This is a genomic window from Streptomyces sp. H39-S7, from assembly GCF_027158205.1.
Taxonomy (GTDB): domain Bacteria; phylum Actinomycetota; class Actinomycetes; order Streptomycetales; family Streptomycetaceae; genus Actinacidiphila.
Window position 1 is genome coordinate 59,893 of sequence record NZ_JAPVLU010000033.1, and the last position, 53,588, is coordinate 113,480.

General features: G+C 72.0%; 42 protein-coding genes (1 of these 42 running past the window's edge). 18 read left to right on the plus strand and 24 right to left on the minus strand.

Annotated features, from left to right (window positions below; all coding sequences use genetic code 11):
* The 4 genes in view from O3X23_RS28205 to O3X23_RS28220 are tightly spaced (at most 38 nt apart) and all read right to left on the minus strand, a layout consistent with a single transcriptional unit that may run on beyond the window.
* Positions 1 to 1,069: the 5' portion of a type I polyketide synthase gene (locus tag O3X23_RS28205; RefSeq protein WP_269274397.1), read on the minus strand. The gene continues 1,973 nt to the left of window position 1, outside the view; 1,069 of the gene's 3,042 nt are visible here — the first part of the coding sequence; it begins with the start codon at positions 1,067 to 1,069; the stop codon falls past the left edge of the window.
* Complete coding sequence (locus O3X23_RS28210) at positions 1,069 to 1,362, minus strand: acyl carrier protein (protein ID WP_269274398.1); 294 nt, start codon at positions 1,360 to 1,362, stop codon at positions 1,069 to 1,071. Before O3X23_RS28210 ends, O3X23_RS28205 begins: the two co-directional genes overlap by 1 nt.
* A gap of 38 nt (positions 1,363 to 1,400) precedes the next feature.
* Positions 1,401 to 3,182 (minus strand): acyl-CoA dehydrogenase, encoded by a 1,782-nt coding sequence (locus tag O3X23_RS28215; RefSeq protein ID WP_269274399.1) that lies wholly within the window; start codon positions 3,180 to 3,182, stop codon positions 1,401 to 1,403.
* Entirely contained in the window at positions 3,176 to 4,996 is a 1,821-nt protein-coding gene (locus O3X23_RS28220) for a fatty acyl-AMP ligase (RefSeq protein WP_269274400.1), read from the minus strand. The genes O3X23_RS28215 and O3X23_RS28220 overlap by 7 nt, the downstream gene beginning before the upstream one ends.
* 385 nt (positions 4,997 to 5,381) lie before the next feature.
* On the opposite strand from O3X23_RS28220, the gene O3X23_RS28225 reads away from it, so the two are divergent.
* On the plus strand, positions 5,382 to 6,389 hold the full coding sequence (locus O3X23_RS28225; RefSeq protein ID WP_269274401.1) for a helix-turn-helix transcriptional regulator: 1,008 nt from the start codon (positions 5,382 to 5,384) through the stop codon (positions 6,387 to 6,389).
* A 154-nt stretch (positions 6,390 to 6,543) separates the two neighbouring features.
* Entirely contained in the window at positions 6,544 to 6,735 is a 192-nt protein-coding gene (locus tag O3X23_RS28230; protein WP_269274402.1) for a hypothetical protein, read from the plus strand.
* 233 nt (positions 6,736 to 6,968) lie between these two features.
* Here the strand turns inward: O3X23_RS28230 and O3X23_RS28235 are convergent, their stop codons facing one another.
* The 3 genes from O3X23_RS28235 to O3X23_RS28245 all read right to left on the minus strand — a co-directional run bounded on the left by O3X23_RS28235 (position 6,969) and on the right by O3X23_RS28245 (position 9,055).
* The gene (locus tag O3X23_RS28235; RefSeq protein ID WP_269274403.1) at positions 6,969 to 7,601 is read right to left on the minus strand and encodes a hypothetical protein; all 633 of its coding nucleotides are present in this window, start codon (positions 7,599 to 7,601) and stop codon (positions 6,969 to 6,971) included.
* A gap of 280 nt (positions 7,602 to 7,881) precedes the next feature.
* Entirely contained in the window at positions 7,882 to 8,370 is a 489-nt protein-coding gene (locus tag O3X23_RS28240) for a glutathione peroxidase (RefSeq protein ID WP_269274404.1), read from the minus strand.
* Between the two features lie 31 nt (positions 8,371 to 8,401).
* Entirely contained in the window at positions 8,402 to 9,055 is a 654-nt protein-coding gene (locus O3X23_RS28245) for a pentapeptide repeat-containing protein (protein ID WP_269274405.1), read from the minus strand.
* 96 nt (positions 9,056 to 9,151) lie between these two features.
* On the opposite strand from O3X23_RS28245, the gene O3X23_RS28250 reads away from it, so the two are divergent.
* Both O3X23_RS28250 and O3X23_RS28255 read left to right on the plus strand, forming a co-directional pair.
* Complete coding sequence (locus tag O3X23_RS28250; RefSeq protein ID WP_269274406.1) at positions 9,152 to 10,507, plus strand: FtsW/RodA/SpoVE family cell cycle protein; 1,356 nt, start codon at positions 9,152 to 9,154, stop codon at positions 10,505 to 10,507.
* Positions 10,504 to 11,955, plus strand: coding sequence for a penicillin-binding transpeptidase domain-containing protein (locus O3X23_RS28255; protein ID WP_269274407.1), 1,452 nt, complete (start codon positions 10,504 to 10,506; stop codon positions 11,953 to 11,955). The genes O3X23_RS28250 and O3X23_RS28255 overlap by 4 nt, the downstream gene beginning before the upstream one ends.
* A gap of 36 nt (positions 11,956 to 11,991) precedes the next feature.
* Here the strand turns inward: O3X23_RS28255 and O3X23_RS28260 are convergent, their stop codons facing one another.
* From O3X23_RS28260 to O3X23_RS28270, 3 genes are all read right to left on the minus strand, one after another.
* The gene (locus tag O3X23_RS28260) at positions 11,992 to 12,756 is read right to left on the minus strand and encodes a polysaccharide deacetylase family protein (RefSeq protein WP_269274408.1); all 765 of its coding nucleotides are present in this window, start codon (positions 12,754 to 12,756) and stop codon (positions 11,992 to 11,994) included.
* Between the two features lie 106 nt (positions 12,757 to 12,862).
* Complete coding sequence (locus tag O3X23_RS28265; protein ID WP_269274409.1) at positions 12,863 to 14,002, minus strand: CapA family protein; 1,140 nt, start codon at positions 14,000 to 14,002, stop codon at positions 12,863 to 12,865.
* 77 nt (positions 14,003 to 14,079) lie between these two features.
* A complete protein-coding gene (locus O3X23_RS28270) occupies positions 14,080 to 15,195 on the minus strand; it encodes a ferritin-like domain-containing protein (RefSeq protein WP_269274410.1) in 1,116 nt (371 codons plus the stop codon).
* 161 nt (positions 15,196 to 15,356) lie between these two features.
* On the opposite strand from O3X23_RS28270, the gene O3X23_RS28275 reads away from it, so the two are divergent.
* From O3X23_RS28275 to O3X23_RS28300, 6 genes are all read left to right on the plus strand, one after another.
* A complete protein-coding gene (locus O3X23_RS28275) occupies positions 15,357 to 16,247 on the plus strand; it encodes an AurF N-oxygenase family protein (RefSeq protein WP_269274411.1) in 891 nt (296 codons plus the stop codon).
* Between the two features lie 70 nt (positions 16,248 to 16,317).
* The gene (locus O3X23_RS28280; RefSeq protein ID WP_269274412.1) at positions 16,318 to 17,073 is read left to right on the plus strand and encodes a TetR/AcrR family transcriptional regulator; all 756 of its coding nucleotides are present in this window, start codon (positions 16,318 to 16,320) and stop codon (positions 17,071 to 17,073) included.
* Entirely contained in the window at positions 17,070 to 17,366 is a 297-nt protein-coding gene (locus O3X23_RS28285) for a hypothetical protein (RefSeq protein WP_269274413.1), read from the plus strand. Before O3X23_RS28280 ends, O3X23_RS28285 begins: the two co-directional genes overlap by 4 nt.
* A 162-nt stretch (positions 17,367 to 17,528) precedes the next feature.
* Positions 17,529 to 19,178, plus strand: coding sequence for a chitinase (locus O3X23_RS28290; protein ID WP_443047997.1), 1,650 nt, complete (start codon positions 17,529 to 17,531; stop codon positions 19,176 to 19,178).
* A gap of 114 nt (positions 19,179 to 19,292) precedes the next feature.
* The gene (locus O3X23_RS28295) at positions 19,293 to 20,531 is read left to right on the plus strand and encodes a PQQ-binding-like beta-propeller repeat protein (RefSeq protein WP_269274414.1); all 1,239 of its coding nucleotides are present in this window, start codon (positions 19,293 to 19,295) and stop codon (positions 20,529 to 20,531) included.
* 175 nt (positions 20,532 to 20,706) lie between these two features.
* The gene (locus tag O3X23_RS28300) at positions 20,707 to 21,822 is read left to right on the plus strand and encodes a C40 family peptidase (protein ID WP_269274415.1); all 1,116 of its coding nucleotides are present in this window, start codon (positions 20,707 to 20,709) and stop codon (positions 21,820 to 21,822) included.
* A 56-nt stretch (positions 21,823 to 21,878) separates the two neighbouring features.
* On the opposite strand, the gene O3X23_RS28305 is transcribed toward O3X23_RS28300, so the two are convergent.
* From O3X23_RS28305 to O3X23_RS28325, 5 genes are read right to left on the minus strand one after another with little or no spacing between them, the layout of a single operon-like run.
* Positions 21,879 to 23,141: a styrene monooxygenase/indole monooxygenase family protein gene (locus O3X23_RS28305; RefSeq protein WP_269274416.1), complete on the minus strand. Its 1,263-nt coding sequence runs from the start codon at positions 23,139 to 23,141 to the stop codon at positions 21,879 to 21,881.
* Between the two features lie 43 nt (positions 23,142 to 23,184).
* Positions 23,185 to 23,793 (minus strand): GTP-binding protein, encoded by a 609-nt coding sequence (locus O3X23_RS28310; RefSeq protein ID WP_269274417.1) that lies wholly within the window; start codon positions 23,791 to 23,793, stop codon positions 23,185 to 23,187.
* Positions 23,774 to 24,169: a DUF742 domain-containing protein gene (locus O3X23_RS28315; RefSeq protein WP_269274418.1), complete on the minus strand. Its 396-nt coding sequence runs from the start codon at positions 24,167 to 24,169 to the stop codon at positions 23,774 to 23,776. The genes O3X23_RS28310 and O3X23_RS28315 overlap by 20 nt, the downstream gene beginning before the upstream one ends.
* Positions 24,169 to 24,684, minus strand: a complete 516-nt coding sequence (locus O3X23_RS28320) for a roadblock/LC7 domain-containing protein (RefSeq protein WP_269274419.1) — start codon at positions 24,682 to 24,684, stop codon at positions 24,169 to 24,171. The genes O3X23_RS28315 and O3X23_RS28320 overlap by 1 nt, the downstream gene beginning before the upstream one ends.
* Entirely contained in the window at positions 24,681 to 27,023 is a 2,343-nt protein-coding gene (locus tag O3X23_RS28325; protein ID WP_269274420.1) for a sensor histidine kinase, read from the minus strand. The genes O3X23_RS28320 and O3X23_RS28325 overlap by 4 nt, the downstream gene beginning before the upstream one ends.
* Before the next feature lie 369 nt (positions 27,024 to 27,392).
* On the opposite strand from O3X23_RS28325, the gene O3X23_RS28330 reads away from it, so the two are divergent.
* Complete coding sequence (locus O3X23_RS28330; protein ID WP_269274421.1) at positions 27,393 to 28,163, plus strand: hypothetical protein; 771 nt, start codon at positions 27,393 to 27,395, stop codon at positions 28,161 to 28,163.
* A 26-nt stretch (positions 28,164 to 28,189) separates the two neighbouring features.
* Here the strand turns inward: O3X23_RS28330 and O3X23_RS28335 are convergent, their stop codons facing one another.
* Positions 28,190 to 28,615, minus strand: a complete 426-nt coding sequence (locus O3X23_RS28335; RefSeq protein ID WP_269274438.1) for a MarR family winged helix-turn-helix transcriptional regulator — start codon at positions 28,613 to 28,615, stop codon at positions 28,190 to 28,192.
* A gap of 212 nt (positions 28,616 to 28,827) precedes the next feature.
* Between O3X23_RS28335 and O3X23_RS28340 the strand changes: the two genes are divergently transcribed.
* Positions 28,828 to 29,688 carry a lysozyme gene (locus tag O3X23_RS28340; protein WP_269274422.1) on the plus strand — a complete coding sequence of 287 codons (861 nt, stop codon included), beginning with the start codon at positions 28,828 to 28,830 and terminating at the stop codon, positions 29,686 to 29,688.
* Between the two features lie 95 nt (positions 29,689 to 29,783).
* On the opposite strand, the gene lon is transcribed toward O3X23_RS28340, so the two are convergent.
* Positions 29,784 to 32,201: an endopeptidase La gene (lon, locus tag O3X23_RS28345; protein ID WP_269274423.1), complete on the minus strand. Its 2,418-nt coding sequence runs from the start codon at positions 32,199 to 32,201 to the stop codon at positions 29,784 to 29,786.
* A 203-nt stretch (positions 32,202 to 32,404) separates the two neighbouring features.
* On the opposite strand from lon, the gene O3X23_RS28350 reads away from it, so the two are divergent.
* The 3 genes from O3X23_RS28350 (at position 32,405) to O3X23_RS28360 (ending at position 38,213) form a co-directional block, all read left to right on the plus strand.
* Positions 32,405 to 33,121: a response regulator transcription factor gene (locus O3X23_RS28350; RefSeq protein ID WP_269274424.1), complete on the plus strand. Its 717-nt coding sequence runs from the start codon at positions 32,405 to 32,407 to the stop codon at positions 33,119 to 33,121.
* The gene (locus O3X23_RS28355; protein ID WP_443047998.1) at positions 33,118 to 34,206 is read left to right on the plus strand and encodes a HAMP domain-containing sensor histidine kinase; all 1,089 of its coding nucleotides are present in this window, start codon (positions 33,118 to 33,120) and stop codon (positions 34,204 to 34,206) included. The genes O3X23_RS28350 and O3X23_RS28355 overlap by 4 nt, the downstream gene beginning before the upstream one ends.
* 230 nt (positions 34,207 to 34,436) lie before the next feature.
* A complete protein-coding gene (locus O3X23_RS28360) occupies positions 34,437 to 38,213 on the plus strand; it encodes a multifunctional oxoglutarate decarboxylase/oxoglutarate dehydrogenase thiamine pyrophosphate-binding subunit/dihydrolipoyllysine-residue succinyltransferase subunit (protein ID WP_269274425.1) in 3,777 nt (1,258 codons plus the stop codon).
* Between the two features lie 93 nt (positions 38,214 to 38,306).
* Here O3X23_RS28360 and fxsT read toward each other — a convergent pair whose 3' ends face one another.
* The 7 genes from fxsT to O3X23_RS28395 form a co-directional block, all read right to left on the minus strand.
* Positions 38,307 to 41,303, minus strand: coding sequence for an FxSxx-COOH system tetratricopeptide repeat protein (gene fxsT, locus O3X23_RS28365; RefSeq protein ID WP_269274426.1), 2,997 nt, complete (start codon positions 41,301 to 41,303; stop codon positions 38,307 to 38,309).
* 49 nt (positions 41,304 to 41,352) lie between these two features.
* Positions 41,353 to 42,768: an HEXXH motif domain-containing protein gene (locus tag O3X23_RS28370; RefSeq protein ID WP_269274427.1), complete on the minus strand. Its 1,416-nt coding sequence runs from the start codon at positions 42,766 to 42,768 to the stop codon at positions 41,353 to 41,355.
* The gene (locus O3X23_RS28375; protein WP_269274428.1) at positions 42,765 to 43,862 is read right to left on the minus strand and encodes an FxsB family cyclophane-forming radical SAM/SPASM peptide maturase; all 1,098 of its coding nucleotides are present in this window, start codon (positions 43,860 to 43,862) and stop codon (positions 42,765 to 42,767) included. Before O3X23_RS28375 ends, O3X23_RS28370 begins: the two co-directional genes overlap by 4 nt.
* A 228-nt stretch (positions 43,863 to 44,090) precedes the next feature.
* Positions 44,091 to 44,318, minus strand: coding sequence for an FxSxx-COOH cyclophane-containing RiPP peptide (gene fxsA, locus O3X23_RS28380; protein WP_269274429.1), 228 nt, complete (start codon positions 44,316 to 44,318; stop codon positions 44,091 to 44,093).
* Between the two features lie 97 nt (positions 44,319 to 44,415).
* On the minus strand, positions 44,416 to 47,844 hold the full coding sequence (locus O3X23_RS28385; RefSeq protein WP_269274430.1) for an SAV_2336 N-terminal domain-related protein: 3,429 nt from the start codon (positions 47,842 to 47,844) through the stop codon (positions 44,416 to 44,418).
* Between the two features lie 4 nt (positions 47,845 to 47,848).
* Positions 47,849 to 48,889 (minus strand): AAA family ATPase, encoded by a 1,041-nt coding sequence (locus tag O3X23_RS28390; protein ID WP_443047999.1) that lies wholly within the window; start codon positions 48,887 to 48,889, stop codon positions 47,849 to 47,851.
* A gap of 109 nt (positions 48,890 to 48,998) precedes the next feature.
* Positions 48,999 to 51,110 (minus strand): VMAP-C domain-containing protein, encoded by a 2,112-nt coding sequence (locus O3X23_RS28395; RefSeq protein ID WP_269274432.1) that lies wholly within the window; start codon positions 51,108 to 51,110, stop codon positions 48,999 to 49,001.
* A gap of 169 nt (positions 51,111 to 51,279) precedes the next feature.
* Between O3X23_RS28395 and O3X23_RS28400 the strand changes: the two genes are divergently transcribed.
* The 3 genes from O3X23_RS28400 to O3X23_RS28410 all read left to right on the plus strand — a co-directional run bounded on the left by O3X23_RS28400 (position 51,280) and on the right by O3X23_RS28410 (position 53,524).
* Positions 51,280 to 51,462, plus strand: a complete 183-nt coding sequence (locus tag O3X23_RS28400; RefSeq protein ID WP_269274433.1) for a DUF6104 family protein — start codon at positions 51,280 to 51,282, stop codon at positions 51,460 to 51,462.
* Between the two features lie 183 nt (positions 51,463 to 51,645).
* The gene (locus O3X23_RS28405) at positions 51,646 to 52,527 is read left to right on the plus strand and encodes a DUF4097 family beta strand repeat-containing protein (protein ID WP_269274434.1); all 882 of its coding nucleotides are present in this window, start codon (positions 51,646 to 51,648) and stop codon (positions 52,525 to 52,527) included.
* 1 nt (position 52,528) lies between these two features.
* A complete protein-coding gene (locus O3X23_RS28410) occupies positions 52,529 to 53,524 on the plus strand; it encodes a PadR family transcriptional regulator (protein WP_269274435.1) in 996 nt (331 codons plus the stop codon).
* Positions 53,525 to 53,588: the final 64 nt, after the last annotated feature.

The following is a 53,588-nucleotide window of genomic DNA, read 5'->3' on the forward strand; positions in this document are numbered from 1 at the left end:
CCTTGATCAGCCCGGCGATGCCCGCCGCGCCCTCGGTGTGCCCGAGGTTGCCCTTCACGGAGCCGATCGCGCACGGTTCCGCGCGCTCCACGCCGTGCACCGAGCCCAGCGCCGCGCACTCGATGGCGTCGCCCAGCACCGTGCCGGTGCCGTGCGCCTCGATGAACGCGACCTGGTCCGGGGTGACACCGGCCCGCCGGTAGGCGGCCTCGACGACCTTCTGCTGCGACCAGCGGTTGGGGGCGGTGACCCCGTTGCTGCGGCCGTCCTGGTTCACGGCCGTGCCGCGGATCACCGCGTAGATCCGCTGCCCGTCGGCGAGCGCGTCGGCCGTCCTGCGCAGGACGACCAGGCCGACACCGTCACTGCGCGCGATGCCGTCGGCGTCCGCGCTGAACGGACGGCAGCGGCCGTCGGCCGAGGCCAGCCCCAGCTGGGTGTAGATGATGCCGAGCGCCGGGGAGAGCACCAGGTTCACCCCGCCGGCCAGCGCCGTGTCGCACTCGCCCGCCAGCAGCGCGCCGGCCGCCAGGTGCACGGCGACGAGCGACGAGGAGCAGGCGGTGTCGACGGCCAGGCTCGGGCCGGTGAGGTTCAGGTGGTACGAGACGCGGTTGGCGGTCATGCCCGCGCTGCTGCCCGCGCCCAACTGCGGAGTGATCTCCGCGGGGTCGCCCATCCGCAGCCGGCCCCACTCACCGCCCATCACCCCGACGAAGACGCCGGCGTCGGTGCCGGCCAGCGCGCCCGGGGCCCGCCCGGAGTCCTCCAGGGCGCGCCAGGCGCACTGCAGCAGCAGCCGGTGATGCGGGTCCATCGCGGCGGCCTCGCGCGGCGACACCGAGAAGAAGTCGTTGTCGAAGGCGTCCGCGTCACCGAGGAAGCCGCCGCGCGTCATCGCGGAGCGGCCGGCACCAGGCTCCCGCGAGGCGTGGTCACGGGGGTCCCAGCGCTGCTCCGGGATGTCGCCGACGGCGTCGCCGCCGCGCATCAGCAGGTCCCAGTACGCGTCGCCGCCCGGCGCTCCGGGGAACGCACAGTCGAGTCCGACGATGGCGATGGAGTCCATCAGCGGTTGACCTCCGCGACCCGTGGGATCTCCACTGCCATGTACCCGACGAGGCTCTCGACCGTCGGGTGGTCCCACAGCAGGGTCGGCTCCACCGACAGCCCGAACCCGTCCTCCAGGTCGCCGCACAGGCTCAGCGCGGCCACCGAGTCCATGCCGAACTCGGCGAGCGGCACCGTCGGGTCGATGCTGCCGGCCGGCCGGTTGAGGTAGAGCGCGAGCCGGTCGAGCAGCCAGCCGCGGTGCAGGTTGTCGGCGAGCACAGCACTGTGCCGGGTCGTCGGAGCGGTCATCGCTGGACTCCTTGGATACGCGTCGGGCCCATGAACCGTCAGCCGGGAATGGGAGTGTTGTAGAGGTCGTAGCTGCGCTGGGCGCTGAAACGGACCTGGACCTCGTGCCGGAGCCGCGTCTCGCACTCCCCCGGCAGGTCGGGGACCTTCGCGCCCAGCCGCCGCGCGATGCGGTGCAAGGCCGCCGCCGCCCAGGCCGGGTCGGCGAGGAACGGGTCGGAGCCATCCTGGTTGTGGCGCCACACCCCCAGCACCGCGGACGCCGCGAGCAGCAGCGCGTACCGGTCCATCAGGGCGAACGAGGCCGGCCCGACCGGGGTGGTGCGGTCCGCGGGCTCCAGGGCCAGGACCCGGTCGCGCAGATCGCGGAACTCCTCCACCAGTTGTCCGGCCAGCCCGCGCAGCGCCCGCTCCACCGGAGTACGGCCCGGTATCGCGGCGGCGACCGACAGCAGCGAGGCGCTGAGGCTGTCGCGGCCGCAGGCCAGGCTCAGCGACTCGGTGCGCAGCGGCGGCAGTTCGGCGCGTGGCCGGAAGAGCTCGGCGGCCGCATCGTCCTCGGTGAACCAGGACTGCCGGGCCAGCCGGTGCAGTTGCGGGATGACGGTGGCCTGGCAGGCGACCGAGCCCGCGTGCCCGAGGCTGAGCACCGGCACGTCCCTGACGTGCTTCTGGAAGATGCCCAGCGTGCCCTCGCGGGTGTAGAACCCGGCGCCGAGCACGATCGACAGGTCGTACATCGTCTCGGTGAGGATCCGTGGCAGCAGGTACTTCAGCGCCGCCGAGTACACGCTGGTCTGCGTCGGCAGCAGGTGGATCGCGCGCATCGCGACGAGCGCCAGGCTGTCGTACAGCAGCAGGTTGACGAAGGCGCCGGTCGCGGCGGCGTCGGTGCGCTGCGCGTCGGTCCGGGCGCCGCCCCAGCCGCCGCCGCGGTGTTCGTGGTCGAAGCGGACCGCCGTGCGCAGGCTGGTGTCCACGGCGGCGAGCGCGGTCGCGGCGATGACGGTGCGGCTGATCTGGAAGGAGCGCAGCGCGGTCTCGATGCCGCTGCCGACCGGGCCGAGCAGCGCGGACCCCGGTACCGGGCAGTCGTCGAACTCCACCCCGGCGAAGGCGTTGCCGCGCAGTCCCACCGGCATCCGGTGCGGCACGATCCTGGAGCGGTCCGCGGGCAGTTCGGCGGGGTCGAGGAGCAGCACCGAATGGCTGCGGCTGCCGGGGGCGGGGTCGGTGCGGCAGAACAGCACCAGGGCCTCCGAGCGGGCCAGGTTGTTGATCACCGGTTTGCCGCCGCTGAGCAGGAACCCGCCGCCGGCCGCCGGCCGCGCCGCGACCTGGCTGCGGACCAGCGTGTTGCTGTGCGCCGTCTCGTGCTGCGCGATGGCCGCCTTCGCGCCGCGCAGCATCGCGCCGGCGAGCCATTCCTGCTGCTCGTCGCTGCCCGCCATCCAGACGTCGGAGGCGGCCATGTACGACATCATCCCGTAGCTCATGCCGAGCCCGACGTCCCGCCGGAAGACCGGGCGCATGACGCGGACGAGGGTGTCGATGGAGTCCAGCCGGCCGCCGAGCCTGCTGGGGACGAACTCGCGGTTCATCCCGAAGTCGTCGAGCAGTCCCTCGCCCCGGCCGAACGGCACCGCGGCCCGGTCGGCGTTGAGCACCGCGTGATAGCCGCAGGGGTTGCCGGGGTCGGTGGGGTCGCCGAGCAGCGCCTCCAGTTCGGCGACGCGCGCCTGCACCGCAGCCTCACGCTGCTGCGGTGCAGGCGCCTCGACGACGGAGGCGGGGCTTCCGGTCGCGGGCCTGGTCACCACGGCCTGCCTCTCCCGCCGGCCGGTTCCGGTTGCAGCAGGTCCTCGCCGAGCAGGGTGTCGCGGGCGCGCACCACGGCGTGCACGGCCGGGTCCAGCGCCTCGTACTCGCCGCGCAGCTCACCGTCGAGGAAGAGCTGCCGCATCAGGGTGCGCTGCACCTTGCCGCTGGTGGTCCTGCGGATCGTGCCCGGCCGGACCAGCAGGACGTTGCCCGCCGGGATGTTGAAGTCCTGGCCGATCATCGCCTGCACCTGCTGGGCCAGCAGCCGCAGGTCGGCGGCGCTCGTGCCCTCGCCCTTGACCTCCTGCACCACCACCAGCTGCTCGCGCCCGGCCTCGACGCTGAAGGCCGCTCCGGCACCGTGGCCGAGCTCCGGGCTGGTGGCGCGGACCGCGAACTCGACGTCCTGCGGGTACACGTTCCGCCCGTTGATGATGATCACTTCCTTGAGGCGGCCGGTGACGAAGAGTTCGCCGTCCTCCAGCACGCCCAGGTCCCCGGTGCGCAGGAACCCGGTCTCGCCGTCGTTCAGGGTGCCGTGGAAGGTCGCGTCGGACTCCTCGGGCCGCTGCCAGTAGCCCTGGGCGACGCTGTCGCCGCGCAGCCAGATCTCGCCGACCGCGCCGTCCGGCAGCTCCCGGTAGCCGGCCGGGTCCACGATCCGCACGTCGAAGTCGGTGACCCGTCCGCTGCTGACCAGGGTCCGCCGCGGGCTGCCGGGTTCGGCCGCAGCCAGCTGGTCGCGTTCCAGGGCCTTGGTGTCCGCCTGCTTCTCGGTGAACGGGGCGTCGGGGACGCCGCCGCACACGATGAGGGTGGCCTCGGCCAGCCCGTAGCAGGGGTACAGCGCCCGGGGCCGCAGTCCGGCCGGGGCGAAGCGCTCGGCGAACGCCTTGAGGGTGTCGGCGCGGACCGGCTCGGCGCCGTTGAGCGCGAGCCGCCAGCGGGACAGGTCGAGCGCCTCGATCTGCTCGTCGGTGACGCGGCGCAGGCACAGCTCGAAGCAGAAGTTGGGGCCGCCGCCCGCGGTGACGCCGTACGCGTCGATCGCCTGCAGCCAGCGCACCGGCCGCTTGATGAAGGAGGTGGGCGACATCTGCACCGAGGAGCTGCCGAGCCAGAGCGGGTGCAGCAGGTGGGCGATGAAGCCCATGTCGTGGAAGTGCGGCAGCCAGCCGCCGAACCGGTCCTCCCGGGTGGTGCCCAGGGACCGGCCGATGGCCGCCTCGTTGGCCAGCAGGTTGCGGTGCGAGACCATGACGCCGCGCGGGTCGGAGACCGAGCCCGAGGTGTACTGCAGGAAGGCCAGGTCGTCGGGGCGGGCCGCGACGGGCTGCCAGGCGGCCGGGTCGCCGAAGCCGGTGTTGTCCGTGGCCAGGCAGACCACGTCCTCGCGGCGGGCCCGGGAGAGCCACAGCGCGATGTCCGGGGCGTTGGCCCGGTCGGTCAGCACCAGCCGCGCCCCCGAGTCCCGGATCACCGCCGACGTACGGCTCAGCCGCTTCTCCTGGCCCGCGTCCCCGGGCAGCGGCGCCGGCACCGCCACCGCTCCGGCGTACAGGCAGCCCACGAACGCCTTCAGGAACTCGGCGGTCGTCGGGTACAGGAGCAGCACCGGCTGCCCCTCCACCCCGTGCAGTTGCAGGACGGAGGCGATCCGCCGCGCCTCCCGGTCCAGCTCCGCGTAGGTCAGGTGCTCGGCCGCCATGGCCGGTCCCGCGTCCCGCAGGAAGACATGGGCGTCCGCGTCGGCGAGCTCCGCGGCCCGTTCCAGGACAAGCTCGGTGAAAGTGGCGAAGCCTGACAATGACATCCCCTCGACATCCCCTCGCGGCGCAGCCGCCGGTCCGCTGACAGACCGGCGTGGAACGGGTCCCGCACATGTCCTCGGATCGTCGGCCGCCCGGCTAAAGCAGCGGTTGCGCGAACTGGTTGACATGACCGGCCGGCGGCCCAGAGGATGGAATTCCGGTGGGTGACATGGATCACCGGCCGTGCGGAGCGAGCCCCGGCAGCCCCGGGTGGGGCCCGTGCACAGCCCGGCCCACCGGACAGCGTTCGATCACCCTCACCCGTGGAACCCGGCCGCGACGGCCCGGCGACGGCGTTCGACCGCGACGACCGGCCATCTCACGGCTACGGGCCACTGGCATATGGCACAACCGTTGCTAAAGTCGCCTCTGGGCGAGGGGGTAGCTATGGCTGTGACTGTTCGAGGCGGGGCGGCGGAATCCGACGATGTCGGGCTTGCCCTGTACCAGGCATTGCGTGATCAGGGGTCGTGCCCACCGGCTACGGCCGCGGCACGTCTGGGTCTCTCCGCCACCGAGGCGGCGACCGGCTGGGCGGAGCTCCGGGAGCTGGGGCTGATCCGTGCCGGACGCAGCCCGGAGGAGGTCGACCCCGTGGATCCGGACACCGCGCTGATCAGCCTGCTGGACCGGCAGCGGGCCGCACTGCAGGCGCAGCGCGAGGAGCTGACGGCGATCGTCAGAGCGTCGGAGTCCTTGATGGAGCGCTACCGGCCCGCGGTCCAGCGGGACGCGGCCAAGGTCGAGGTCGAGATCATCACCGGCGACGGCCGCAAGCGGCAGATGGTCGGTGACTACTACGCGACCCTCACCACCCGTTCGCGGTCCATGCATCCGGGGCCGCTGCCGCCGGCCGAGGTGCTGGCGGAGTCCCTGCAGGGCGACGCCGACATGGTCAAACGCGGTATCCGGGTGCAGGCGATCTACACCCAGGGCATCAACTCGGCGCCGCGGCAGCGCAAGTACCTCTCCGAGCTCGCCTCGGCGGGTGTGGAGGTCCGGCTGGCGCCCCAGGTCCCGCTGGACCTGAGCATCGGCGACCTGCACACCGCGATCCTCGCGGCCAACCCCGACAACCCGTCGGAGGCCGCTCTCCTGGTCCGCGGTACGGCGCTGGTCCGTACCTACAGCGCCCTCTACGAGGACTGCTGGTTGCGCTCGGTGCCGTACTCGACCAAAGTGGCTGACCGGTTCGACTCCGCGAGTGAGCTGACCGAGCAGCACCGCACTGCCATGCGCCTCCTGGCCAATGGGCTCACCGACGAGCGGATCGCCAGGAAACTGGGGATCTCACTGCGTACGGTGAGCCGCCTGGTCTCCGAGGTCATGAGATACCTGCAGGCCGAGAGCCGGTTCCAGGCCGGCGTCCTCGCCGTCACTCATGGGTTCATCTGATCTCATGACCTTCCGATTCGCGCCATTGCGCACTTACGCACCTGCCCTAACTGGCCAGTTGCCGTCCATTTTTGGCACTCTGGCATTGCTACAAGGGCATCCCGAACCCGTGAGCAATCTCCTGCCTTCCCAGACAAGGATCACGATGTCGAGCATGCAGCACCTGACCAAGGTCACAGCGGTCGCAGCCCTGGTGCTCGCCCTTTCTTCAGTTGGCGGGACTGCCATGGCCGCGACGCACGACTCCACCAGCGAGTCGCAGCGCGCGCCACAGAGCACCGGCCAGGAGTTGTGGGCTCCGGCAGCAGCGCCCGCCATCTGGGTTCCCGCCTCGGCGAACGCCTGACAACAGACCTTCCCCCCTCCCCCACAGCGCTGTACGGTTCGCGGTTACGCCGCGGGCCGTACAGCGCTGTCTGCGTCCAAACGGTTTTCGGCCAGAGAATGGTGCTTTTCAGCCACTCGGCACCGCATCTTTTCAGCCTTTTTTCTGCCCGCCCCCGGCCTGCCCCCGGACCGTTCCCGGGCCGCCTTCGGGCGCCCGAGTGGCCCGGCGATCCGCCGGGCCCGTAGGGAGCGTCAGCCCGTGAGGCGGTCGCGGCCCAGCGTCTGCAGAACGTCCTCCTGGGCGTAGAAGACCTGCCGGCCGTCCCGCTTGCGCCGCCACTGGTGCTCGTTGGCGAGCCAGTAGACCGTGCCTGCGGGAATCCGCCAGGCCGAGGAGATCTCCCGGGCACTGAGCCCGGGCGGGACGCCGTCGCCGGCCCGGCCGCGGTACAGAGCGCGCCAGCGCTCCGGCGGCCAGACATGCGCGCGGTCCTTATCGCACTCCACAGCCGGGGGAAGCGTGGAGCCGGGCTCGCGGACGACGGCGGTGAGGCGACCCCGGCAGGACTGCACGATGCAGGGGCCGACGGGGATGCGGCGCTCCAGACGGGGTCTGGCGATCTTCATGCAACGGCGGACGAGTGCGTCGAACTCCGCCGCGGCGTCCTCGGCCGCGGGATGGACGGCCAGCCATGCCAGATGGCGTCGTAGGAATGCGGCGAGGGCCGGCACCGTCCGCAGGGGGAGGCGGACGGTGCGGCCCTCGACTATCAGATCGGCCCAGGAGGCGAGGGTGCCTCGGATGTCGGCGCGCGCATCGACAGCCGGCCCGTTCAGCGGGATGCCGGGCCGGCCACCTGCGGTGACACGGTCGCCACCGTCCACAGCCGGAACGAGCGCAGCCTCCAACTCGCCATATACCCGGGGAAGCAAGGCGAGTTGCCGATCCAACCGCTCCTGGCAAGGGAGGCACAGCGCAGGATCCGTGTCCACGCAAAGATGCCCGGTACGGAATTCGCTCTCCTGCACTCCGCTGTCCCTTCCTCGCCGAGGCGGTAAGAAGAGAAAACCAGCAGAGCGACCACCCCGACAATGACATGCAACCTGCCGGATCGCGCCATGGCGTGGCCTCGCCCTTAGGGGGCTCAGCTGCGATCTTGCGAGGTCAAGCGGGCAGCACGGCCTCGATGGCTTCGACCAGCTCAGGGGCCTCGGGCTCGGTGCGCGGCCGGAACCTGGCGGCCACTTCGCCGTCCGGGCCGACCAGGAACTTCTCGAAGTTCCACTGCACGTCCCCGGCCTCGCCCTCGGCGTCCTTCGTCCGCGTCAGCTCGGTGTACAGCGGGTGCCGGTCCTCGCCGTTCACGTCGGCCTTCTCGAGGAGCGGGAAGCTCACGCCGTAACTGGTGGAGCAGAAGGTCTGGATCTCCTCCGCGCTGCCGGGCTCCTGGCCGGCGAACTGGTTGCTGGGCACCCCGAGCACGGTGAAACCGCGCTCCGCGTACCGCTGCTGGAGCCGCTCCAGCCCCTCGTACTGCGGCGTGAGACCGCACTTGGAGGCGACGTTGACGATGAGCAGCGCCTTGCCGCGCTGGTCCGCCAGCGAGGCGGGCTCGCCGGAGAGGGTGCGCAGCGGGATGTCGTACAGGCTCACAGGGGTCTCCTACTGTCCTTGGGTGCTGGGGCTACTGGTCCTTGACGGTGATGCCGAGGGTCTGGGCGAGGGCCGGGGCCAGGTCGAAGAGCTGGAGGGTGGTGATGAGGGCACCCTTGAGCGATTCGTGGCCGTCGGCGAGTTCGAGGGTGGTGGCGCCGCGCAGGTCGGCCTTCTTCAACGTGGCGCGGGCGAGGTGGACGCGCTCCAGCCGGGTGCCGGGGAAGGTCACCCCGGTGAGCTTGGCGCCGCCGAAGTCGACGTCGCGCAGCACGCAGTCCTCGAAGACCACGTCGTGCAGCGTGGTGGCCCGCAGGTTCACCGAGTCGAACTTGCACTGGCGGAACACAACCCTCCGCAGCACCGAGCCGTACGCCTCGATGCCCGCCAGGGCGCAGGCGGTGAAGGTGGTGTCGAGCCAGGAGGACTCGGCGAGCGCCGTGCCGGTGAAGCGGGTGCCCTGCGCCCAGACGTCGTTGAAGCGGGCGCCGCGCAGCGGGGTGCCGGTGAAGCCGCAGTCCGTGATGGCGCACTCGAGGAAGTGCGCCCCCGAGGCCTTCTCGTCCTCGAAGGCGAGCCGGTCGAAGTGCACGGTGTCGTACCGCTCGTCGACCTCCAGGCCGCCCTCGTGCGGGCGCAGCAGGTCGGCGAAGGGCAGGTCGGCAAGCTCCTCGGGTGGTGTCACAGCACGCAGCCTACGTCCCGGCCACGACATCGGGGCGCGCGGTGCCCATGAGTCACATAAGGGACATCTGCCCCGTTGCTTGCTACGTTGCAGCCCATGAGCGCAACGATCACCGACGCTCCCCCGCCCCTCGTCCTGCTGCCGAAGCGGCGCGGCGTCGAGCTCTCCCTGCTGGTCGGTGCGGTCCTCATCTCGGTCTACGGCTACGCCGAGGTGGGGCTGGCCAAGAGCGGCGCCGTGCCGCCCGACGCGGCGGGGTACGGAGCCGGGCTCGGCATCCTGGCGCTGCTCGCCCATGCCGCGGTCAGGGCCCGCGCCCCCTACGCGGACCCGCTGCTGCTCCCGATCGCCGTCCTGCTCAACGGGGTCGGGCTGGTCTTCATCTACCGGCTCGACCTGGAACCGGTGCTCGGTCCCGAGGGCGCTCCCACCCAGCTCGTCTGGTCGACGCTGGGCATCGGGCTGTGCATCGCGGTGGTCCTGGTGCTGCGCGACCACCGGGTGCTGTCGCGCTACGCGTACCTCTGCTGCGCCGCCGCCCTGTTCCTCATGGTCGTCCCGATCTCCTTCCCCGCGATCAACGGCGCCAAGATCTGGATCCGGGTCGCCGGCTTCTCGATCCAGCCGGGCGAGTTCGCCAAGATCCTGCTCGCGCTGTTCTTCGCCGCGTACCTCGCCACCAGCCGCGAAGCCCTGGCGTACGCCGGCCGCAGGTTCTGGAAGGTGCAGCTGCCCACCGGCCGGGTGCTCGGCCCGATCGTGACGATCTGGCTGCTCAGCGTCGGCCTGCTGATCGTGGAGCGGGACCTGGGCACCTCGCTGCTCTTCTTCGGGCTCTTCGTAGTGATGCTGTACGTCGCGACCGGCCGGACCGGCTGGATCGCGGTGGGGCTGCTGCTGTCGGCGCTCGGCGCCTTCGCCGTCGGCACGGTGGAACCGCACGTCCACGCGCGCGTGGAGGACTGGCTGAGCCCGTTCGCCAGTATCGAGGCGGGAGAGGGGCCCAACCAGCTCGCCCAGTCGCTCTTCGCCTTCGGCGCCGGCGGCATGCTCGGCACCGGGCTCGGTCAGGGCCACTCGTACCTGATCGGCTTCGCCGCCAAGTCCGACTTCATCCTCTCCACGGTGGGCGAGGAGCTGGGCATGGCGGGGCTGACGGTGCTCCTGGTGCTCTACGCGCTGCTGGTGGCCCGCGGTTACCGGGCGGGGCTGACGCTGCGCGACCCGTTCGGACGGCTGCTGGCGATCGGCCTCGCCTCGATCCTGGCGCTGCAGGTCTTCGTGATCGCGGGCGGGGTGATGGACCTGATCCCGCTCACCGGCATGGCGATGCCGTTCCTCGCCCAGGGCGGGTCGTCCGTCGTCACCAACTGGATCATCGTCGCGCTGCTGATCCGGCTCAGCGACAGCGCGCGCCGCCCGCTGCCGGACGAGCACGAGGACACCCCATGATCCGCTACATCCGGCGGGCCGCCGCCTGCTCCCTGGTCCTGCTGGTCGCGCTGCTGCTCAACACCGGCCGGGTCCAGGTCTTCCAGGCCGACGCGTACAACGCCAACCCGGCCAACCGGCGGGCCCTGATCGCCCGCTGGGACCAGCCGCGCGGCGACATCCTCGTCGCGGGCAGGCCCGTCACCGGCTCGCGGACGACCGGCGACCAGCTGACGTACCTGCGCACTTATGCCCAGGGGCCGCTGTACGCGCCCGTCACCGGCTTCGCGTCGCAGGTGTACGGGACGAGGCTGCTGGAGGGCACCGCGGACGGCGTGCTGTCCGGCGCCGACCCGCAACTGGCCTCGCTCCCGCTGTGGAACGAGATCACCCGCGCCCGGCAGCGGGGCGGCGACGTCCACACCACGATCAACCCCGCCGCCCAGCAGGCCGCCTTCACCGGGCTCGGTGACCGCACGGGCGCCGTCGCCGCGCTCGACCCGACCACCGGCCGGATCCTGGCGCTGGTCTCCACGCCCTCCTACGACCCCTCGGGCATCACCGGGACCGGTCGGGCCGTGGGCGCGGAGTGGGTCCGGCTGACCACCGATCCCGAGCAGCCGATGCTGGACCGGGCGATCCGCCAGACGTACCCGCCGGGCTCCACCTTCAAGGTGGTCACCGCCGCCGCGGCCCTGGAGACCGGCAAGGTCACCGACCCGAGGGCCCGCACCGACTCCCCCGAGCCCTACACGCTGCCCGGCACCACCACCCGGCTGGAGAACGAGGCGGCGGGCTGCGCCGACGCCGGGCTGCTCGTCGCGTTCACCGTCTCGTGCAACACGGTCTTCGCGAAGCTCGGCGTGGACATCGGGCTGCGGGGCATGGTCCGGCAGGCGCAGGCGTTCGGCTTCAACGACCGCGGGCTGCGGGTCCCGCCGAGCGTCGCACCGAGCAACTTCGACACCACGATGGGCCCCGACCAGGTCGCCCTCTCCTCCATCGGCCAGTACGACACCACCGCGACCCCGCTGCAGATGGCGATGGTCGCGGCGGCGGTGGCCAACGGCGGCGAGCTGATGTCCCCGTACCTCGTCGACCGGATCACCAACTCCCACGGCGTCACGGTCTCGGCAGCCTCCGGACGGCTGCTGCACCAGGCCGTCAGCTACGGCACCGCCGCGCGGCTCCGGCAGATGATGGAGGCGGTCGTCACCGAGGGCACCGGCACCAACGCCGCCATCCCCGGCGTCACCGTCGGCGGCAAGACCGGCACCGCCCAGCACGGCGTCGGCAACAAGGGCATGCCCTACGCCTGGTTCATCTCCTACGCCAAGGCCGCCGGCGGCCGGCCGGCCGTCGCGGTGGCCGTCGTTGTCGAGGACGCCGAGGCCGTCCGTGCCGACATCTCCGGCGGCGGCAGCGCGGCCCCCATCGCCCGCGACGTCATGCGGGCCGTCCTGGGCTGACCGGCTCCGACGACACCCCTGAGGGGCGTTCCGGCCCTAGTAGATCTTCGGGAAGCTGAACGTGTAGCCCTGCTGCTTCAGCCACGGGAGCACCTTCTCCAGGGCCGCGACCGTCTGGTCGCGCTTCCCGCCGCCGTCGTGGAAGAGGAGGGTCGGGCCACCCGCCACCTCGTGCTTGACGGTGCTCACGATGGCGCCGACACCCGGCTTCTCGAAGTCCTTGGAGTCCACGTTCCAGCCGAGCGGCCGCATCCCGTGCGCCGCCGCGAGCTTGCGGTTGAAGGGGGTGAAAGCACCGCCCGGGGCCCGCCAGTACTGCACCTTCACGCCGCCCGCCGCCTGCTCGATCATCCGCTGCGCGTCGAGGATCTCCTGGCTCTGGTACGCCTCGGACTTCTTGTCCATCCCCGTGTCGTGCGTCATCGAGTGGTCGCAGAGCCGGTGCCCGGCCGCGAGGATCTCCTTGATGAGGTCGGGGTGGGCCTTCGCCTGCGGACCGACCACGCAGAAGACGGCCTTCACGTCGTTCTGCTTCAGCACCTCGAGCACCTTCGGCGTCCAGGTCGGGTCGGGTCCGTCGTCGATGGTGATGTTGACGGCCTTGCCGCCGCTCTCCGGCATGTGCACGATCTCGATCGGCACCGGCCGGGTGGGCTTCGCGTCCACCGCCGGCTTGGACTCCTTCGCCTGCGCCTTGTTGTAGCCGGACACCGCCAGCGCCCCGGCTATCGCGGCTATCAGGGCGATGACCGATGCCACGGTTATCGCTATGTTCCGCTGGCTCGCGGTGAGTCGTGCCATGGGTTGAGTCCCCTTCTCTCGTCGCGTCGCAGCACGGCAGGACTGAACACACAGCCAAACCCCCGCACATCTGCAGTGATAGATGCCGGTGACAGCGCGCCGGTTCCTACTTCTTCGGCGCCGCTGTCAATCCGGTGCACGCACGCAGCCCGGCACGGCGGTCGTTGATGCGCTTCGCCGCCGCGCCCTCCTGGGGCACGGGCACACCGCGCTGGTCCACGAAGCCCGGGGCGAAGCGTTCGCCGGCCACCTTCCCCTTGGCGATCGTCAGGGTGGTGATGCCGGTGTCGTTGGAGTTCGGGTAGGGCGAGGTGCCGTACCAGAGCAGATTGCCCATCCCGTAGGCGACGTAGGTCTGCCGCATCATCCCGGAGCCCAGCATCACGTGGGCGTGCGTGCCGACGACCGCGGTCGCCCCGGCCGCCGCCAGCTTGGCCGCGATGGACTTCTGCTCAGGACCCGGGCAGGACTGCCCCTCGGTGCCCCAGTGCAGATAGACGACCACGACGTCGGCCTTCTTCCTGGCCGCCTTGACGGCCGCCACCAGCTTCGTCGCCTCCAGCGCCGAGGCGATGCCCGGCTTGGTGGCCGTGGCGCGCCAGTTCTGGTTGGTGATGTCCTGCACCTGGCTGGCCGCGAGGACGGCGAGCCGCACGCCGCGGATCGTCTTCAGGTACGGGCGGTAGGCCTCGGCCTGGGTCGCGCCGATGCCGACGACCGGGATCGGGGCGTCCTTGACCGCGGCGAGGGTGTCCGTCAGCCCCTGCGCGCCGTAGTCGACGGCGTGGTTGTTCGCCATCGAGACCGCGTCCACGCCCGACTTCTTGAGCACGTCGAGCGCGCCGGCGGGTGTCCTGAAGTGGTACGTCTTGGGCTGCGGGGTGCCCCGGGTGGTGATCGCAGTCTCCAGGTTGACCATGGAGAAGTCGGCCGCCGCCAGGGTCTTGGAGAGCGGTCCGATCGCCGGCTCCGTCATCCCGTTGGTCAGCCGGGGCTGCGTGCGCTCCGTGAAGTGCACGTCACCCCCGAACGCGAGGGTGATCGTCCCCGGCGCCGCCGGAGCCTTCGCCTCCGGCGCCACCGAGCCCTCCGGCACGCCGTCCGCCGGCGCGGTGGGCGCGCCGGAGATCGGCGCCAGCACCTCGGGCGACGGCGTCGAGCCGGATCCACAGGCGGCGCTGAGGGTCAGCAGTGCGAGCCCCAGCGCCATACGTATGCGCCGTCGCGCTCTCGGTCCTTCAAGCATCGAGCAAGCGTACGACTCCCGAGCGGGTGTTTACGCCGCCCCGGAGAAGTCCGAAAAGGGGAATCAGACGGTCCGATTCAGCCGGTCTCCGTTCCCGAGCCGAGGGTGATCGCGTCGGCGACCTCCGCGACGCGGGCCGACTCCTCGGCGGCGAAGCGCTCGGCGTCCAGCTTCTCGGCGATCTCCTCGTCCTCGGCCATGAGCAGGTCGAGGTTGGAGTCGCCCATTTCGAAGACGCCCATATCGACGTACGCCTTCTGCAGCCGGGGACCCCACAGGCCGATGTCCTTCACGCACGGCACGATCCGGCTGAAGAGCAGCTGACGGAAGAGGTGGAGGTACTCGGAATTCTCGCTGAGTTCCTCGGCGTCCTTTCGCGGGATTCCGAAGTTCTCCAGCACCTCGACCCCGCGCAGCCGGTCGCGCATCAGATAGCAGCCCTCGATGACGAATTCCTCGCGCTCCCGGAGTTCACCGTCGCTGAGCTGCTTGTAGTAGTCGCGCAGCGCCATTCGCCCGAAGGCGACGTGCCGGGCCTCGTCCTGCATGATGTAGGCCAGGATCTGCTTGGGAAGCGGCTTGTCCGTGGTGTCGCGGAGCATGCCGAACGCGGCGAGGGCGAGTCCTTCGATGAGGACCTGCATTCCGAGGTAGGGCATGTCCCAGCGGGAATCGCGCAGTGTGTCGCCGAGCAGTCCCTGGAGCTGGTCGTTGATCGGATAGAGCATCCCGACCTTTTCCTGAAGGAACCTGGCGTATATCTCGGCGTGCCGCGCCTCGTCCATGGTCTGGGTCGCGGAGTAGAACTTGGCGTCCAGATCGGGAACGGATTCGACGATGCGGGCGGCGCAGACCATGGCGCCCTGCTCGCCGTGGAGGAACTGGCTGAACTGCCAGGAGGCGTAATGCCGCCGCAGGTCCTTCTTGTTCTGTTCGTTCATCGTGTCCCAGTAGCGGGACCCGTAGATCGTGAGCGCCTCGTCCGGGACGCCGAGCGGGTCGTAGGGGTCGACCTCCAGGTCCCAGTCGATCCTCCTGACGGCGTCCCACTGCTTGTCCTTGCCCTTCTGGTAGAGGGCCAGCAGCCGGTCGCGCCCGTCGTCGTACTCCCAGGAGAAGCGGGCGGCACCGCTCGCCGAGACTTCCCAGAGCGCTTCGGCCGGTGCATTCGTGTACAGCTCGTGCGTCGACACTGACGCCTCCTCGTCACTCGCCCGAATTCCTTACGGGGTGCGGTCGTTGGCCGTGCAGTCGTTGGCAGACTCACACGTGGGTTACCGCCGGGTCAACAAGTTCTGCGCGAGGGATTGACGTGCTTGCTGACAAGCAGTCTCATAAGCGTATGGCCCCCATCATGACCAAGATCACGGAGCGCGAGAAGGTCGCGGAGCGGCTGCTGGCCGCCTCCGCCCGACACTCCTTCGACCCCGACACCGAGCTGGACTGGGACGCCCCGTTCGAGGACGGGAAGTGGTTCTGGCCCCCTGAGCTGTGCTCTCTCTACGACACCCCGCTGTGGAAGCACATGTCGCAGGAGCAGCGCATTGCGCTGAGCCGGCACGAGGGCGCGAGCATCGCCTCGATGGGCATCTGGTTCGAGGTCATCCTGATGCAGTTGCTCGCCCGGCACATCTACGCCCTCGACCCCACCAGCCAGCACGTCCGGTACGCGCTGACCGAGGTCGCCGACGAGTGCCGGCACTCGATGATGTTCGGCCGGCTGGTCAAGAAGTCCGCCACCCCGGTCTACCGGCCCAGCAGGCTCAACCTCAACCTGGGCCGGATCCTGAAGACGTACGCCACCACGCCGGGCGCCTTCACCGGGACGCTGCTCGTCGAGGAGATCCTCGACTGGATGCAGCGGCTGACCTTCCCGGACGAGCGCGTCCAGCCGCTGGTGCGCGGGGTGACCCGGATCCATGTGGTCGAGGAGGCCCGGCACGTGCGGTACGCCCGGGAGGAGCTGACCCGCCAGATGTCGACCGCCCCCCGCTGGGAGCGCGAGCTCACCCGGCTGACCTCAGGAGAGATCGCCAGGGTCGTGGCGGGCTCGCTGATCAGCCCGAAGGTGTACACGGCGGTCGGGCTCGACCCGGCCTACGCGATGGCGCAGGTGAAGGCCAGCGGCCACCGCCGGGACGTCATGCTGCAGTCCGCGAAGCGGCTCGTCGAGTTCCTGGAGGAAATCGACGTGCTGCGCGGCCCCGGCCGCCGGCTGTGGCGCGCCTCGGGACTGCTGGCCTGAACGGCCCCTTACGGCCTGGTGCGCGGTCGTCACCGGACCCGCCCCCGGCCCCAGCGGTTAGGCTGCGCCCATGAACGGCAGCGCGGCGCCCGCATACCGCCGACTCAGCGTCGAGCAACGCCGTACGCAGTTGCTCGCGGCAGCGGTGGACCTCTTCGGGCACCACCGCCCCGAGGACGTGTCCGTCGACGACGTCGCGGCGGCGGCGGGGGTGTCGCGGCCGCTGGTCTACCGGTACTTCCCAGGTGGCAAACAGCAGTTGTACGAGGCCGCGATGCACAATGCCGCCGATGAGCTGATGAAGTGCTTCATCGAACCGTCGCAGGGGGCGCCGACGCAGCGCCTCGCGCACGCCCTGGACCGCTATCTCGCCTTCGTCGACGAGCACGACGCCGCCTACTCCGCGCTGCTGCGCGGCGGCAGCGTGGCGGAGACCAGCAGGACGGGCGCGATCGTCGACGGGGTCCGGCGCGGCGCGGCCGAGCAGGTGCTGCTGCACCTGGGGGCGCCGAATCCCGGCCCGCGCCTCGCGATGATGGTCCGCTCCTGGATCGCCTCCGTGGAGGCGGTCTCGCTGACCTGGCTGGACGAGGGCAAGCAGCCGCCGCTGCCGGAGCTGCGCGGCTGGCTCGTCGACCATCTCACCGGCCTGCTGGTGGTCACCGCGACCACCGACCTGGAGACGGCCGAGGTCGCCGCGGCGGCGCTGGCCCTGGAGACGCCCGACAGCCCGGCCGGCGAACTGGCGCTGCGGCTGGCCCCGATCGCGGAGGCCGTCGCGCATCTGCTCCCCGACAGCGACGGCCGTGGGATGCTGGGCGCGTGAGAAGCGAGAACACGGAGTTCGTCGGCGGCCCGCTGGACGGGCGCCTGATGGGCGTCCTGGTGGGCGCGACCGGGCAGCCGCCGAAGGTGTACACCGTGCCGGTGCCGGACGCCGACGGGGGCAAACCGGTGGTGCACGTCTACCACCGCGAGCCGAGCCCCGGCCCGCGCGCGGCACGGCAGACCCGGTGGGTCTTCGTGTACGACCCCGAGGGGACCGTGCCCGACACCCGGCTGAGGTGGCCGTGGTCGAGGAGCGTACGGAACAAGGGGACGCGTCCGTCCGGGGATTGACGACATAACGGCAGATGACGGCCGCGCGGGGATGCGGCGTCCGGCGGGTGTCGCACGGGTGTTGGTTCAGACCATTGACAGGATTGGTCCAGACCTGTTTGCTGCGCCTTGTCAGGCGCGCCGCGTCGTGCGCACTCCTTGAAGCAGAAGGAGCATCCCCCCGTGCTCACATCCCCCTTCCGCGGCCGGTCGAGATCCGCCATCGCCGGTGCGGCCACTCTCGCCTGTGTCGCCACCCTCGGCGGCCTGGTCGCGCTCGCCCCCGCCGCCTCCGCCGGCGAGTTCCTGGTCAACGGCGGCTTCGAGACCGGATCCCTGTCCGGCTGGACCTGCGACACGAGCGCCAAAGCCGTCACCGGGCAGGCCAAGAGCGGGAGTTACGCGCTCGCCGGCACCCCGGGCGCGGGCGACACCGCCCAGTGCAAGCAGACCGTCACCGTCGCGCCGAACACCGCGTACACCTTCTCCGCGCAGGTCAAGGGCTCGTACGTGTACATCGGCGTGGACGGCGGCGCCAGCACCTGGACGCCCGGCACCGGTGGCGCGTACCAGCAGCTGAGCGTCAACTTCACGACCGGCGCGAGCCAGACCAGCGCCACGGTCTACCTGCACGGCTGGTACGGCCAGCCGGCCTACTACGCCGACGACGCCTCGCTCAGCGGGCCGGGCGGCCCGACCAACCCGCCCACGACACCGCCCACGACTCCCCCCACCACCCCGCCGACGACGCCCCCCACGACGCCGCCGACCACTCCCCCCACCACGCCGCCCACCACCCCGCCGCCCTCCGGCGGACTGCCCACCCACGCGCTGGTCGGCTACCTGCACGCGAGCTTCGCCAACGGTGCGGGCTACACCCGCATGGCCGACGTCCCCAGCACCTGGAACGTCATCGACCTGGCCTTCGGTGAGCCGACTTCCGTCACCTCCGGCGACATCCGCTTCAACCGCTGCCCCGCGACCGAGTGCGCCGGCGTCGAGTCGGACGCCGAGTTCAAGGCCGCCATCCAGGCCAAGCAGGCCCAGGGCAAGAAGGTCGTCATCTCCATCGGCGGCCAGAACGGCCAGGTCCAGCTGACCACCGCCGCGGCCCGCGACACCTTCGTCTCCTCGGTGAGCGCGATCATCGACAAGTGGGGGCTCAACGGCCTCGACATCGACTTCGAGGGCCACTCGCTCTCCCTCAACACCGGCGACACCGACTTCAAGAACCCGACGACGCCGGTCGTGGTCAACCTGATCTCCGCGCTGAAGACCCTCAAGGCCAAGTACGGCAGCGGCTTCGTCCTGACGATGGCCCCGGAGACCTTCTTCGTACAGCTCGGCTACCAGTACTACGGCTCGGGCCCGTGGGGCGGCCAGGACCCGCGCGCCGGCGCCTACCTGCCCGTGATCTACGCGATGCGCGGCGATCTGACCCTCCTGCACGTGCAGGACTACAACTCGGGTTCGATCATGGGCCTGGACAACCAGTACCACTCCATGGGCGGCGCGGACTTCCACATCGCCATGACCGACATGCTCCTCACCGGCTTCCCCGTCGCGGGCAACACCGCCAACATGTTCCCGCCGCTGGCGCCCTCGCAGATCGCCATCGGCATGCCGGCGAGCACCAACGCCGGCAACGGCTACACCGCTCCCGCCGAGGTGAACAAGGCGCTGGACTGCCTCACCAAGAAGACGAACTGCGGCAGCTACACCACCCACGGCACCTGGCCCGCCCTGCGCGGCCTGATGACCTGGTCGGTGAACTGGGACAAGTACAGCAACTGGGAGTTCTCCAACAATTTCCGGTCGTACTTCGGAAGCTGACACCAACCAGCGGCAACCCGACGCAACCACGCACCGCCCCCGTCCGGACTGGCTTCCGGCCGGGGGCGGTCGTACTCTCCCTCGACAGGTCCAGGCCAGAGGGGGCACGCACACATGTCGGACCAGCCCGCCGGAATGTCGCGCCGGGCCCTGCTGACGGTGTCCTTCGGCGGCGCCGCGATGGCGAGCGCGGCCGGGATCGCCTGGCTGCGCAAAGGCCCCGGCACGGCCCGCGAGAAGGCCGCCGGCGGCGACCCCTCCGGCAGCCCGGCCGCGCGCCCCCGCACCAGGGGCCCCCGGCCGCCCGGCAGCGCGCCGCCCCCGCTGTGGACGTACCAGGGCCCCGAACTGGTGGACGTCGCGCCGGTGGCGGTGAGCGACACCCTCCTCGTCCTCAAGGGGTACGACGGCCTGATCGGCCTCGACCCCCGCACCGGGAAGCCGCTGTGGACCGCCGGCGGCTTCGAACCCGACGGCTCGCCGGTGGCCACCGGTGACGGCCTGCTCGCGGACGTGGCCTCCACCGTCGGCGCCACCGCCCCGCGCGCGGTCGACCCGGCCGCCAGGGGCCGGGTCCGCTGGACCCTGGAGCCCGCGGCCGGCCTCCGCTTCGCCCAGGACGCGCTGCTGGCCTCCGACGGCCGCGCGCTGTATCTGACCGCGTCCCAGGGCAGCCCGCTCGACGACGACTACACCGCCCTGCTGCTCGCCTACGACCTCAGGGACCGCCGCGAACTGTGGCGGACGACCGCCGGGCACAGCCCCTCCGAGGCGCCCACGGCGGTGCTGGCCGGCGACCGACTGCTGTACTGCGACGGCGGCGCCCTGACCTCCCTCGACCGGCGGACCGGCGACCGGCAGTGGACGCGCGCCCTGCCGGGGGCCGGCAACGGCCGCCCGGCGGTCGCCGGCCCGCGGGCCTACGTGGCGGGCGGCGGGGTCACCGCCATCGCCCTCGACGACGGCGCCGTCGCCTGGCGCCACAGCCCCCGCGACCGGACGTACAGCGATCCGGTCGTCGCCGACGGCGTCCTGTACGCCACCGGATCCGCCGCGGGCGTGCTCGCCCTCGACGCCCGCACCGGCGCCCCGCTGTGGGAGAGCGGCCCCGCGACACCGCTGGGCACCCAGTGCGCGCCGGTGGTGCACGGCGGAGTACTGCACGCACCCACCGCCGGGGGCCGGCCGTGCGTCGCCGCGTTCGACGTCCGCACCCGCAAGGCGGTGTGGAGCTACCGGGTCCCCGGAGCGGGAACCGGAAGCGGAACCGCCGCGGGCATACGCCTCGTCACCCGGGGTAGCGTCCTGTTCGTTCAGAACGGGAACTCGGTGACGGCACTGCCGATGGGCTGAGCAGGTGGCGGGGGACACCGCAGGGGTGACCGGATTGAGCGGAATCGCCTATTCCCACTGTCGAAGATACGACAACCCATGACAGGATCTTGACGCAGCAGGTGATCACCGCTGTGCGAACGGAAGTGAGGGGATGTCAGTGGCCCGACGGAACCGTGGGTGGATCCACCGAGCGGTGATATGCGGTGCGCTCCTCGCGGCCGCCGCGCTCTCGCTCCCCGCCCAGCAAGCGGCCGCCGCACCCCATGACCCCCCGTCACAGCCGCTGGTCCAGCTGCTGACCCAGCTCCAGACGCTGTACCTGCAGACCGAGCAGGCCACCGAGGCCTTCAACAAGGCCAAGGAAGCCGCGACCAAGCAGCAGGCCACGGCCATCGCGCTGGACAAGCAGCTCGCCGACCAGCGGGTCGCGGTCGCCGAGGCGCGCGACCAGATCGGGATGCTCGCCCGCCGGCAGTACCAGGACGGCGGAGTCTCGCCGTACCTCAACCTGCTGGTCGCCGACGAGCCGCAGGACCTCTTCTCGCAGAAGCACCTGCTGCAGCGGGCCGCGGGCAGCGAGGCCGAGCTCCTGGAGCAGCTGAAGGGCGGCGAGCAGCGGATCGCCGTGCTGAACGCCGGCGCCCAGGCCGCGCTCGGCCAGGCGCAGCTGCTGCAGACCCAGCAGGGCGCCGCGAAGGCGCAGGTCGAGGAGCACCTCAAGCGCGTCGAGACGATCATCGCGGGCCTGACAGGTGTTCAGCTCGAGGAGCTCCAGAAGCTCGAGGAGCAGGGCATCAACCAGGCCCAGAGCGACTTCCTGGACTCCAAGGCCCTCGGCACCGGCAGCCGGACGCCCTCCGAGACGGGCAACCGCGCGGTCGGCTACGCGTTCCTGCAGCTCGGCAAGCCCTACATCTGGGGCGACGAGGGACCGAACTCGTACGACTGCTCGGGGCTCACCTCCCAGGCCTGGCTGCACGCCGGGAAGGCCATCCCGCGCACCAGCCAGGAGCAGTGGGCGCAGCTGCCCAAGGTGCCGATGAGCCTGTTGCGCCCCGGCGACCTCGTCATCTACTTCCCGGGCGCGACGCATGTCGCCATCTACATCGGCAACGGTCTCGTCATCCAGGCGCCGCGTCCCGGCGCCTTCGTGAAGGTCTCCCCCATCGCCGCCAACCCGATCCTCGGAGCGGTCAGGCCCGACTCGGCGCAGGGCCCGATGAAGGACTACGTCCCGCCGGCCGTTCCCCGGGCGGACGCGGCGACGCCGATGGACGGCGGCTCCGACCGGGGCAACAACATCGGCTGAGGAACCGGAAAGGGGCCGGGCGGCTCGTACCACGAGCGGCCCGGCCCCTCCGTGCGTTACGCGCCCTGCGCCGGCTGTCCGGCCTGGGCGGACTGGACCTCGCCGAGGTAGGCCGCGGCCAGGGCCGGGTCGAAGAAGTACTGCTCGTAGTCGGCCGGGTCGTTGAACCCGTTGGCGAAGCGGTCCGCGACGGGCGGCAGCCCGCCCGCGGCGCCGATCAGCTGGAGCACGTGCTCGGGCGGCGGCCCGAGCATCGCGTTCGTCCACTTGGTGACGGGCTCGGCGATCTGCCAGTACCGGTCGAAGGCGGACCCCATCCACGTGGCGTCGAAGGGCTGGTCGCCGCGCTCGACGATGCTCTGGAGATAGGACGCGGCGCACTTGGCGGCGCTGTTGGAGCCCTGCCCGGTGATCGGGTCGTTGGCGACGACGACATCGGCAACGCCGAGGACGAGCCCGCCCGACGGCAGTTCCGCGACGCCCTGGCGGACGGTGGGCGCGTAGCGCCCGGCCAGGGTGCCGTTCGCGTCGGTGAGTTCCACCGAGCGGGCCCGGTCGTACTCCCACGGGGTGAACTGCCGCATCAGGTCCAGGGTGAGGCGCAGGTGCTCCTCGGGGTCCTTGACGCCCTGGAAGACGTCGAGGGGGCCGCCGGGGACGCCCTCCCAGAAGAGGATGTCGGCGGGGCCCGAGGTGGTGAGGGTCGGCATGACGAAGAGCTCGCCGACGCCCGGCACGAGGTTGCAGCGCACCGCCAGGAAGCCGGGGTGCTCGGGGCGCGGGCCGAGGCCGTGCACGTACGCGACCGCCAGCGCGCGCTGCGGGGCGTCGTAGGGCGAACGGGCGGCGTCGCGGGCGAACATCGAGACCAGCTCGCCCTTGCCCGCGGCGACCAGCACCAGGTCGTAGGCGCGCGAGAAGTAGTCGAGGTCGGAGACGGCGACGCCGTGGATGACGAGCTTGCCGCCGCGCTCGGCGAAGGTCTCCATCCAGCCGGCCATCTTCACCCGCTGGTCGACGGATTGCGCGTAACCGTCCAGGCGGCCCACCCAGTCGATGGGGCGGGAGGCGTCCGGGGCCGCGACCGAGACACCGACACCCTCGATGCGCGGCGCCTGCTCCTCCCAGAAGTTGATGCCCAGGTCGCGCTCGTGCTGCAGCGCGGTGTCGAACATGCACTGGGTGGACATCACCCGGCCGTCGCGTATCTCGTCGGCCGTGCGGTTGGACATGAGGGTGACCTCGTAACCACGGCCCTGCAGACCCAGGGCCAGTTGGAGCCCGGCCTGACCGGCTCCGACGATGAGTATCTTGCGCATGATGAAGGTCCGGCTTCCGTGAATAAGTTCGTGTACGTACCGCTCAGAGCGGCTGTTCGGCCAAGGCGTGCGAGACCAGTGCCATGAGCGCCTCCACCACCGAATACCGCTTCCGGGCGTCACAGATCAACACGGGTATGTGCGGCGGTACCGCGAGCGCTTCGCGGACGTCCTGCTCGGTGTACTCAGGAGTGCCCTCGAACTGGTTCACCGCCACGGTGTACGGCAGTCCGCAGCCCTCGAAGTAGTCGAGCGCGGGGAAGCACTCGGCCAGCCGGCGGGTGTCCGCGAGCACGATCGCGCCGATCGCGCCGCGCACCAGGTCGTCCCACATGAACCAGAAACGCTGCTGGCCGGGCGTGCCGAAGACGTACAGCACGAGGTCCTGGTCCAGCGTGATCCGCCCGAAGTCCATCGCGACGGTGGTCGTCGTCTTGTCCGGGGTCGAGCCGAGGTCGTCCACGGACTCGCTGGCCCGCGTCATCACCGCCTCGGTGGTGAGTGGCGTGATCTCCGAGATGGAGCCGACGAACGTCGTCTTGCCCACGCCGAAGCCGCCCGCGACCACGATCTTGGTGGAGACCGGCGCGCGCCCGCGCTCCGTCTGCCACTCCTGCGTCCCGCCGGTCTCCTCAAAGCCTGCGAAGTCCACCGAGCACCCTTTCCAACAGCGCGCGATCAGGGCTGCCGGGCCCGTGCCCGGTTCCGTAGACGCGGATCCTTCCCTGATCAGCCAGGTCGCTGAGCAGTACGCGGACGACGCCGAGCGGCATCCGCAGCAGAGCCGAGATCTCGGCCACCGACCGCATTCTGCGGCACAACTCCACGATCGCGCGCATCTCCGGCATGACCCGTTCGGCCCAGCGTCCCGCGGTCAGCACGAAACCCGGCTCCTGGCCGTCGATACTCGCCACGAACGTCTCGACGAAGAGCACGTGACCGAAGCGGGTGCGCCCGCCGGTCAGTGCGTACGGGCGGACCCGTGCGGTGCGGCGGTCGGCGCCGCGCTGGGGCAGGGACATGGACATCAGCGACCGCCTCCGCTCACGGAGCCGGCGGCTTCCCGGGATCGGCGCAACTCGTTGCGGAGCGCGGGGGTCAGGACGTGTCCGGCCCGGCCGACGAAGAGCGCCATGTGGTAGCCGACGACGCTCATGTCGCAGTCGGCGGAGGCGTGGACGCCGAGCAGCGAGCCGTCGCTGATCGACATCACGAAGAGGCTGCCCTCGTCCATGGCGACCGCGGTCTGCCGGACACTGCCGCCGTCCATCAGACGGGCCGCGCCGTCGGTCAGCGAGGCGAGGCCGGAGACGACCGTGGCCAGGTCCGCCCGGGCGTCCGCGGGGCCGGCCGGCGGCTGCTGCCCGCCGGGTTCCCCGGCCGCCTCCGCCTCCGCATCGGAGGTGATCAGCAGCAGCCCGTCGGAGGAGACCACGGCGACCGAGTGGACGCCGGGCACCTCCTCGACGAAGTTGCTCAGCAACCACCGCAGATTGCGGGCTTCATGGCTCAGGTCCTTCGTATCCGTACTCGCCGCGTTCAACGGCTCGCCTCCTCGATGGTTCCAACTGCGCCCGTGCCCCCCGTTGGGCCTGCCTTCCCCGGGTCTGCCGCCCGGGTCTCCTCTTCCGCGTCCCGTCGTCCGTCCCGAAGTCCTTGTTGCAATCCGCCGAACTTACGCCGCAGCGCCTCCGCGTCCACCGGCCCGGTCCGTCCCGTGCGGCGCGCGGCCGGTTCGCCGGTCAGCCCGCTGCTGCGCGGCACGCGCTGCGGCAGGCCCTTGCCGGTGACGGCTTCCTCGGCGGAGGCCGCCGGATCCGGCGCCCCGGACGCGGCCGCCGGTGTGTCGTCGGGCGCGGGCCGCGGCCGTACGACACCGGCCGCCGGAACCGCTTCCGGAGCATCCGCCACCGCTTCCGGCGCCAGAGTCTCTGCCACCGCCTCCGGCGCGGGAGTCTCCGCCACCGGCATCGGCTCGCCCGCGATCGCGGCCTCCACCGGGTTGGCCGGGGCGTCGTCCGGGCGGGCGGCGGGCAGCAGCCGGCGCGGCAGGATGACGACGGCCGCGATGCCGCCCTGCTTCTGCTCGCGCAACTGGACGCGGATCCCGTGGCGGGCGGCGAGCCGGGCCACGACATACAGCCCCATGCCGGTCGCGTTGCCGGGTGCGGCAGGCTCGGGATCGGTGAGCAGCGCGTTCAGCTCGGCGAGCCGCTCCGGCGGGGCGCCGATGCCCTGGTCCTCGACGGAGATCATCACCTCGCCGTTCTCCAGCATCCAGCCGGAGAGCTGCACTTCGGCCTGCGGCGGTGAGAACGCGGTCGCGTTGTCGAGCAGCTCGGCCACCAGGTGGCTGGTGTCGTCGGCCGCGTGTCCGGCCAGCTGACCGGAGGGCATCAGCTGGATCCGCACCCGCTCGTAGCGCTCGATCTCCGAGATCGCCGCGCGGGCCACGTCGACGAGCGGTACGGGCTTGGCGGAGGCGGCGCCGTGGCTGTGCTCGGTGCCCGCGAGGACCAGCAGGTTCTCGCTGTTGCGGCGCATCCGGGTGGCGAGGTGGTCCAGCCGGAAGAGCGTCTCCAGCCGGTCCGGGTCCTGCTCGCGCTCCTCCAGGCCCTCGATGAGGGCGAGCTGGCGTTCCACCAGGCCCAGGGTGCGCAGCGAGAGGTTGACATACGTGGTGTGCGGGCCGGTCCGGCCGGGTTCGGTCCTGTCGCTCGCGGCGCGGGTCGCGTCCTGCTGCCGCAGCAGGCTGTCGCGCTCCGCGGCGAGCGCGTCGCGGATGCCGAGCAGCCGGGTCTGCTCCGCGCCGAGTTCGAGGCCGCGGGCCTGTACGGCGCGCAGCTCGGTGACGAGCACGTTGATACGGCGGGCGACCGTCGCGAACTCGTCGTCGCCGACGACGCGCGCCTCCTCGGAGCCGCCGGTGGCGAAGCGGTGCAGCGCGGCGAGCGGCCGGGTGAGCGAGCGGGCGGTGGAGACGAGGACGCCGACGGCGACCAGCAGGCACACCGCGGCCAGGGCGACGCGCAGTTCGAGGGCGGTGACCGCGTCGTCCCGCCGTTCGCTCGCCGCGTCGGCCTCGGCGGTGGCGAGCGAGGACTCGACGCTGCGCATCAGGCCGATCCTGGCGGTGAGCGCTGCCTTCACCGCGGCCGTGCCGAGCGCCCGGTCGGAGCCGGTCAACTGCGGCTGGTCGGTGAGGAGCCGCAGGTCGCTCTCGGCCTCGGTGACATCCGCGCCGGTGACGGTCTGGCTGTACTGGTCGCGCAGTTCCTGGGGCGCGGTGGCGCGGAAGTCGGCCAGCGCGGCCCGTTCCTGCACCGCGACGCTCTGCGCGTCGGTGGCCAGCGGCCGCTGGGAGCCGGTACCGGTGAGCGCGCTCACCAGGAGCCCGCGCTCGGTGGCGGCCAGCGCGGCGGCGCGGCTGAGCGGTGCGGCCACCGGGCCCGTGACCCGGCCCAGGGCGTCCAGCAGGGGGGTGTACGCGGCGACGACGGCCTGCGGGGTGCCGGTGCCGGTCAGGGCGTCCTGCCGGATCTGCGGGATGGTCGCCAGCACTTCGCGCAGTTCGGTGGCGGCGTCCTCGTCGGCCGAGAGGCCCTGCGCCTGCCGGTCCACCCGGTTGCGCTGCGATTCGGAGAGTCCGGGGGCGCCGGTGCCGGGGGCGGTGGAGCGGCCGCCGGCGACGAAGGCGGCCATGTCGTCGCGTTCGTCGGCCAGTGAGTGGGCCAGCGAGACGGCCCGGATGGCCAACTCGGCCGCCGTCACCTCGTCCTGCGCGTCGGAGACGTCGCGCACGGCGACCGCCACTCCGGGCGCGGCCGCGGCCGGCACGATGACAGCACAGATCAACAGGGCGGCCAGCAAGCGGCTGCGCACCCGTCCCTTGCCCGCCGCGGGGGGAACCCCGTCGCGCGGTTCACGTCGTCTTCGCACCGGAGCTCGCAATCCCGTCTCGCCTGGTCAATGGGCCCGACCCTCTCAGCCCGTTGTAGACGGGGCCGCGCGACCCCCCTCCCCGACACCCGAACGAGTGAATCGCAAGGATGAGTTGACGAACAAGCCCGGAGCGGAACGTCTCAATCCGTGACCGTCGAACGGGTTTGGTGTCGTGGCCGAGCCCTGGCAGGATGCCCGCCCGCATCCCATCCCCGCATGTCAGGTGCCCTGAAATGGGGATCTGCGGCAGTTCGGGGGCTGCCAGGTACGGACCAGGAGGTTCGAACGGCGCTCCGGCAGAATTGAGCCATGCGCATCGAGAGCAGCACCGAGCCCGGCACCCCCGACCGCCCCAACGAGGACTTCCTCGCACTGGCCCTGCCCGCTTCCGGGCAAGGTGGCGTGCTGGTTCTGCTGGACGGCGTGACACCGCGGCCCGGCAACGGCGACTGCGTCCACTCGGTGCCCTGGTTCGTGGCGCGACTTGGAGGGGCACTGCTCGAACTGTCCGTTTCGCGATCGGAGATGACGCTTGCCGACTGCCTGGCGACCGCGATTGGCCGTACGGCGGACGCGCACCGCGACACCTGTGATCTTTATCACCAGCTAACGCCGCAGGCCACAGTGGTCACAGTCCGGTGGAATCAGGACAGCGTGGAGCATCTCGTGCTCTCCGATTCCGTGCTGCTCCTCGAAGCCCCCGACGGCAAGATCACGCCGGTGCTGGACGACCGCATCGACCGGCTGGTGGCCGAGGGCCGCGCCGTCCCCGAGCTGCGCAACGCCGAGGGCGGCTTCTTCACCGCGGCGGCCGATCCGGCGGTGGTCTCGCGCGCGGTCACCGGCACCACCCCGCGCGTCGGCGTCCGTGCCTTCGCCGCGCTGAGCGACGGGGCGACCCGGCTGGTCGAGGTCTTCCGCGCGGACGACTGGGCCGGCACGTTCACGCTGCTGCGCGACGAGGGACCACAGGCGCTGATCCGGCGGGTGCGCGCCGCCGAGTCCGCCGACCCCGAGGGCCGGGCCGTCCCGCGCGGCAAGCCGTTCGACGACGCGACGGCCGCCCTGGTCGAGATCTGAGAACCCTTCGGAGGGGTTGAGGGGTTCTAGTCGTCGGATCCCTGCAGTTCGTTCAGTCGTTGCAGCAGCCGGGCCAGTTCGCTGACCTCGCCGCGGTCCCAGGACGCCAGCCGGCGGAGGTAGCGGGAGCGCCGGGCGGCGCGCACGCGGGAGAAGCGCTCGCGTCCCTCGGCCGTCATCCGCATCAGGAAGGCGCGGCCGTCGGCGGGGTCCGGCTCGCGGGTGACCAGCCCCAGAACCTCCAGTGCGCGCAGCTGCCGGCTCATCGTGGCCTTGCCGACGCCGAAGTACGCGGCGAGGTCGGTGGCGCGTTCGGGCTCGCACTCCTGGAGGCGGACGAGCAGTCCGTAGGCGGCGGGTTCCAGTTCCGGGTGGAGTTCACGCGCCATCTCGCCGGACGACGCACGGGCCCGCCGGTAGAACACCGTCAGCTCGCGTTCCAGGGCTTCCATCTGCTCGTCCACAGCGCTTTCGCTTTCAGAGGGCTGAAAGTTTCTTCCAGCGTTCGTCGTTCCCGCAGCTGCCCCAGTATTTCGCAGGTGTAGACCAACGGCGGTTCCCGAGGGCTCTTCCATGCGCGTAGATGCCGCACCTACCTTCATCCTGTCATGGCCATCCCAAGGCCATGGTGCGCGTCAGGCCCCATCCCCCCATGGAGGCACCTATGTCCTTCGGAGCCCGTTCCGCCGTGCACATTCCAGAAATCCTCCGCGCCAGAACGGCCCTCGCCGCCGGGTTGCTCCTCACGCTCCTCGCGGTCTTACTCGCCCTGCCGAGCCCGGCGGGCGCGGCCGCCAGCGGTCCGATGACCCACCCCGAACTCGACTGGATGGGCTCGACCATCCGCGCCCACGAGGGCGGCAGCACCAGCACCGGAAACGTGGCCACCCCACTGGTCACCCAGACGCCGGGCATGGACGTCAGCGGCTACCAGGGCAACGTCAACTGGTCGGCCGCCTGGTCCAACGGCGGACGGTTCGCCTACGTCAAGGCCACCGAGGGCACCTCGTACACCAACCCCTACTTCGCCCAGCAGTACAACGGCTCGTACAACGTCGGGATGATCCGCGGCTCGTACCACTTCGCGCTGCCCGACAACTCCGGCGGCGCCGCCCAGGCCGACTACTTCGTCAACCACGGCGGCGGCTGGTCCCGTGACGGCAGGACGCTGCCCGGCGCGCTCGACATCGAGTACAACCCCTACGGCGCCACCTGCTACGGCCTGAGCGCCGGCAGCATGGTCAACTGGATCGCCGCGTTCAGCAACCAGTACCGCGCCCGTACCGGCCGCTACCCGACGATCTACTCCTCCACCAACTGGTGGACGCAGTGCACCGGGAACAGCAGCGCCTTCTCCGCCAACAACCCGCTGTGGATCCCGCGCTACTCCACCAGCGTCGGCACCCTGCCGGCCGGCTGGGGCTTCCACACCATCTGGCAGTACGCCGACTCCGGCGTCTTCCCCGGCGACCAGGACCGCTTCAACGGCGCCTACGACCGGCTGCAGGCCTTCGCCAACGGGTAGCCGCCCGGCACACCGCGACGCACGGAACAGGGCGCTGCCCCTCCCACGGGGGGAGGGGCAGCGCCCTGTCGTCGTGTTCGCCGCTGCGGGGACGGTCAGGCGGCGACCGGGATCCGGTCGCTCGCCACCGACTGCTCCAGCGCCAGCTTCAGCACCTGGCGGACGTCGGAGACCGGGTGGACGTCGAGCTTCTCCAGGATCTCCGCGGGCACGTCGTCCAGATCGGGCTCGTTGCGCTTCGGAATGATCACCGTGGTGATCCCGGCCCGGTGCGCGGCCAGCAGCTTCTGCTTGACGCCGCCGATGGGCAGCACCCGGCCGGTCAGCGACACCTCACCGGTCATGGCCACGTCGGTGCGGACCCGCTGCCCCGACAGGAGCGAAGCGAGCGCCGTCGTCATCGTGACACCCGCGCTCGGGCCGTCCTTGGGGATGCCGCCGGCGGGCACGTGGATGTGCACACCGCGCTCCTTCAGGTCGCCGACCGGCAGCTCCAGTTCCGCGCCGTGCGAGCGCAGGAAGGAGAGCGCGATCTGTGCCGACTCCTTCATGACGTCCCCGAGCTGCCCGGTGAGGGTCAGCCCCGATCCGCCCGTCTCCGGGTCGGCCAGCGACGCCTCGATGAACAGCACGTCGCCCCCCGCCCCGGTCACGGCCAGGCCGGTCGCCACCCCGGGGACGGCCGTCCGCCGCTCGTCCGGCTCCTGGGCCGACTCCGGGGTGTGGTGCGGCCGCCCGATCAGCGCCCGCAGATCGGCGTCGGTGACGGTGAACGGCAGCTTCTGCTCACCCAGTTCGTGCCGAGCGGCGATCTTCCGCAGGATGCGGGCGATCGACCGCTCCAGGGTGCGCACGCCCGCCTCGCGGGTGTACTCCCCCGCTAGCTTGCGCAGCGCCGAGTCGTCGAGCGACACCTCGTCGGTGACGAGCCCGGCCCGCTCCAGCTGGCGCGGGACCAGGTGGTCACGGGCGATGGTGACCTTCTCGTCCTCGGTGTAGCCGTCCAGCCTCACCAGCTCCATCCGGTCGAGCAGCGGCTCGGGGATCGAGTCCAGGACGTTGGCGGTGGCCAGGAAGACCACGTCGCTCAGGTCCAGTTCGACCTCCAGGTAGTGGTCCCGGAAGGTGTGGTTCTGCGCCGGGTCCAGGACCTCCAGCAATGCCGCCGCCGGGTCGCCCCGGTAGTCGGAGCCGACCTTGTCGATCTCGTCGAGCAGCACCACCGGGTTCATCGACCCGGCCTCCTTGATGGCCCGGACGATCCGGCCCGGCAGCGCGCCGACGTAGGTGCGCCGGTGGCCGCGGATCTCCGCCTCGTCCCGGACGCCGCCGAGCGAGACCCGGACGAACTTCCGTCCCATGGCCTTCGCGACGGACTCGCCGAGCGAGGTCTTGCCGACCCCGGGAGGCCCGACGAGCGCCAGCACCGCGCCTCCGCGCCGGCCGCCGACCACACCGAGACCGCGGTCGGAGCGGCGCTTGCGCACCGCCAGGTACTCGGTGATGCGCTCCTTGACGTCGTCGAGGCCCGCGTGGTCCGCGTCGAGCACCGAGCGAGCGCCCGGGATGTCGTAGACGTCGTCGGTGGTGGTGTTCCACGGCAGTTCGAGCACCGTGTCCAGCCAGGTGCGGATCCAGCTGCCCTCGGGCGAGGCGTCGGAGGAGCGCTCCAGCTTCTCGACCTCCTTGAGCGCGGCCTCGCGGACCTTCTCCGGCAGGTCGGCGGCCTCGACGCGGGCCCGGTAGTCGCCCGCTTCGTCCTCGGGCTCACCGTTCAGCTCGGACAGCTCCTTGCGAACGGCGTCGAGCTGCTGGCGGAGCAGGAACTCGCGCTGCGCCTTCTCCATCCCCTCCTGCACGTCCTTGCGGATGGTGTCGGCGACGTCCTGCTCCGCGAGGTGGTCGCGCAGCGTGGCGATGGCGATCCGCAGCCGCTCCACCGGGTCGCTGGTCTCCAGCAGGAGGACGCGCTGCTCGGTCGTCAGGAACGACGAGTAGCCGGAGTTGTCCGCGAGCTGCGAGACGTCCTCGATCTGCTGCACCCGGTCCACGACCTGCCAGGCGCCGCGCTTGCGCAGCCAGCTGGTGGCCAGGGCCTTGTACTCCTTGACGAGCTCGGCGACGGCGCCGGGCGCCTCGGTGACCGGCGGCTCCTCGACCTCGCTCGCCTCGACCCACAGCGCGGCGCCGGGCCCGGTGGTCCCGGCGCCGATCCGCACCCGGGCCAGGCCACGGATGACCGCGCCGGGGTCCCCGTCGGGCAGCCGCCCGACCTGCTCGATCGAGCCGAGCGTGCCGACCGCGGCGTACGTGCCGTCGATCCGCGGAACAAGCAGCACCTGCGGCTTGCTCTTACTTCCTGGGACGTGCGCGGACTGCGCGGCCTCCACGGCCGCGCGTACCTCGGTGTCCGTCAGGTCCAGCGGCACCACCATGCCGGGCAGCACCACAGCGTCGTCCAGTGGCAGCACGGGCAGGGTGAGCGGTCCGGACGGTGCGGCTACAGCAGCCATGATCTCTCCCTAAGCAAGCAAGTTGAGCTATGTGGACTCAATGCATGTGATGCCTCCGGTGTTCCCCAAACGGATGTTCGCTCTGAGCGATCACGCTCAGGGCGCCCGGAAAGGGTGCCGACTGTCCTTTTTGGGCCACGTAGCCGAGCGCGTCGGCCGCCCCGTACGCTGCATGCCAACCGGGACGACCTTGTGGGGCGGCAATGGACAGCACACAGACGACACCGGGCGCGCAGCGCCGGGTGCTGGTGGTGGAGGACGATCCGACGATCGCCGACGCCATCGCGGCCAGGCTGCGCGCCGAGGGGTTCCAGGTACGCACGGCGGGCGACGGGCCCACCGCGGTGGAGACGGCGATCGCCTGGCAGCCGGATCTGCTGGTGCTCGACGTCATGCTGCCGGGCTACGACGGCCTGGAGGTCTGCCGCCGGGTGCAGGCACAGCGGCCGGTTCCGGTCCTGATGCTGACCGCGCGTGACGACGAGACCGACATGCTCGTCGGCCTCGGGGTCGGCGCGGACGACTACATGACCAAGCCGTTCTCCATGCGGGAGCTGGCAGCCCGGGTGCATGTGCTGCTGCGCCGCGTCGAACGCGCGACGATCGCCGCCCACAGCCCGCGCGGCGGCAGCCTGCAGCTGGGCGACCTGGAGATCGACAACTCGCAGAGACGGGTGCGGGTGCGCGGCACTGACGTGCACCTGACCCCGACCGAGTTCGACCTCCTGGTGTGCCTGGCCCAGCAGCCGCGCGCCGTCCTCTCCCGTGAGCAGCTGCTGGCCGAGGTCTGGGACTGGGCCGACGCGTCCGGCACCCGGACCGTCGACAGCCACGTCAAGGCGTTGCGCCGCAAGATCGGCGCCGAGCGGATCCGTACGGTGCACGGGGTCGGCTACGCGCTGGAGACCCCCTCGCCATGAGGATGGGGGTGCGGCTGTGGGCGCGCGTGTGGGCGGCGCTGAGGCCCTACGACCCGCTCCGGTCCATCAAGGCCGCCCTGCAGCTGCTGGTCGTCGTCTCCGTACTGATCACGACACTGCTGGTGATCGTCGCGATCCACTCCGCCACCGAGCTGCGGGTGATCACGATCTTCTCGATCATCGCCTGCCTGCTGATCACCCAGTTCGTGGCGCACGGCCTGACGGCGCCGCTGCGGGAGATGACCGCGGTCGCGCGGGCCATGGCGCAGGGCGACTACAGCCGCCGGGTGGCGCGGGTGCGGCGGGACGAGGTCGGCGAGCTGGCGGAGACCTTCAACCGCATGGCCGCCGATCTGGAGGCCGTCGACCAGCACCGCAAGGAATTGGTGGCGAATGTCTCACACGAGCTCCGCACGCCCATCGCGGCGCTGCGGGCGGTCCTGGAGAACGTCGTCGACGGGGTCTCCGAGGCCGATCCGGAGACGATGCGCACCGCACTGCAGCAGACCGAGCGGCTGGGCAAGCTGGTCAGCCAGCTGCTGGACCTGTCCCGGCTGGACAGCGGCGCGGTGCGCCTGGACGCCAAGCCCTTCGAGGTCTGGCCCTATCTGTCGGCCGTGCTGAAGACGGCCAGCCTGGGCATGGAGGGCGCCGCCCGCGCCGGCTCGCGCAGCCGCCCCCGCGCCGACGTCCACCTCCATCTGGACGTCTCACCGCCGGAGCTGGCCGCGTACGCGGACGCCGAGCGGCTGCACCAGGTGGTGGCCAACCTCGTCGACAACGCCGTCAAGCACAGCCCGCCCGGCGGCCGGGTCACGGTCCGCGCCCGGCGCGGGATCGGGCCGGGGAGCCTGGACCTGGATGTGCGGGACGAGGGTCCCGGCATCCCGGAGTCCGAGCGGAACCGCGTCTTCGACCGCTTCAACCGGGGCGCCCACCCCGGCGGCGACGGCGGTACGGGGCTGGGACTGGCCATCGCCCGCTGGGCGGTCGATCTGCACGGGGGGGACATCGAGGTGGCGGAGTCGCCGCGCGGCTGCCGGATCCGCGTCACGCTTCCGGGTTCGGTTCCCGCGCAACGTTGACATAGGCTGGCAATACGGGTGCGGCGGACAGCGGGCCGTATTCGTACGGGGGACTGCCGTCACAACCCCTCAAGAGGGTCCAATTTCCCGCCATGCACAGCGTCGAAACCCCTCTTCCGGTGTGACTTACGCGACGACTGACCCCCGGGCCTGCGCCGAACGGCCCGGTAGGCGTAGCCTTTATTCCCGCTGTCCACCATCTTGTGAAGCGGAAGAGGGCGGTTGCCGCCGTGTCGCCACAGTCCCCCAATCGCTCGACTACCTCGATCGACGCCACCGGGCAGGGCAAGAGCCCTGTCGCGGGCTTCGGCCCCAACGAGTGGCTCGTCGATGAGATCTACCAGCAGTACCTCCAGGACCCGAACTCGGTAGACCGAGCCTGGTGGGACTTCTTCGCCGACTACAAGCCAGGGACGGACACGGGTTCGTCCGTGGCCGCCCCGGCCGCGTCGGCTCCGACCGCGCCGGCCACGGCTGCTGTCCCTGCCCCACAGGCCGCGCCGGCCGCCGCGAAGGCCGCCGCTCCGGCGCCGGCCCCCGCAGCGGCCAAGCCCGCGGCCGCCACCTCGGCCCCCGCCAAGCCCGCTCCCGCGAAGGCGGCCGCACCGGCCAAGGCCGCGGAACCGGCCGCGGCAGCCGACGGGCCGGAGTACGTCACGCTGCGCGGCCCCTCGGCCGCCGTCGCGAAGAACATGAACGCCAGCCTCGAACTGCCGACGGCGACCAGCGTCCGCGCGATCCCCGTGAAGCTGCTGTTCGACAACCGCATCGTCATCAACAACCACCTCAAGCGCGCCCGGGGCGGGAAGGTCTCGTTCACGCACCTCATCGGGTACGCGATGGTGCAGGCCCTCAAGGCCATGCCGACGATGAACAACTCCTTCACGGAGAAGGACGGCAAGCCGACGCTGGTCAAGCCGGCCCACGTCAACCTGGGCCTGGCCATCGACCTGGTGAAGCCCAACGGCGACCGCCAGCTGGTCGTCGCGGCCATCAAGAAGGCCGAGACGCTCAACTTCTTCGAGTTCTGGCAGGCGTACGAGGACATCGTCCGCCGCGCCCGCGCGAACAAGCTGACGATGGACGACTTCACCGGCGTCACCGCGTCGCTGACCAACCCCGGCGGCATCGGCACCGTGCACTCCGTGCCGCGTCTGATGCCCGGACAGGGTCTGATCCTCGGCGTCGGCGCGATGGACTACCCCGCGGAGTTCCAGGGCACGTCGCAGGACACCCTGAACAAGCTCGGCATCTCCAAGGTCATGACGCTGACCAGCACCTACGACCACCGGGTCATCCAGGGTGCGGCGTCCGGCGAGTTCCTGCGCCAGATGAGCCTGCTGCTGCTGGGCGAGAACGGCTTCTTCGACGACATCTTCGAGTCGCTGCGCATCCCGTACGAGCCGGTCCGCTGGCGGACCGACATCGACACCGCGCACGACGACGACGTCACCAAGGCCGCGCGGGTCTTCGAGCTGATCCACTCCTACCGGGTCCGCGGCCACGTCATGGCCGACACCGACCCGCTGGAGTACCGCCAGCGCAAGCACCCGGACCTCGACGTCCTGGAGCACGGCCTCACCCTGTGGGACCTGGAGCGCGAGTTCGCGGTCGGCGGGTTCGCCGGCAAGTCGCTGATGAAGCTGCGCGACATCCTCGGTGTGCTGCGTGACTCGTACTGCCGCACCGTCGGCGTCGAGTTCATGCACATCCAGGACCCGAAGCAGCGCCGGTGGATCCAGGACCGCGTCGAGCGGTCGCACACCAAGCCGGAGCGCGACGAGCAGCTGCGGATCCTGCGCCGGCTGAACGCGGCCGAAGCGTTCGAGACGTTCCTGCAGACCAAGTACGTCGGCCAGAAGCGCTTCTCGCTGGAGGGCGGCGAGTCCGTCATCCCGCTGCTCGATGCCGTCATCGACGCTGCCGCCGAGTCGCGTCTCGACGAGGTCGTCATCGGCATGGCCCACCGCGGCCGGCTGAACGTGCTGGCCAACATCGTCGGCAAGTCGTACGCCCAGATCTTCCGCGAGTTCGAGGGCAACCTCGACCCCAAGTCGATGCACGGCTCCGGCGACGTCAAGTACCACCTGGGCGCCGAGGGCACCTTCACCGGTCTGGACGGCGAGCAGATCACCGTCTCGCTGGCGGCGAACCCCTCGCACCTGGAAGCCGTCGACCCGATCGTCGAGGGCATCGCACGCGCCAAGCAGGACATCATCAACAAGGCGGGCACCGACTTCACCGTCATGCCGGTCGCCCTGCACGGCGACGCGGCCTTCGCCGGCCAGGGTGTCGTCGCGGAGACGCTGAACATGTCGCAGCTGCGCGGCTACCGCACCGGCGGCACCGTGCACATCGTGATCAACAACCAGGTCGGCTTCACCGCCGCCCCGGCCGCGTCGCGCTCGTCGATGTACTGCACCGACGTCGCCCGCATGATCGAGGCGCCGATCTTCCACGTGAACGGCGACGACCCGGAGGCCGTGGTCCGCGTCGCGCGGCTCGCCTTCGAGTTCCGCCAGACGTTCAACAAGGACGTCGTGATCGACCTGGTCTGCTACCGCCGCCGCGGTCACAACGAGGCCGACAACCCGTCGTTCACCCAGCCCCTGATGTACGACCTCATCGACAAGAAGCGCTCGGTGCGCAAGCTCTACACCGAGTCCCTCATCGGCCGGGGCGACATCACCCTGGAAGAGGCCGAGCAGGCCCTGCAGGACTACCAGGGTCAGCTGGAGAAGGTCTTCACCGAGGTCCGCGAGGCCGCCTCCACTCCCGCCGCCAGCGAGATGCCGGTGCCGACGCAGGAGTTCCCGGTCAAGCTGGACACGGCGATCAGCCAGGAGACCATCAAGCGGATCGCCGCCGCCCAGACCAACATCCCGGACCGGATCACCGTCCACCCGCGCCTGCTGCCGCAGTTGCAGCGCCGCGCGGCCAGCGTCGAGGACGGCACGATCGACTGGGCGATGGGCGAGACCCTCGCGGTCGGCTCGCTGCTCATGGAGGGCACCCCGGTCCGGCTCGCCGGCCAGGACTCCCGCCGTGGCACGTTCGGCCAGCGGCACGCCGTGCTGGTCGACCGGGAGACCGGCGAGGACTACACCCCGCTGCTCTACCTCTCCGACGACCAGGCCCGTTACAACGTCTACGACTCGCTGCTCAGCGAGTACGCGGCGATGGGCTTCGAGTACGGCTACTCGCTGGCCCGGCCCGAGGCGCTGGTGATGTGGGAGGCGCAGTTCGGTGACTTCGTCAACGGCGCCCAGACCGTCGTCGATGAGTTCATCTCCTCCGCCGAGCAGAAGTGGGGCCAGACGTCCGGCGTCACCCTGCTGCTGCCGCACGGCTACGAGGGGCAGGGCCCGGACCACTCCTCGGCCCGCATCGAGCGCTTCCTCGCGATGTGCGCGCAGAACAACATGACGGTCGCCAGCCCCACCACGCCGGCGAACTACTTCCACCTGCTGCGCTGGCAGGTCCACAACCCGCACCACAAGCCGCTCATCGTCTTCACCCCGAAGTCGATGCTGCGACTGAAGGCCGCGAACTCCCGGTCCGAGGACTTCACCTCGGGCGGGTTCCAGCCGGTCATCGGTGACACGACGGTCAGCCCGTCCGCCGTCCGCAAGGTGGTCTTCTGCTCCGGCAAGGTCTACTACGACCTGATCGCGGCACGTGAGGCCAAGGGCGCGAACGAGGTCGCCATCGTCCGGATCGAGCGGCTCTACCCGCTCCCCGGCAAGGAGATCCAGACCGAGCTGGCGCGGTACACCGGTGCCCAGAAGTACGTGTGGGCGCAGGACGAGCCGGCCAACCAGGGTGCGTGGCCGTTCATCGCCCTGAACCTGATCGACCACCTGGACCTGGTGCTGGGCGCCGCTCCCGACAACGCCGACCGACTGCGCCGGGTGTCCCGCCCGTCGTCCTCGTCGCCGGCCGTCGGCTCCGCCAAGCGCCACCAGGCCGAGCAGGAAGCCCTGGTCAACGAGGTCTTCGAGATCTGACCCCGGATCGCACGGCAGCAAAGGGCCGGGCCCGCCACCTGAACTCAGGTGGCGGGCCCGGCCCTTGTCCACAGGGTGCCGTGCGCGGTCCGATCAGTTGACCTGGGGTTCGAAGTCCCAGAAGGGGCGGGTGCGCGAGCGGGCCGAGACGGTGTGCACATGCTGGGCGCCCAGCGTCGCCACGAGCATCGACAGGGCCTCCTCCTCGACCTTCCCCGCCTCCTGGATCTTGCGCAGCCCCCGCAGGTCGGCGGCGAGCGCGACCCGGGCGGAGAGCGTCAGCGGGTGCTCGGCGCCGAGCGAGGCCGTGGCACGGGCCGCGGTGTCGCGGCTGAGCTCCATGGCCGCCTCCGGGTCGCCGGAGAAGTTCCGGGTCGCCGTGGCGTTCAGCGAACAGCCCAGGGTCCACGGGTGATCGGGGCCGACGGCCTCGATCATGCCGGCGAGCGCCTCCTCGACCAGTTCCTGCGACTGCTCGCGTTCGCCGGCCGCGCGCAGCACCAGCCCGTTGTTGCCGAGGGTGCCCAGCACATACGGATGGCCGGCGCCGAGCGTGGCGCGGTAGCGCCGGTTGACGGCCTCGCCGACGGCACGCGCCCGGTCCAGGTCACCGTGCTCGCGTGCCACGCAGGCGTATCCGGCGGCCACCATCAGCGTCAGCGGCTCGTTCTCGCCGAGTACCCGCTCCACCCGTTCCAGCAGCCGGGCCAGTACCGTCTGGGCGCGGCGGTCCCCCGCCCGGTACTGGCTCATGACGAGGTTGTGCTCGGCGCGCAGCGTCTGCGGGTTGTCCGGGCCCATGACGTCGCGGTGGGTACGGACACTGCGCTCCTGAACGGAGACCGCTTCGTCGTACCGGCCGAGCAGCCGCAGGTCCCACGCGTAGTTGATCTCCGAGGAGAGCGTCCAGTTGTGGCGCGAACGCAGGGCGTCCCGGCGGGTGTCGAGCGTCTGCCGGTCGAAGTCGAACGCTTCCGCGTAGCGGCCGAGCAGGCGCAGCGAGACCGCGAGGTTGTTGCGGGCGCCGAGCGTGCGGGAGTCACGGTCACCGAGGAGGTCCAGATAGCCGTCCAGCACCAGCCGGGAGACCTCGTACGCCTCGTCGTAGCGGGCGAGGCCGCGCAGCGACGCGGCCAGGCCGGTCGCGGCACGCAGCAGGTCGAGGTCCTGCTGGCCGCGCTCCTCGCGCAGATGGTCCACGGCGATCCGCGAGATCGCCTCGGCCAGTGCGTAGTTGCCGGTCGCGTGGAGCAGGTTCGCGTAGTGGTAGGTCATGTCCCAGATCCGGGGATGGACCTCACCGAGCAGCCTCTTCCAGGCGGCGAACCCCCGTTCGGCCAGCTTCAGCCCGGACTTGTACTCGCCGGACAGGTACATGTAGCGCAGCGAGTTGAGCACCAGCTGCTGGACGTCCGGGTTGGTGCTCTCCAGCACCCCGGCCGCCTTGAGGTGCGGGGTCAGTTCGGCGTAGCGCGGCCACAGCCGGGTGTCGGTGGGGCGGCCGGGGTCGGCGGCGGCCAGGGCCCGCCGGACGACGCCCGCGTACTCGCGCCGGTCGGCCTCGGGCATGCCGTCGCGCACGGTCTGGTGGACCATCCGGTGCATGTGCAGGATGTCGGAGCCGCCGCCCGGCTCGTCGCCGCCCACGTCGTGGGACTCGCGGCGGACCACCGAGTACTGGACGAGCTTGGCGGTGGCGTCGTTCCAGCGCAGCGGGTCGTTCATCAGCCCGACGAGCTGTTCCGGCAGGTCGCGCAGGGGCAGCTCGCGCAGCAGCCGGACGGGGATCGGCCCGGGTGCGAAGAACACGCACAGCCGCAGCAGTTCGATCGACGCCGGTTCGGTGTCGCGCAGCTGGTTGAGCAGTATCGACCAGGCGGTCTGGAACGTCATCGGGAAGTCGGCGGCGACCTTGAGGCCGGCCTCGGCGTTGGATCCCGTGATCAGCAGGCCGATGTACTCGTCGACGGACATCGTCGAGTCGCTGAGCCAGCCCGCGGTCTGGTCGAGCAGCAGCGGCAGGTCCTCCAGCGCCTCCGCGAGCCGGTCGGCGTCGCCCACGTCGAGGCGGGCGGCCCGGCGGCGGACGAAGGCGACGCTCTCCTCGCGGGTGTAGACCGGGATCTCCATCAGGGCGGTGTTGTGCTCGCCCCACGCCCGGTTCTGCGAGGTGATCAGGACATGTCCGGGTCCGCTGGGCAGCAGGTCCGCGATGTCCCCGACCTGGTCGGCGCCGTCCAGCACGAGCAGCCAGCGGGAGTACGGGGTGCCCCGGCGCAGTGCGTCGAGCACGGCGCGCAGCCGCTCGCCGTACTCGGGCCCGGTGGTGAGGCCGAGGGCCGGGGCGAGTTCGGCCAGCCGCTGGCGCAGGGTGCCGCGCTGGTCGGCCGGGACCCACCAGACGGCGTCGTACTCGGAGCCGAAGCGGTAGACGTACTCGGCGGCGATCTGGGTCTTGCCGACGCCGGACATGCCGAGCAGCGTGACGATCGCGGCGCCCTGCTCCGCCTGCTGCAGCCGGTGGTAGATGTCACCCAGCAGGTTCTCGCGGCCGGTGAAGCGGATGTTGCGGCGCGGTACCCCGCCCCATACGCGGGGCTGGTCGTAGGGGAAGCGCGGTCCCCCGCGGCCCGGTGCGTCCTCCGGCGGCGCGGCGTCGGTGGTGCCGATCCGGGCCAGCAGGCGGCGTTCGGCCTCGTGCGCGCCGATGCCCCAGAGCGAGGAGGCGCTGAGGGCGGCGGTCGCGGTGGGCAGCGACGCGTTGGTGACCGAGACGGCGGCGAACCGGTCCGAGTTGGTCGCGACCACGGAGCGCAGGGCCTTGTTCCACTCCTCGTGGGTGCGCGGACCCAACTGGAAGTACCAGTCGCTGAGGATGACGAGGATGCGTCCCTCTGCGAGCATCAGGTCTTCCAGCGCCTGCTCGATCGTGGTGCCCGGCGGGGGGTCGAAACGGGCGAACGAGACCCGGTGCCCCTGGCGTTCGAGCCGGTCGCCGATCCATGCGGCCCAGGCCCGGTTGAATCCCGCGAAACTGATGGTGACGGGCTGCCTCTCGGCCGTTGCCGTCGACTTCCGCACTACGGCCATGCGACCGTCTCCCTCGTGATGCGAACGAACGTACGGCCTTGACGCGCCGTTAGATGCCTCTGCTGGGAACATACACCGGCGGTTCGCCTCCGGAGGTCTGCCTCCGCCACATCCTGCGGGCGGTCTCCACGTAGGCGCTCGCACGGGCCAGGTGCCCCTGCGGCGGCGGATGATCCTTCAATCGGGTGAGCTGTCGGACCATGGCGTTGACGAACACCCTTCCCTCGCGGGTGAGGCTCTGCGACCCGGCCAGCGCGGGCAGCGCGGCGCCGACCTGTTCACGGCACCGGGAGTGCTCGGCCCACGCCTTGTCGCGGTCCGCCGCGTCCTTGGCGGCGAGGGCGAACAGCTGCCAGTACTCGGCGAGCGCCAGGTGGGAGTACGCGCCCTGCAGCAGCCCGTCGAAGGGCCGGGGGTCGGGCCGCCAGGGCGCCCAGTACCGGTGCGGGGGGCCCGCCGTGTGCAGCGGGACGAGGTCGGAGAGGGCGCTGAGCTTGGCGTGCTGCAGTTCGTGGACGAGGGTCGCGGCGAGGAAGCCGGGGGTGCGCGGGGTGCTGCTGAGCACCGCGCCGAACGCCTCCCGCCGGGTGCCGCTGCAGTGCGCCGCGCTGCCGCTGTGCGCCACCGCGCCCGGCGGCGCGGCCAGCGGCACCAGACACTCCAGCAGCCCCTCCACCTCCGCGGTCCGTGCCGCGCCACCGGACTCGATCAGCGGCAAGGTGCCCTGCCAGGCGTACTGCCACTGCTCGAGTTCATCGGCCGACAGCCGGTCGCCCGGGCGCAGCCCGTGCCGCTCCAGACCGCTGTCCGCCGTCCGGAAGGGGTCGCGTTCGTCGAGCAGCACCTGTCGCGGACCACCGGTGAGCACCCGCAGCGGGCGCCAGCGCGGATCAGCCGACCACCAGGTGCCGTCGGGGCGCCCGCGGACCACCACCGGTGCGGCGTGCGGCACGGTGATGACCAGCAGACCCGCGGAGAACCGGAGTTCGGCGGTGCCGGGCGCCGGGCTGCCGGGCAGCTCCGATCCGCCCAGCGTGGGCAGGGCCACCAGGCCGTCGCGGTGCGGGAGCCGGAGGGTTCCGCGCAGCCCCGCGCGCACCGCGGCGGCGACCGCGAGGGCGCCGAGGTGGGACAGATCGCGGGAGAGCTCCGGCGCTTCGCCATCGGTGCGCAGACCTCGCAGGCAGCGGCGGACCCAGGGGCCGACCAGGGGATAGAAGAGCACCCGCCGGGTGGCGTCCCGGTCGGCCCGGTCCGCCGCCTCCAGCACCTCCCAGTGCTGACGGAACGGTACTGCTGTCGCGCCGGACCTCTCCGTGACCGCGTCGTACAGCGCACGGAGCTGGAGCAGCCGCAGCGTGTGCTGGCCGGCGATGAGGACGGCCAGGGCGTCGGTCCCGCCGTGCGTCCCGCCGAGTTCCCGGAGCAGGGCGTCGGAGACGCTTCCGGGTGCGGCCGGCGTCATGCCGCCACCTCGGCGAGCCGTGCCGCGACATGGCGGATGAGCCGCTGCAGGTCCGCGCAGTACACCGACGGGTGCCGGAATCCCGCGCCCTCGCGATACCGGTGGGCGTAGTGTCCGCCGCCGCACACCTGGACCAGCGGGCAGCGGCGGCACTGCCCGGCCAGCGCGGCCAGCCCGCCCTGCCGGGCGGCGACGCCCGGGTGCGCGAGAGCGTCGTCGAAGGAGTGGTGGAAGACGTCGAGTCCGGTGGCCGCGGCTCCCTCGTAGGCGGACTTCAGCGAGTCCACCTGCTCGATGCTGCCGTCGGTCTCCACCACCACGGCGTCGAACGGCCGCAGCCCCAGCGATTCGGCGGACGCGGGCGCGCCGAGGAGCAGGGCGACGCATGCCTCGAAGATCCGCACCCGGACCCGGCGGTGGTCGGAACGCCACCACCGGTCGAAGACCGTGCACAGCCAGTCGCCGTACGGGGCCGGCCGCTCGTCGGACGCGGGCAGGCCGGGCGGCGGGGCGCTCCAGTTGCCGTGCGGGAGCAGGAAGTCCATGGCGGGCGGCGCGAAGTCGAGCAGCGACTCGTAGACCTCGGCGGGGTCGGAGGCGAGGTCGACGACACAGAGCACGCCCGCGTAGCTCTCCCGGTGCCGGTCCTCGGCGAGGAGCCGCAGCCCACGGGCGGCGGCCGTCCACGACGGGCGGCCGGCGTGGTCGACCCGCGCCAGGTTGTGGCCGGGCAGCCCGCCGTCGAGGCTCACGCCGACCCGGATCCGGTGGGCGGCCAGGGTACGCAGCCGGTCCTCGTCGAGCAGCGTGCCGTTGGTCTGGACCGTGGCGTGCACCGTGCACCGCGCGGGCACCGCGGCGCGCACCCGGTCGACGACGGCACCGAGCACGGCGGCCCCGGCGAGCAGCGGTTCGCCGCCGTGCAGGACGACGGCGAGGTCGGTGAGCCCGTGCGCGGCGGCGTGTTCGGCGATCCGGGCGGCGGTGGCGTCGAGCACCGGGGCGGTGGGCGCGGCGGGGCGCCGGCGCCAGCCGCTGTCCGGTCCCGCGTAGAGGTAGCAGTAGCGGCAGGCGAGGTTGCAGCGGCCGTTCATCTTGAGGATGAACTGGCGGAAAGGGACCGTGGCCGGGCCGTCCTCGGGGGACGGTTCCCGCGGCGTCTCCCGTTGCCCAGGACCCCACGTCGCCCGATCCGGCTGCTGCCTCACCGCGTATCCCCTGTCCCCCGGTCCGTCGCGGAGCTTTCCTCCGTTGCGGGGACACAAACCCCGGCGCGTCGACGTTGTCCGGATAGAGGTCGGACAGGACCGAAACCGAGCGGGTTAGAACGCGCTGTCGAATCCCCAGAGCATCTCGGTCGGTTCACCGAGCCGGGTTCGCAGGCCTTCCAGCACCTCGGACAGCACGGGATGATCCAGCTCCCGCAGCGTCTCCAGATCGAGGTCCAGCAGATCCGGCAGTTCCGCCGCGCCCTGCGGCGCCCCGGCGCCCTCCGATGCAGCCGGGTCCGCCGTCGTTCCGGTACGCTCCGCGCTGTCTCGCTGACGCATCGTCACACCACCTTTGTTTCCCCGCAGTCGGGGCCCATCTGGGATGCCCGCCCGCCGGGCGGCCAAAACCCGGCACGGCGTCCCGACCCCGCCCCGCCTACCGCCCGCCGGCCAGAGCGGCCAGCCGCTCCGCCGTCCATTCCGCGTCCCGTCCGCCGCCGTCCGGCAGCCTGCGCCACTCCTCCTGGGCCCCCCGGTAGGCCTCCTTGGCCGCCCGCGGCCGCTGCGCGGACTCGTAGACCTGACCCCGCCAGTGGTGCGCCTCCGCGGCCAGCCGCACCGCCGGCGCCGGGTCGGACAGCCCGTCCTCGGCGGCGCGGGCCGTCTCGGCGGCCCTGCGGAAGGCGTCGGCCGCCTGGTCCAGCCGGTCGGGGCCGTTGACGTGCCGTACCTCGCCCAGCGCCAGCCAGGCGCGCGCCCGCTCCAGCGGCGGACCGCCGTTCCGGGCCGCCAGCCCGAAGATGTGCTCGGCGTCCCGGAGGTCGAGCAGGTCCTGCCGCGTCCGGTACCGCAGCAGCAGCGCGCGGCCCAGCATCATCAGCCGGTGGGTGAGCCGGGGATGGCCTGCCGGGGAGTGCATCCGGCAGTCCCGCAGTACGCGTATGGCCCGGGAGATGACCGTCGCGCCGCCCACCAGACCTGCCCGCCGCAGCAGGACCGCGCCCCACTCCTCCATCAGCTGCCCGTACTCGGGGCGGTCCCGCAGCATCAGCCGGCCCGCCTCCTCGAACCGGTCGGCCGCCTCCTCCAGGTCGGAGGGCGGCCCGCCCGCCTCGTACCGGCGCACCCACAGCCGGGCGGAACGCACCAGTACCTCCGCCCGCAACGACTGCTCCCTGACATCCTCCAGGGTCCTCGCGACCAGCCGGCCGGCCTGGTCCAGCCGGTCGCCCGCCAGCAGCAGCGCGTCGGTCAGCAGCAGTTGCACCCGCACCCGGTCCTCGATCGGCGCCTGCTCGGCGACCATCGCGGCGCGGGCGAACTCCAGCGACTCGGCGGCCTGCCCGGCATGCACCCGGGAGCGCTCCGCGTCGTCGGCGGTCCCGGCCAGCATCAGCAGCGCCCGACCGCGGGCCAGCGAGAGCCCGGCCGGCTGCGGTGTGTCCCCGCCCGTCCAGGGGCTCCCGTCGGAGAACGCCTCCAGCATGCCGATCGTCTCCTCCAGTGGCCCGGTATCACCGCTGAGCCGCCACTGCTCCTCCAGCACCTCGGCGCGCTCCAGGGTGATCCGCAGCGTCTCGTCCGGCTCCAGGTCCATGGCGGCGCCGGCCGCCGTGAACTCCCGGTCCGCGCGCCGCAGCAGATCCAGCGCGGCCTGCCGCTGCCCCAGCGCGCGCAGGTCGGACGCGGCGGCGTGCAGCACCCTGGCCAGCATTGCGCGGGCCCGCACCGCACCGGGCGCGGCGGCGGCGGTCTCCGCGGCGGCCTGCGCCTCGCGCAGCAGCAACGCACCGCCCTGCAGACGCCACAGCCTCAGCAGATCCTGCGCCAGCTCGCTCCACAGCTCGGGATCGGCCTCCGTCGGCAGCCCCGCGGCGGCTGCCCGGCGCAGCAACTGCACGGCGTCCAGCAGGCTCTGCACCATCCCGCCGGCCTCGAAGCGCGCGACGAGCGCCCGGGCGCGTTCCAGTGCCGCCTCGGAGCGGAGGGCACCGGAGCCCGGGGTGCCGACGACCTGCTCGGCGACGTCCGTCAGCGGGATGAACCGCTCCAGCACTTTCGCCGCCACCTGCGCGAAGGGCTGCGCGGCCCGCCGGGCCGAGTCCTCCGCGCCGCCGTCCGGCAGCGGCATCCGCCCCTGGGCGGCCCCGCCGCGGTCGTCCGCCAGTTGCGCGATGGCCAGCGCCGGGAAGTTGGGACCGCCGAGCCCGAAGCGCTGTTCCACGTACTCGGAGCAGTGCTTGAGCACCAGCAGCGCCTCGTCACGCCCCAGCGGGCCCAGCAGGACGTCCTGGACGCCCGCGGCGAACTCGTACCACTGCGCCGGCGGGCGGGCCGCGGGCACCTCACCGATCACGGTGCCGTACGGAGGGGTCTCCACGACCGTGCCGTACGCGGGGGTCTCCGTCCCCGGCCCGTTGGAGCCGCCCGAGCCGGCCCGGGTAAGCAGTCCGCTGAGCAGCACCTCGGAGAGTTCCGCAGGCCCGGAGTCGGGCAACATGGTCCTCTGCACCAACTGCATGACCGGCAGGTACAGCGGGGCCGCGGCGACGTAGACAGCGAGCTGCGCGGCACCCGGCGAGGCGGCGGAGCGAAACCGGGCGACCAGTTCCGCGGGCGCCATCGGTCGGCGCGGCCGGGACGGCGGAGCGGCCGGCTGGTCGGCGCGCACCCAGCCCACCGCGGCCGGCACCGGACCCGTGCCGGTCCCCGACAGCAGCCGCGCCCACGCCCCCAGCGCGGCGGCGGTCGGCGGCAGCACCGGGATCGGGGCCATGCCCGGACGCTCCATGACGCCCTCGCCCTCGAAGTGCAGTGCCGCCGACTGCCCGGGGCCCTGCCCGCGCATCAGCAGCCCGTACGAGGTCGGCAGCCGGGTACGGGACCACAGCCGCTGCGGCAGCGGTTGCAGCACCGCGACCGGCGCGTACCGGGAGAGCCGGTGCAGCAGCCGGTGCGCCCTGCCGCTGCGCCACAGCGGGCCGGCGCAGTCGCTGACCAGCACCGTCACCTGGCGGCCCGTCGGGTCGCTGAGCTGGTCGGCGGAGCGCAGCGCGGCGGTGCCCGGCTCGACGCGGCGGCTCACCGCGGCGCTGCCGTCCGGGGACTGGTGCAGGTACTGCACGTGCACGTCGCGGAAGGCGCCCAACTGGCCGAAGACCTGCTGGAGCTCGCCCAGCATGCGCTCCCACACGTACATCGACGAGGAGGCGTCCATCAGCAGCTGCAGCGAGGCGTCGCCGCGCGAGACGCTGCGGAAGACCGGCATCAGCAACCCGCCGGCCCGTGCGCTGGTCTCGGCGGTGGCCGCCTCGTCCAGCTCGCTGCGGATCGGCGGGGCGGCGCTGTGGTAGCGCTGCAACGGGCGCAGCGCGCGCTGCAGTTCCAGCAGCCCCGGCAGCGCCGGCGCCTCGGGAACCCCGATGGAGATGGCGTTGCCCGGCAGGACCGAGCCCTCTCCGCCGCCCGCCGTACGGTCCCGCTCCGCCGGGTACAGCGCGACGCTCCCCCCGGGGGAGCGGCCACCGGACCGGCCGGACTCCGACCCCGTGTCGTCGGCGGGCTCGGGTCCGCCATCGGCCGTCGGCGGCCGCTCCGCGGTCGCGGCGCCGTCCGCACGCGTCGCCCGGTCCCTCGGGCGCGGGCCGTCGGCCCATTCACCGGGCTCCGCCCCGGCCCCGGTGGGCTGCGACCAGCGCGCCAGCCACAGGGCGTCGGACAGTTCGCCCAGGTCGGGGTCGAGTCCTGCCCCGCGGAGCCGCTCGATGACGTCCGCGAGCGGGTCACGGCGGGGCGGCGGCCGCGACGAAGCCGACTCCGGCGGGGGCGGCTGCGCGGGAGGCTGTGGCGGTGGCTGCGAGGTCACACCCTCACCTCGGCCTGTCGAGTCGCTGGATGAGCATGTCGGCGAGCCGGTCGCGGGACGGCGGCGCGGCTTGGTGGGTGAGGTAGATCGCGTTCAGCAGCTGGTCGGCGGCGAGGAGTTCACTGCGTGAGCGCTCCAGGAACCGGGTGATCAGGTCGTCGCCGATCCTGGCCGCCTCGGCGCCCAGGTGCGCCCTGACCACGGTGGCGAGCCGCTTGTGGTCGGGCTGCCCCAGCTCCAGGTGGATGCAGCGGCGCAGCAGCGGCGCCGGGAAGTCGCGTTCGCCGTTGCTGGTCAGGACCACGAACGGGAAGGCCCGGCAGCCGACCCGGCCGTCCTTGACCGTCACCTTCGTACTGTCGTCGGTGAGCACCTCGACCCGCGGCTCGCGCTCCGCGAGCCGTTCTAGTTCGGGGATCGCGAACTCGCCCTCCTCCAACACGTTCAGCAGGTCATTGGGAAGATCGATGTCGCTCTTGTCCAGTTCATCCACGAGCAGGACGCGTGGCCGCGCCGTCGGCAGCAGCGCCGTGCCGAGCGGACCCAGCCGGATATAGCTGCCGATGCCGCCGGGCGTCTGGGCCCGGCTGCTCGCCGCGATCTGGGTGTCCTGGAGCCGGGCGATGGCGTCGTAGCGGTAGAGGCCGTCCTGGAGCGTGGTGCGGCTGACGATGGGCCAGCGCAGCACACGGCCGAGTCCCAGTTCGTACGCGACGGCGTGCGCGAGCGTGCTCTTGCCCGTCCCGGGGCTGCCGGTGACCAGCAGCGGACGCCGCAGGTACAGCGCGGCGTTGACGATCTCCAGCTCCTCCGGGCTCGGCCGGTGCAGCTGCGCCATGTGCCGGTACGCGCCGAGGCGGCGGGTCGAGGCACTGTCCGTGCCGGGGCCGGGCTCCACGAGGGGGCCGCCGTCGAAGTCCCGCCAGGGCGGCGGGTCGGGCAGCGTGCTGATGCCGTCGTGCGGCTCCCCCGCCCCCCGGTAGATGAGCCACTCGTTCTCGTCGTTGCCGTCGACGCCGGCAGTCGCGTCGGGCCGCGCGTTGATGTCAGGCACTATGTGCTCCTCGTCGCTCGTACGTCGATGGCAGGAGCGCAGACCACGTACCGACCGTCCCACGGAGTGGGCGCGGAACATAAGGGGTGTGTTCGGCCGGTCATGGCGTCTCCAGCGGCTGATCGGTGCCGGGCAGCGGTCGGGTGGGGTCGTCGTACAGCAGGATCAGGTCCTGCGAGAAATAGGCCTCCAGCTCACGACGTGCCAGGTCGGCACGGAGCCTGCGCACCGCCTCCGGGAGCCGGTCGGCCTGTCCCGCGTCCGCGACCGTGCGCTCCACCCCCCGGTGGAAGTCCGAGCACACCCGGTCCCGCCCGGCCCGTTCGCGTCGCCACAGGACCACCCCGTATCCGGCGCCCGTCACCCTGCGCAGGGCCGCGGGGCCGTCCTCGGCCTCGGAGGCGCGGCACAGGATCGGCACCGAGTACAGCCCGCGGAAGCGCAGTTCGGCGTCGGCGGGCACCGGCATCGGCGTCCCCTGGTCGCAGTCCAGGATCACCGGCTCCATCGGACCCGCCTGCACCCGCTTCCAGCGGGCCCGCCGCAGTGCCGCGTCCTCGCCGACCTCGTCCGGATCGTAGTCCGGGTCGGCCGGGCGCACGACGACCGGGCGCAGCTCACCCAGCGCCGGTCCACCCGGCCGGCTGCTCCAGGTCTCCACCGGCAGTTCGAGCAGCGCCCTGACCAGGGCCACCTGGAGGACCGCCGGGCGGTCCGGTTCGTCGCACCGGCGGAACGCCTCGGCGAGCGGGGCGCTCAGCCGCTGCGGCAGCTCGCCCAGCCGTGTGCCGTCGGCGCCCTCGGCGACCGGCCGGACGTCGCCCGCCGCGTCCACGATGGCGATCCGCCAGTCGTAGCTGTCCCGTTCCCAGCCGCGGCGGTCGATCTCCAGCAGCACCGAGGCGTACGACACCGCCTCACGGACCGGCCGGCTTTCGGGACCCGCCGCCGCCCGCACCCCGGACGGGCCGGGGTCCATCCGGCGGGCGTTGACCCGGGAGAGCCACTCACGCCCCAGGTCGTTGCGGAATCCGCGCGACAGGTCCCGTTCGCTCGCCGCGACGGCCGCCGCCCAGTTCCACAGCCTGCGCTCGGTGCCGTGCGCCGCCTCGTACGGCCGTTCCGCCGTCGCCACGCGCACGCAGTAGCGCAGGATCGTCTCCAACTCGCTCTGGCCGCGGCGCAGGTCGTAGAGGAGCCCGAGCCCGTCACGCCAGGAGCGCGGGGCGAGCGGCAGGTTCTCGCAGGGCTGGCCGCGCAGCTCGTCCACGGCCGCCAGCAGGCTCGACGTGCTGACCGGCGGCGGGAGTTCGGCGAGCAGCCCGAGCAGCTCGGTGCGCATGCCGGGCGACAGGGCGCGCCCGGCGGTCGCTCCCAGCAGGTTGTGGGCGTCGGTCCAGGTCGTGCGGTTGGTGTCGGCGAGCCGGTGGCGGTCGGCGTGGTGCCGGTCGTGGGCGTGGATCACCCGCTGGAAGAGGTCGGACCCGGCCCTGGCCGGCCCCTGCGGGAGGGGCAGCCCGCGCAACTGCACGACGGATATGGCCAGTCCGCCGTCCTGCCCGCCGCGGCGGGCCTTGAGGACGCCGATCACCTCGCCGCGCGCGAGGTCGACGACCGGGCCGCCGGAGGCGCCGGACGGGATCTCGTCCTCGTTGCCGAGCCGGAGCTTGCCGTCCTTGCCCAGTTCGCCGCGGATCGTGCACCGGCCGCTGACGTCCTCGACCTCGCCGTCCACCTCCATGCAGCCGAAGAAGGCCACTTCCTTGCGGGTGAACACCTTGGAGGTGCGCTCGGTGAGCCAGACGCACGCGTGCGGCGCCGGCTCCAGCAGCCGGATCAGTGCCAGGTCGGGGGCCGGCCACAGCCCGGGTCCCGGATTCTCCAAGGGCTCGGCCCACTCGACGCGGCCGCGGACCGTGTGCCCGTCGAAGGTGAGACCGACCTCGCGCCCGCCGTCAGCCACCGCGCCTCCCTCGCCCCGAAGCGCCACGTGGGCGCAGGTGAGCACCCAGTTCGGGGCGACGAAGAACCCGCTGCCCCACGGGCGGACGGCGACGTCCCCGGCGGCCGAACCGCCGGACCCGTCGGGGGCATACCCGGGCAGCGGGGCATGAACACGTACGGTGGCGGCTCTCACCAGGGGCGCCAGGGTCTCGAACGGATCCGAGTCCTCGTCCTGTGCGTCCTGTGCGCCCCCATACCCCCCTGTCACGCCGCGTCACCCCCGGTTCGGCCTGCAGTGACGAAAGGCTAGCGGCCTGCGAGGACCTGCGCGAGGGAGTGTCGGAATGCTGCCTATCCTTGCCTGGAATGTCCCACCGTCCCTGAGTCGCGGTGTCCGTGTGCACCGGTGACCACTGCTTGGAGCTATGGAGCATCCCGTGTACTTCACCGATCGCGGTATCGAGGAGCTTGAGAGCCGCCGGGGCGAGGAAGAGGTCTCGTTCGAGTGGCTGGCGTCCCGGCTGCGGGAGTTCGTCGACCTCAATCCCGACTTCGAGATCCCCGTCGAGCGGCTGGCCACCTGGCTGGCGCGGCTGGACGACGAGGACGACGAGGAGTGACCCCGCGGGCGGGCGCCGGGCCGGCGCCCGCCGCCACCTCCCGCCGCCGCCGCTCGGCAACGGCTCGCGTACGGCTCGACACCTCCGGACAGGCCGCTTGACTTCTCCAGTACGCGATATATCGTGTCTCCCACCAGACGCGATATGTTGCGTTGCCTGCCGTACCACCGAGGAGGGGTCGACATGAGCGGCACGTCGGAATGGACCATCACCGAACCACAGAAGCTCGTCTTCGACGCGCCGGTCGACACGGTGCGCGTGCGCATCGTCGGCGGCGCGGTGAACGTCGTCGGCGTCGAGGAGGGCCCGGCCCGGCTGGAGGTCGGCGAGCTCGACGGACCGCCGCTGCGGGTCAGCCTCGAGGGCGGGGTCCTCACCGTCGGCTACGACGACCTGGAGTGGAAGGGCTTCCTGAAGTGGCTCGGCGGCAAGGGCTGGGAGCGGCACGCGCTCGTCTCGCTCGCCGTCCCGCAGGCCACCCGCGTCGAGGTCGGCGTGGTCGGGGCCGGCGCGGTGATCTCCGGCATCTCCGAGGCCACCCAGATCCGCGCGGTCAACGGTGACGTCACCGTCGTCGGCGCGGCCGGCGCGGTCAGCGCCAACACCGTCTCCGGCAACGTCGAGGCCCAGGCGGTCTCCGGTGACCTCCAGGTCAGCACCATCTCCGGCGACCTGACCGTCGTCGAGGGCAGCGGCGCCCACATCAGGGCCGACTCCGTGAGCGGCAACATGGTGCTCGACCTCGCCCCCGCGCAGACGCCCCCCGGCGCCGACGTCCGGCTGAACACCGTCTCCGGCGAGATCGCCATCCGCATCCCGGATCCCGCGAACGCCGACGTCGACGCCAACACAGCGAGCGGCGCCGTCTCCTGCGCCTTCGAGGACCTGCGGGTCACCGGCCAGTGGGGCGCCAAGCGCATCACCGGACGGGTCGGCACCGGCGGCGCGCACCTGAAGGCCACCACCGTCTCCGGCGCCATCGCCCTGCTGCGCCGCCCACCGGTCGACGACGAGCCGGCCGGCGCGTCGCCCGACGGGACCCCCTCGTTCCGGAAGGACATCTGACATGGCCCCCGTCTTCGCCCACGGCCGGCTGCGGCTGTACCTCCTCAAGCTCCTGGACGAGGCCCCGCGGCACGGCTACGAGGTCATCCGGCTGCTGGAGGAGCGTTTCCACGGCCTCTACGCGCCCTCCGCCGGCACCGTCTACCCGCGGCTGGCCAAGCTGGAGAAGGAGGGTCTGGTCACCCACAGCACCGAGGGCGGCCGCAAGGTGTACTCCATCTCCGACGCGGGCCGCGCCGAACTGGCCGCCAGGACCGACGAGATCGCCGACCTGGAGAACGAGATCCGCGAGTCGGTCTCCACGCTCGCCGCCGAGATCCGCGAGGACGTCCGCGGCGCCGCCGGTGACCTGCGCCGCGAGATCCGGGCCGCCGCACAGCAGGCCCGCAGCGCCCCGCCCAACGGTGCCGGCACCGACTTCCGCGCCATGAAGCAGGAGTGGAAGGACCAGGCCCGGCGCGCCAAGGAGGAGAGCCGCCGCGCCAAGGAGGACGCGCGCACCGCCCGCCTGCAGGCGAAGGAGGCCCAGGAGTTCGCCCGCGTCGAGGTGCAGCGGATCGCCAAGCAGGTCCAGGAGCAGGTGCAGTCGCACGTCCGCGAGGGCGACTGGCAGGGCGGCCTCAAGGAGGGTCTCGCCGAACTCAACCGCGAACTGGGCGCGCTGGGCCGGGCCACCGGCCACATGTCGGCCTCGTGGCCCCACCGCAAGGCCGGACCCGACGCCCCCGCGGACGTCACCACCGACGCACCCGCCGACGCGGACGCCGCGGCGGCCGAGGTGCCGGTGGACGCGCCCGACTGGGCCAAGGAGACCGGGACCGAGGACATCGTCGACCCGGGCCGCGAGCTGGAACGCCTGCTGGACCGTTTTCGTGACGACATACGTGACGCGGCCCGCGACCGGGGCGTGGACGCCGGTCAGCTGCGCGAGGCCCGGCGCCACCTGTCGACGGCGGCGGCCCGCATCGCCGCCGTGCTGCGCGGCCCTCAGGACTGACGCGGGGACGCACGGGGGCGGGGTGGCCGGCGCGGGGTGCGGGTTCCGGAGGACGGAACCCGCA

Coding starts and splice junctions, on each gene's coding strand:
- O3X23_RS28405 (WP_269274434.1), top strand. CDS start 51,646: ATGAGCGGCACGTCGGAATGGACCATCACCGAACCACAGAAGCTCGTC.
- O3X23_RS28335 (WP_269274438.1), bottom strand. CDS start 28,615: ATGGAAGCCCTGGAACGCGAGCTGACGGTGTTCTACCGGCGGGCCCGT.
- O3X23_RS28375 (WP_269274428.1), bottom strand. CDS start 43,862: ATGAACGGCCGCTGCAACCTCGCCTGCCGCTACTGCTACCTCTACGCG.
- lon (WP_269274423.1), bottom strand. CDS start 32,201: ATGGCTGCTGTAGCCGCACCGTCCGGACCGCTCACCCTGCCCGTGCTG.
- O3X23_RS28410 (WP_269274435.1), top strand. CDS start 52,529: ATGGCCCCCGTCTTCGCCCACGGCCGGCTGCGGCTGTACCTCCTCAAG.
- O3X23_RS28305 (WP_269274416.1), bottom strand. CDS start 23,141: ATGCGCAAGATACTCATCGTCGGAGCCGGTCAGGCCGGGCTCCAACTG.
- O3X23_RS28355 (WP_443047998.1), top strand. CDS start 33,118: ATGAGGATGGGGGTGCGGCTGTGGGCGCGCGTGTGGGCGGCGCTGAGG.
- O3X23_RS28255 (WP_269274407.1), top strand. CDS start 10,504: ATGATCCGCTACATCCGGCGGGCCGCCGCCTGCTCCCTGGTCCTGCTG.
- O3X23_RS28330 (WP_269274421.1), top strand. CDS start 27,393: ATGCGCATCGAGAGCAGCACCGAGCCCGGCACCCCCGACCGCCCCAAC.
- O3X23_RS28295 (WP_269274414.1), top strand. CDS start 19,293: ATGTCGGACCAGCCCGCCGGAATGTCGCGCCGGGCCCTGCTGACGGTG.
- O3X23_RS28225 (WP_269274401.1), top strand. CDS start 5,382: ATGGCTGTGACTGTTCGAGGCGGGGCGGCGGAATCCGACGATGTCGGG.
- O3X23_RS28210 (WP_269274398.1), bottom strand. CDS start 1,362: ATGACCGCTCCGACGACCCGGCACAGTGCTGTGCTCGCCGACAACCTG.
- O3X23_RS28350 (WP_269274424.1), top strand. CDS start 32,405: ATGGACAGCACACAGACGACACCGGGCGCGCAGCGCCGGGTGCTGGTG.
- O3X23_RS28265 (WP_269274409.1), bottom strand. CDS start 14,002: ATGCTTGAAGGACCGAGAGCGCGACGGCGCATACGTATGGCGCTGGGG.
- O3X23_RS28340 (WP_269274422.1), top strand. CDS start 28,828: ATGTCCTTCGGAGCCCGTTCCGCCGTGCACATTCCAGAAATCCTCCGC.
- fxsT (WP_269274426.1), bottom strand. CDS start 41,303: ATGGCCGTAGTGCGGAAGTCGACGGCAACGGCCGAGAGGCAGCCCGTC.
- fxsA (WP_269274429.1), bottom strand. CDS start 44,318: ATGCGTCAGCGAGACAGCGCGGAGCGTACCGGAACGACGGCGGACCCG.
- O3X23_RS28315 (WP_269274418.1), bottom strand. CDS start 24,169: ATGTCCATGTCCCTGCCCCAGCGCGGCGCCGACCGCCGCACCGCACGG.
- O3X23_RS28280 (WP_269274412.1), top strand. CDS start 16,318: ATGAACGGCAGCGCGGCGCCCGCATACCGCCGACTCAGCGTCGAGCAA.
- O3X23_RS28250 (WP_269274406.1), top strand. CDS start 9,152: ATGAGCGCAACGATCACCGACGCTCCCCCGCCCCTCGTCCTGCTGCCG.
- O3X23_RS28275 (WP_269274411.1), top strand. CDS start 15,357: ATGACCAAGATCACGGAGCGCGAGAAGGTCGCGGAGCGGCTGCTGGCC.
- O3X23_RS28220 (WP_269274400.1), bottom strand. CDS start 4,996: ATGTCATTGTCAGGCTTCGCCACTTTCACCGAGCTTGTCCTGGAACGG.
- O3X23_RS28260 (WP_269274408.1), bottom strand. CDS start 12,756: ATGGCACGACTCACCGCGAGCCAGCGGAACATAGCGATAACCGTGGCA.
- O3X23_RS28370 (WP_269274427.1), bottom strand. CDS start 42,768: ATGACGCCGGCCGCACCCGGAAGCGTCTCCGACGCCCTGCTCCGGGAA.
- O3X23_RS28230 (WP_269274402.1), top strand. CDS start 6,544: ATGCAGCACCTGACCAAGGTCACAGCGGTCGCAGCCCTGGTGCTCGCC.